The organism is Actinomadura sediminis (assembly GCF_042675525.1).
GTDB lineage: Bacteria > Actinomycetota > Actinomycetes > Streptosporangiales > Streptosporangiaceae > Spirillospora > Spirillospora sediminis.
Genome location: NZ_JBHTJA010000010.1, coordinates 55698 through 111083, shown reverse-complemented (window position 1 = coordinate 111083; position 55386 = coordinate 55698). Strand labels below are relative to the sequence as shown.

54 protein-coding genes and 3 pseudogenes (2 of these 57 running past the window's edge) are annotated in these 55386 nt (G+C 71.1%); 28 read left to right on the top strand and 29 right to left on the bottom strand.

Annotated elements, in window-relative coordinates:
* Window positions 1-941 carry the 3' portion of a WD40 repeat domain-containing protein gene (locus tag ACFQ11_RS08430; protein WP_378297419.1) on the top strand. Its footprint begins 121 nt before the window's first position, so 941 of the gene's 1062 nt are visible here — the last part of the coding sequence; the start codon falls outside the window, past its left edge; it ends in the stop codon at window positions 939-941.
* Window positions 942-996: 55 nt separating this feature from the next.
* Here ACFQ11_RS08430 and ACFQ11_RS08425 read toward each other — a convergent pair whose 3' ends face one another.
* Entirely contained in the window at window positions 997-1893 is an 897-nt protein-coding gene (locus ACFQ11_RS08425; RefSeq protein ID WP_378297417.1) for a Tn3 family transposase, read from the bottom strand.
* A gap of 447 nt (window positions 1894-2340) precedes the next feature.
* Window positions 2341-2625, bottom strand: a pseudogene (locus ACFQ11_RS08420) (DUF4158 domain-containing protein); the annotation flags it as partial.
* Between the two features lie 134 nt (window positions 2626-2759).
* On the opposite strand from ACFQ11_RS08420, the pseudogene ACFQ11_RS08415 reads away from it, so the two are divergent.
* The 5 genes and pseudogenes from ACFQ11_RS08415 to ACFQ11_RS08395 form a co-directional block, all read left to right on the top strand.
* Window positions 2760-3098: pseudogene (locus tag ACFQ11_RS08415) on the top strand (sigma factor); the annotation flags it as partial.
* Between the two features lie 127 nt (window positions 3099-3225).
* Complete coding sequence (locus ACFQ11_RS08410; protein WP_378297439.1) at window positions 3226-3642, top strand: sigma-70 family RNA polymerase sigma factor family protein; 417 nt, start codon at window positions 3226-3228, stop codon at window positions 3640-3642.
* Between the two features lie 85 nt (window positions 3643-3727).
* Complete coding sequence (locus tag ACFQ11_RS08405; RefSeq protein WP_378297415.1) at window positions 3728-4201, top strand: carboxymuconolactone decarboxylase family protein; 474 nt, start codon at window positions 3728-3730, stop codon at window positions 4199-4201.
* A 109-nt stretch (window positions 4202-4310) separates the two neighbouring features.
* A complete protein-coding gene (locus ACFQ11_RS08400) occupies window positions 4311-4697 on the top strand; it encodes a DoxX family protein (protein WP_378297413.1) in 387 nt (128 codons plus the stop codon).
* Window positions 4698-4909: 212 nt separating this feature from the next.
* The gene (locus ACFQ11_RS08395) at window positions 4910-5416 is read left to right on the top strand and encodes a DUF6624 domain-containing protein (protein WP_378297411.1); all 507 of its coding nucleotides are present in this window, start codon (window positions 4910-4912) and stop codon (window positions 5414-5416) included.
* A gap of 489 nt (window positions 5417-5905) precedes the next feature.
* Here the strand turns inward: ACFQ11_RS08395 and ACFQ11_RS08390 are convergent, their stop codons facing one another.
* Complete coding sequence (locus tag ACFQ11_RS08390) at window positions 5906-6592, bottom strand: TetR/AcrR family transcriptional regulator (protein ID WP_378297438.1); 687 nt, start codon at window positions 6590-6592, stop codon at window positions 5906-5908.
* Window positions 6593-6680: 88 nt separating this feature from the next.
* Here ACFQ11_RS08390 and ACFQ11_RS08385 point away from each other — a divergent pair, with 88 nt between their 5' ends.
* On the top strand, window positions 6681-7382 hold the full coding sequence (locus tag ACFQ11_RS08385; protein WP_378297409.1) for a hypothetical protein: 702 nt from the start codon (window positions 6681-6683) through the stop codon (window positions 7380-7382).
* 102 nt (window positions 7383-7484) lie between these two features.
* Window positions 7485-8672: an FAD-dependent monooxygenase gene (locus tag ACFQ11_RS08380; protein ID WP_378297407.1), complete on the top strand. Its 1188-nt coding sequence runs from the start codon at window positions 7485-7487 to the stop codon at window positions 8670-8672.
* 626 nt (window positions 8673-9298) lie between these two features.
* Here the strand turns inward: ACFQ11_RS08380 and ACFQ11_RS08375 are convergent.
* The 3 genes from ACFQ11_RS08375 to ACFQ11_RS08365 form a co-directional block, all read right to left on the bottom strand.
* On the bottom strand, window positions 9299-10039 hold the full coding sequence (locus ACFQ11_RS08375) for a hypothetical protein (RefSeq protein WP_378297405.1): 741 nt from the start codon (window positions 10037-10039) through the stop codon (window positions 9299-9301).
* 62 nt (window positions 10040-10101) lie between these two features.
* Window positions 10102-10533, bottom strand: a complete 432-nt coding sequence (locus ACFQ11_RS08370; RefSeq protein ID WP_378297403.1) for an SgcJ/EcaC family oxidoreductase — start codon at window positions 10531-10533, stop codon at window positions 10102-10104.
* A gap of 54 nt (window positions 10534-10587) precedes the next feature.
* Window positions 10588-11463 carry an NAD-dependent epimerase/dehydratase family protein gene (locus ACFQ11_RS08365; RefSeq protein ID WP_378297401.1) on the bottom strand — a complete coding sequence of 292 codons (876 nt, stop codon included), beginning with the start codon at window positions 11461-11463 and terminating at the stop codon, window positions 10588-10590.
* A gap of 122 nt (window positions 11464-11585) precedes the next feature.
* On the opposite strand from ACFQ11_RS08365, the gene ACFQ11_RS08360 reads away from it, so the two are divergent.
* Window positions 11586-12113: a MarR family winged helix-turn-helix transcriptional regulator gene (locus ACFQ11_RS08360; protein WP_378297399.1), complete on the top strand. Its 528-nt coding sequence runs from the start codon at window positions 11586-11588 to the stop codon at window positions 12111-12113.
* 325 nt (window positions 12114-12438) lie between these two features.
* Here ACFQ11_RS08360 and ACFQ11_RS08355 read toward each other — a convergent pair whose 3' ends face one another.
* Window positions 12439-13176 carry a TetR/AcrR family transcriptional regulator gene (locus tag ACFQ11_RS08355; RefSeq protein WP_378297397.1) on the bottom strand — a complete coding sequence of 246 codons (738 nt, stop codon included), beginning with the start codon at window positions 13174-13176 and terminating at the stop codon, window positions 12439-12441.
* A 180-nt stretch (window positions 13177-13356) separates the two neighbouring features.
* Between ACFQ11_RS08355 and ACFQ11_RS08350 the strand changes: the two genes are divergently transcribed.
* The 3 genes from ACFQ11_RS08350 to ACFQ11_RS08340 all read left to right on the top strand — a co-directional run bounded on the left by ACFQ11_RS08350 (window position 13357) and on the right by ACFQ11_RS08340 (window position 16369).
* The gene (locus tag ACFQ11_RS08350; RefSeq protein WP_378297395.1) at window positions 13357-14109 is read left to right on the top strand and encodes a siderophore-interacting protein; all 753 of its coding nucleotides are present in this window, start codon (window positions 13357-13359) and stop codon (window positions 14107-14109) included.
* 73 nt (window positions 14110-14182) lie between these two features.
* Window positions 14183-15298, top strand: coding sequence for an FAD-dependent monooxygenase (locus ACFQ11_RS08345; protein ID WP_378297393.1), 1116 nt, complete (start codon window positions 14183-14185; stop codon window positions 15296-15298).
* 123 nt (window positions 15299-15421) lie between these two features.
* Window positions 15422-16369 carry a proline racemase family protein gene (locus ACFQ11_RS08340; protein ID WP_378297391.1) on the top strand — a complete coding sequence of 316 codons (948 nt, stop codon included), beginning with the start codon at window positions 15422-15424 and terminating at the stop codon, window positions 16367-16369.
* Window positions 16370-16659: 290 nt separating this feature from the next.
* On the opposite strand, the gene ACFQ11_RS08335 is transcribed toward ACFQ11_RS08340, so the two are convergent.
* A complete protein-coding gene (locus ACFQ11_RS08335) occupies window positions 16660-17244 on the bottom strand; it encodes a hypothetical protein (RefSeq protein ID WP_378297389.1) in 585 nt (194 codons plus the stop codon).
* A 108-nt stretch (window positions 17245-17352) separates the two neighbouring features.
* On the bottom strand, window positions 17353-17619 hold the full coding sequence (locus tag ACFQ11_RS08330; RefSeq protein ID WP_378297387.1) for a hypothetical protein: 267 nt from the start codon (window positions 17617-17619) through the stop codon (window positions 17353-17355).
* 419 nt (window positions 17620-18038) lie between these two features.
* On the opposite strand from ACFQ11_RS08330, the gene ACFQ11_RS08325 reads away from it, so the two are divergent.
* The gene (locus tag ACFQ11_RS08325) at window positions 18039-19028 is read left to right on the top strand and encodes a hypothetical protein (RefSeq protein ID WP_378297385.1); all 990 of its coding nucleotides are present in this window, start codon (window positions 18039-18041) and stop codon (window positions 19026-19028) included.
* Between the two features lie 267 nt (window positions 19029-19295).
* Here the strand turns inward: ACFQ11_RS08325 and ACFQ11_RS08320 are convergent, their stop codons facing one another.
* From ACFQ11_RS08320 to ACFQ11_RS08300, 5 genes are all read right to left on the bottom strand, one after another.
* Complete coding sequence (locus ACFQ11_RS08320; RefSeq protein ID WP_378297383.1) at window positions 19296-20165, bottom strand: RNA polymerase sigma-70 factor; 870 nt, start codon at window positions 20163-20165, stop codon at window positions 19296-19298.
* Between the two features lie 71 nt (window positions 20166-20236).
* Complete coding sequence (locus tag ACFQ11_RS08315) at window positions 20237-21181, bottom strand: NAD-dependent epimerase/dehydratase family protein (RefSeq protein ID WP_378297381.1); 945 nt, start codon at window positions 21179-21181, stop codon at window positions 20237-20239.
* A 156-nt stretch (window positions 21182-21337) separates the two neighbouring features.
* Complete coding sequence (locus ACFQ11_RS08310; protein WP_378297379.1) at window positions 21338-22576, bottom strand: RNA polymerase sigma factor; 1239 nt, start codon at window positions 22574-22576, stop codon at window positions 21338-21340.
* Window positions 22573-22944, bottom strand: coding sequence for a YciI family protein (locus ACFQ11_RS08305; RefSeq protein WP_378297377.1), 372 nt, complete (start codon window positions 22942-22944; stop codon window positions 22573-22575). Before ACFQ11_RS08305 ends, ACFQ11_RS08310 begins: the two co-directional genes overlap by 4 nt.
* 44 nt (window positions 22945-22988) lie before the next feature.
* Window positions 22989-23636, bottom strand: a complete 648-nt coding sequence (locus ACFQ11_RS08300; RefSeq protein ID WP_378297375.1) for a DUF998 domain-containing protein — start codon at window positions 23634-23636, stop codon at window positions 22989-22991.
* Between the two features lie 155 nt (window positions 23637-23791).
* Here ACFQ11_RS08300 and ACFQ11_RS08295 point away from each other — a divergent pair, with 155 nt between their 5' ends.
* Together ACFQ11_RS08295 and ACFQ11_RS08290 are read left to right on the top strand one after the other, a co-directional pair.
* Window positions 23792-24217, top strand: coding sequence for a hypothetical protein (locus ACFQ11_RS08295; protein ID WP_378297374.1), 426 nt, complete (start codon window positions 23792-23794; stop codon window positions 24215-24217).
* A 214-nt stretch (window positions 24218-24431) separates the two neighbouring features.
* Window positions 24432-25092: pseudogene (locus ACFQ11_RS08290) on the top strand (IS481 family transposase); the annotation flags it as partial.
* Between the two features lie 126 nt (window positions 25093-25218).
* Here ACFQ11_RS08290 and ACFQ11_RS08285 read toward each other — a convergent pair.
* Entirely contained in the window at window positions 25219-25833 is a 615-nt protein-coding gene (locus ACFQ11_RS08285) for a hypothetical protein (RefSeq protein WP_378297373.1), read from the bottom strand.
* Window positions 25834-26259: 426 nt separating this feature from the next.
* On the opposite strand from ACFQ11_RS08285, the gene ACFQ11_RS08280 reads away from it, so the two are divergent.
* Entirely contained in the window at window positions 26260-26835 is a 576-nt protein-coding gene (locus ACFQ11_RS08280) for a hypothetical protein (protein WP_378297371.1), read from the top strand.
* A gap of 26 nt (window positions 26836-26861) precedes the next feature.
* The gene (locus tag ACFQ11_RS08275; protein WP_378297370.1) at window positions 26862-27371 is read left to right on the top strand and encodes a hypothetical protein; all 510 of its coding nucleotides are present in this window, start codon (window positions 26862-26864) and stop codon (window positions 27369-27371) included.
* Window positions 27372-27916: 545 nt separating this feature from the next.
* On the opposite strand, the gene ACFQ11_RS08270 is transcribed toward ACFQ11_RS08275, so the two are convergent.
* Both ACFQ11_RS08270 and ACFQ11_RS08265 read right to left on the bottom strand, forming a co-directional pair.
* Complete coding sequence (locus ACFQ11_RS08270) at window positions 27917-28216, bottom strand: hypothetical protein (protein WP_378297369.1); 300 nt, start codon at window positions 28214-28216, stop codon at window positions 27917-27919.
* 534 nt (window positions 28217-28750) lie between these two features.
* Entirely contained in the window at window positions 28751-28954 is a 204-nt protein-coding gene (locus ACFQ11_RS08265) for a cold-shock protein (RefSeq protein ID WP_378297368.1), read from the bottom strand.
* Between the two features lie 1584 nt (window positions 28955-30538).
* Here ACFQ11_RS08265 and ACFQ11_RS08260 point away from each other — a divergent pair.
* Window positions 30539-32875 (top strand): hypothetical protein, encoded by a 2337-nt coding sequence (locus tag ACFQ11_RS08260; protein WP_378297367.1) that lies wholly within the window; start codon window positions 30539-30541, stop codon window positions 32873-32875.
* A 121-nt stretch (window positions 32876-32996) separates the two neighbouring features.
* Window positions 32997-34238, top strand: coding sequence for an ABC transporter substrate-binding protein (locus ACFQ11_RS08255; RefSeq protein WP_378297365.1), 1242 nt, complete (start codon window positions 32997-32999; stop codon window positions 34236-34238).
* A gap of 206 nt (window positions 34239-34444) precedes the next feature.
* On the opposite strand, the gene ACFQ11_RS08250 is transcribed toward ACFQ11_RS08255, so the two are convergent.
* The gene (locus ACFQ11_RS08250; protein WP_378297364.1) at window positions 34445-35455 is read right to left on the bottom strand and encodes a DUF2599 domain-containing protein; all 1011 of its coding nucleotides are present in this window, start codon (window positions 35453-35455) and stop codon (window positions 34445-34447) included.
* Window positions 35456-35703: 248 nt separating this feature from the next.
* On the opposite strand from ACFQ11_RS08250, the gene ACFQ11_RS08245 reads away from it, so the two are divergent.
* Window positions 35704-35898, top strand: coding sequence for a hypothetical protein (locus ACFQ11_RS08245; protein WP_378297363.1), 195 nt, complete (start codon window positions 35704-35706; stop codon window positions 35896-35898).
* 82 nt (window positions 35899-35980) lie between these two features.
* On the opposite strand, the gene ACFQ11_RS08240 is transcribed toward ACFQ11_RS08245, so the two are convergent.
* Window positions 35981-37018: a helix-turn-helix domain-containing protein gene (locus ACFQ11_RS08240; protein ID WP_378297362.1), complete on the bottom strand. Its 1038-nt coding sequence runs from the start codon at window positions 37016-37018 to the stop codon at window positions 35981-35983.
* A 2012-nt stretch (window positions 37019-39030) separates the two neighbouring features.
* Between ACFQ11_RS08240 and ACFQ11_RS08235 the strand changes: the two genes are divergently transcribed.
* Entirely contained in the window at window positions 39031-39174 is a 144-nt protein-coding gene (locus tag ACFQ11_RS08235; RefSeq protein ID WP_378297361.1) for a hypothetical protein, read from the top strand.
* 1145 nt (window positions 39175-40319) lie between these two features.
* Here ACFQ11_RS08235 and ACFQ11_RS08230 read toward each other — a convergent pair.
* Window positions 40320-40511, bottom strand: a complete 192-nt coding sequence (locus tag ACFQ11_RS08230; protein ID WP_378297360.1) for a hypothetical protein — start codon at window positions 40509-40511, stop codon at window positions 40320-40322.
* 711 nt (window positions 40512-41222) lie between these two features.
* Here ACFQ11_RS08230 and ACFQ11_RS08225 point away from each other — a divergent pair.
* Both ACFQ11_RS08225 and ACFQ11_RS08220 read left to right on the top strand, forming a co-directional pair.
* On the top strand, window positions 41223-41885 hold the full coding sequence (locus tag ACFQ11_RS08225) for a hypothetical protein (RefSeq protein WP_378297359.1): 663 nt from the start codon (window positions 41223-41225) through the stop codon (window positions 41883-41885).
* On the top strand, window positions 41885-42097 hold the full coding sequence (locus tag ACFQ11_RS08220) for a hypothetical protein (RefSeq protein WP_378297358.1): 213 nt from the start codon (window positions 41885-41887) through the stop codon (window positions 42095-42097). The genes ACFQ11_RS08225 and ACFQ11_RS08220 overlap by 1 nt, the downstream gene beginning before the upstream one ends.
* 103 nt (window positions 42098-42200) lie before the next feature.
* On the opposite strand, the gene ACFQ11_RS08215 is transcribed toward ACFQ11_RS08220, so the two are convergent.
* From ACFQ11_RS08215 to ACFQ11_RS08205, 3 genes are all read right to left on the bottom strand, one after another.
* Complete coding sequence (locus tag ACFQ11_RS08215; protein WP_378297357.1) at window positions 42201-42917, bottom strand: DUF3800 domain-containing protein; 717 nt, start codon at window positions 42915-42917, stop codon at window positions 42201-42203.
* A gap of 348 nt (window positions 42918-43265) precedes the next feature.
* Window positions 43266-43526, bottom strand: a complete 261-nt coding sequence (locus tag ACFQ11_RS08210) for a hypothetical protein (RefSeq protein WP_378297356.1) — start codon at window positions 43524-43526, stop codon at window positions 43266-43268.
* Between the two features lie 284 nt (window positions 43527-43810).
* Window positions 43811-44959: an epoxide hydrolase family protein gene (locus ACFQ11_RS08205; protein WP_378297355.1), complete on the bottom strand. Its 1149-nt coding sequence runs from the start codon at window positions 44957-44959 to the stop codon at window positions 43811-43813.
* Between the two features lie 62 nt (window positions 44960-45021).
* Between ACFQ11_RS08205 and ACFQ11_RS08200 the strand changes: the two genes are divergently transcribed.
* The 5 genes from ACFQ11_RS08200 (at window position 45022) to ACFQ11_RS08180 (ending at window position 49427) form a co-directional block, all read left to right on the top strand.
* Entirely contained in the window at window positions 45022-46026 is a 1005-nt protein-coding gene (locus ACFQ11_RS08200) for a helix-turn-helix transcriptional regulator (protein ID WP_378297354.1), read from the top strand.
* A 279-nt stretch (window positions 46027-46305) separates the two neighbouring features.
* A complete protein-coding gene (locus ACFQ11_RS08195) occupies window positions 46306-46440 on the top strand; it encodes an AAA family ATPase (protein WP_378297437.1) in 135 nt (44 codons plus the stop codon).
* 375 nt (window positions 46441-46815) lie between these two features.
* Complete coding sequence (locus ACFQ11_RS08190; RefSeq protein ID WP_378297353.1) at window positions 46816-47499, top strand: hypothetical protein; 684 nt, start codon at window positions 46816-46818, stop codon at window positions 47497-47499.
* Between the two features lie 276 nt (window positions 47500-47775).
* Window positions 47776-48444, top strand: coding sequence for a ParA family protein (locus tag ACFQ11_RS08185; protein WP_378297352.1), 669 nt, complete (start codon window positions 47776-47778; stop codon window positions 48442-48444).
* Window positions 48444-49427, top strand: a complete 984-nt coding sequence (locus ACFQ11_RS08180; RefSeq protein ID WP_378297350.1) for a ParB/RepB/Spo0J family partition protein — start codon at window positions 48444-48446, stop codon at window positions 49425-49427. The genes ACFQ11_RS08185 and ACFQ11_RS08180 overlap by 1 nt, the downstream gene beginning before the upstream one ends.
* Before the next feature lie 83 nt (window positions 49428-49510).
* Here ACFQ11_RS08180 and ACFQ11_RS08175 read toward each other — a convergent pair whose 3' ends face one another.
* From ACFQ11_RS08175 to ACFQ11_RS08150, 6 genes are all read right to left on the bottom strand, one after another.
* Complete coding sequence (locus tag ACFQ11_RS08175) at window positions 49511-50074, bottom strand: dTDP-4-dehydrorhamnose 3,5-epimerase family protein (protein ID WP_378297349.1); 564 nt, start codon at window positions 50072-50074, stop codon at window positions 49511-49513.
* A 22-nt stretch (window positions 50075-50096) separates the two neighbouring features.
* The gene (locus tag ACFQ11_RS08170; protein ID WP_378297348.1) at window positions 50097-51005 is read right to left on the bottom strand and encodes a sugar nucleotidyltransferase; all 909 of its coding nucleotides are present in this window, start codon (window positions 51003-51005) and stop codon (window positions 50097-50099) included.
* 120 nt (window positions 51006-51125) lie between these two features.
* Entirely contained in the window at window positions 51126-52121 is a 996-nt protein-coding gene (locus ACFQ11_RS08165) for an enediyne biosynthesis protein (protein ID WP_378297347.1), read from the bottom strand.
* A gap of 6 nt (window positions 52122-52127) precedes the next feature.
* The gene (locus ACFQ11_RS08160; RefSeq protein WP_378297346.1) at window positions 52128-54089 is read right to left on the bottom strand and encodes a CRTAC1 family protein; all 1962 of its coding nucleotides are present in this window, start codon (window positions 54087-54089) and stop codon (window positions 52128-52130) included.
* Entirely contained in the window at window positions 54086-55081 is a 996-nt protein-coding gene (locus ACFQ11_RS08155) for a DUF1702 family protein (RefSeq protein WP_378297345.1), read from the bottom strand. Before ACFQ11_RS08155 ends, ACFQ11_RS08160 begins: the two co-directional genes overlap by 4 nt.
* Window positions 55082-55336: 255 nt before the next feature.
* A protein-coding gene (locus tag ACFQ11_RS08150; RefSeq protein WP_378297343.1) for a DUF1702 family protein crosses the window boundary here: on the bottom strand, window positions 55337-55386 show its end. It continues 946 nt past the right edge of the window; the window shows 50 of its 996 coding nt (coding positions 947-996); its start codon lies beyond the right edge, outside the window; it ends in the stop codon at window positions 55337-55339.

Genomic DNA, 55386 nt, shown 5'->3' with positions numbered 1-55386 from the left:
AGCCTTCCGAGGACCGTTGGACGCAGTACCGGCTGGACATGCCGTACCGTTCCGACGACTTCCGCGCGATGGTCGGGCACCTCCCGACCGACAATGATAAGGACGCCGGGCTGTTCACTAGAGTCTGCGCCGCCGTCGTGGACGGTCGGATCGTGGTCGGTGGGGCCGAGTACCGGGAGTCCTTCGCGCAGTGGGATCTGGCCAGCGGAGCTGTCCGCGTGCATGCGCGTCTCGACCACGGCGGTACGGGGAAAGTAGCGACGGTGCGGCTGAACGGGCGACCGTTCTTCATCAGCTGTAGCGACCGTACATACATGTGGGATGCGGCCTACACAGACACCAACGGTGCTACGGACGTCGAACCAGCCGTGCTCTATGGAGACCGGGACACCGTCACCGGGCTCGCAGCCGGCACGCTGAACGGCCGCCCGGTCGTGATCTTCGGCTCCTACGACGACAGTGTGGTGGTGTGGGGCGTCGACACCCAGAGCGTTATCAGAGAATTCCCATGTCCCTTGCCCGTGGCGGACGTCGGTCTGGCAACGGTGGACGGCCGCCTCCGGGTGGTGGTGGCTGGCGGGGAGCGGGTGATCCTGGGGGACCCCGACACCGGGGCATGGGAGTGGGAAGGGCCGATCGATGAGGATTCGATCGAGTTTGACACAGAGTTCGGCGAGGAGGACGAAGGGGGGAAGGAGAACTCTGTTTCCTGCATGGATGTCGGCGTCGTGGGCGGCCGTCCGGTCGCCGTGACCGGTTCGGAGGACGGTCGGGTGTGCGTGTGGTCGCTGGCCGAGCGCCGCCTCGTCCATGGGCCGTCCGACGAACACCACGGCAGGAAGGTTGTCGGCGTCCGCGTCGCTGATTGGGACGGTCGCACGGTGGCCATCACGGCAGGGGAGGACGGCCAGGTACTCGTGTGGGACCTCGAAGGAAGCTGACGGCGTGCCCGGTGAGCCCCGTCATGACAGGTCGTGCTGGTCATGGTCTCAGCCGCTACCCACCAAGATGATTTCCGCGCCCTGGCGAGTTCACTCCGTGCCGGTCTCGTCGTCGTCCAACTCCGACGCGTCCGGTTCGCGCAGGGGCCCGCAGCCCCTTGCGCGGGACGGATGCGGTGAAGCTGTAACACCCCGGGATGTCGAGGTTGCGGTGCTTGAGCGGGGAGAGCCGCGCGATGTCCTCGTCCCGGAGCTCATGACCCTCGGGGCGGAGGTGCTGGACGGCGGCGTCGATGTACCGCGTCGTCCACAGCACCACGGCGTTCAGCGCGAGGCCGAGCGCGCCGAGCTGTCCTCCATCCCGTCGCGGTAGGCCTGGCTTGACGCTCACCTTCCGCCGGGGCGGCGCCGGGAGCCCGCGAACCCCGGCCAGCACCCGAGCACCACCCGTCGCCGCATCCGGCGCCTTCGACTCGCCCAGCAGCGCCAGGAACGGCTTGACCGTGTTGTAGCGGCCCGCCAGCGCGGCCCGCATCGCGACCTCAGCCGAGCCCTCGTCCTGCGGCACCGGCGATACGACCATGGCCGCCGCGCTCATCACCGCCTCCCGAGGCGCGACCTCCTCCACCGCCGCCCACAGTGCGGCCACGTCCACATCCGCGTCGAGCTCCTCGACCGGCTCCAGCTCCTCAAACAGCACCATGGCCGCACGGGCCGGGGTCCGTGACGCCTTCTCCAACTGCGGCGGCGTGGACAGCCGGTCCTTGTCGGTGGCGCGCCTGGCCGTGCTGATCAGCCTCGTGGCCATAAGCACCTGGAACAGGTCCATGGCCTCGTCGATCGCCTTCGCCTCCAGGTGCCGCATCAACGCGGTGAGCAGCGCCGTACGCTTCGGCTCCGCGGTCCGCTCCAGTAACGGTGCCTTAGACCCGAACGCATACCGCGCCAGCACCGCCAGCCATTCGGCGGGAACTGCGACAGCCGGAGCCGACCGAGCTGGAACGCGCCGATCTCATCCACCCGCTCCAGCGCGCGGGCGAACGCGGTACCTGTCGTGCTCTTCGGCGGCCGCCGCAACCGCTCCAGCTCCGAGTACCGCCTGCCCGGCGGAACCTCCAGCAGCGCCACCAGATCGCCCGGCAACTGCGGATCCGCACGGCGGCGGCCTTGGCGACCGTGGCGTGCGACCGCTGCTCCGCAATCTTCCGGGCCTCCGACACCTGCCGGGCCGGCACCGACACCCCGGGCAGCAGCACCCGCTGACGGCGCAGTCAGCCCACCGCCTGGTTGAACAGCGACACCGCCACCTCGGCGTGCGTCCACGCCCGCCCGTACAGCGTCTGTCGCCGCTCGGTGTACCGCTTGACCACCGACGGGTCCTCGATACGGCCAGGTGCTCGACCACCAGCCCCGGCACCGCAAGCGGGTCCTCTAGGAACAGGCCGATGTACCGAACCGTGCACATCTGGAGCGCGAACCCAAGTTGGCGGTGTTTCGTGCGCCGCAGCGCGATCAGATCACGGTCGACGTCGTCCGGGAAGAAGAACCGCTCCAGTTCGGGCCTCGTCGGCGCCTCGGCGAACTTCCCGCACGCCGCAGGCTGCTCATCAGTTGAAACTCCACCGGCACGGGTGGAGCGTAGCCAGCACCCGGTGCGGTCCGGCGGCAGTTCACCGAACCTCACCGGCGGAGTGGATCAGTGCGCTAACCAACCATGATCGTTCTCACCGACAACACCGATGTTCCCCAAGGCCGGTTACCTCCGCGCCTGCGGACCCGTCATGACCATGACGGAATGCGCGCAAGGAGGGTAACGACATGACCGGATCAGGCCCGCACGAAGCACTGGCGGGAGCCTTCGAACAGCAGCGCGAGCGCCTGGTGGCGGTCGCCCACCGGATGCTCGGGTCGCGGGTGGACGCCGAGGACGCGGTGCAGGAGGCGTGGATCCGGCTGGCGCGGCAGGACGCGGCCGCGATCGACAACCTGGCCGCCTGGCTGACCACCGTGGTCGGCCGCGTCTGCCTCGATGCGCTGCGCTCGCGCAAGACCCGGCCTGCGCTGTCGTACGAGGACCGGCTGCCCGAGCTGGTGGTGACCGTGGACGGCGGGGCGGCCCCCGAGGACGACGCGATGCTCGCCGAATCGGTCGGGCTGGCACTGCTGGTGGTGCTCGACACCCTCACGCCCACCGAGCGGCTTGCGTTCGTCCTGCACGACATGTTCGCGGTGCCCTTCGCCGAGCATCGGTCAGATCATCGGCCGGTCCACCGACGCGACCAAGATGCTCGCCAGCCGGGCCCGCCGGAAGGTGCAGGGCACACCGCCGCCGGAGCAGGAGCCGCGGCGGCAGCGCGCGGTGGTCGACGCATTTCTCGCCGCGGCGCGCTCCGGGGACTTCGAAGGGCTCGTGCGGCTGCTCGATCCGCAGGTGACCTGGCGCACGTACCATCCGCAGGGCGTGCTGACCACGGTCGGGGCGGCCGAGGTGGCCGGTCCGATCCTGCGCGGCGGCCGGTCGATGACCTCGGCGCTCCCGGTCCTGGTCGACGGCGAGCCCGGGTTCGTGGCCTGGGGCGCCAACGGCAAGGTGCTCGGCGTGGTCGCGTGCACCGTGGTCGACGGCCGGATCGTCGAGATCCTGACCGTGAGCGACCGCAGGCGCCTCGACACCATGGGCCTGCCCGAACGACCCCGGTAGCGCACGTCGGTTCGCATGGGCTGTTACCTCTTCGCGGGGGGCTCCGTCGTAGGGGTGCAAGCATCCCCAGACGAAGGAGACCGCGATGGAAACCCGGATGAACTGGATGGTCAACGAGGTCGGGTCGAAGTGGGCCAGGTACATCATCTCGTCGAACAAGGCCATCACCGACTCGGCACTGCCGAAGGCGGTGCAGGAGCTGGTGAAGATCCGCGCCAGCCAGATCAACGGCTGCGGCGGCTGCCTCGACATGCACACCAAGGACGCCGCGGCCGCCGGCGAGAGCACGGTGCGCGTCAACCTGGTCGGGGCATGGCGGGAGACCACCGTCTACACCGATGCGGAGCGGGCGGCGCTGGAACTCACCGACCAGGGCACCCGTCTCGCCGACGGCGGCGGCGTCACCGACGAGGCGTGGGCGAACGCGGCCGAGCATTTCGACGAGGATCAGCTGATGGCCCTGGTGGCCCTGATCTGCACGATCAACGCCTTCAACCGGCTGAACGTGATCACGCGGACGCCCGGCGGCGAGTACCGGCCCGGTCAGCAGTTCGGCTGACGCGGACATTCCCTCCCAAGCTCTCGGACGCTGAGGATCAGGCGGCCCCGGGACGACCCCGGGCCCGCCCCCGGCCGCCACCCCAGACGATGTGCCAAGGACAAGACTCATGAACACCGCACTGTGGATCATCACCGGCCTGCTGACCGCCGTCTACCTGTTCTCCGGGTTCGGGAAGCTGTTCGTCCCGCGCGAGAAAATGGCGGCGATGGCCAAAGCCGCGCGCTGGGTCCTCGACTTCCAGCCCGGCACCCTCAAGGCCATCGGAGCACTGGAGGTCCTCGGCGCCGCGGGCCTGATCCTGCCCGCCGTGCTCGACGTCGCGCCCATGCTCGTACCGCTGGCGGCCACCGGCCTGGCACTGATCATGACCGGTGCCGTGATCATGCGGATCCGCCGAGGCGAGACCAAAGCCGCGCTGGGAGACGCGGGGTACCTCGCCTTGGCCGCCTTCGTGGCGATCGGCCGCTTCGCACTGGAACCCCTCACCGGCTGACCGGCCCGCGACCCGGCCCAGCAAGGGCGGCGGCACACCGGCTCCGGCAAGACGGCCCGCAAGCGTAGGAACAAAGCCGACTTCGGGGAGTAGATCCATTATCCCCATGTGGGGCGGCGTCTGTCACCGTTCTCCGGAATGATCTTTACGCCCAAGTTGCACTTCTAAGCTTGCGGGCAGATGTAGAACAAGGTCTGACCTGGGAGTTGAGAGTGGCGCCCGACATTGCCGCGCTGACGGCGGAACTCAGGGACATGGCTGCGGCCGATCACCAGTCCGCGGTATACGCGAACAGCGATGACCCGGCCGAGCAATTGGCCTGGCGGCGGCTGACCGCACGGCACGGTGACCGGCTCGACGAGGTCATGGACGAGTACGGCTGGCCGACGGCGGACCTGGTCGGCGAGGAGGCCGCACGTGCGGCATGGCTGATCGCTCAGCACGCCGACCGGCAGCTCGACGTGCAGCGTCGTGCCCTCCAGTTGATGCGGCAAGCGGTGTCGGCAGGCTCGGCCGGCCCCCGCGAACTGGCCTTCCTGCACGACCGCACGCTGGTCAATGAGGGACGCAAGCAGGTCTACGGCACTCAGATCGCCGGTGTGAAGGATGGAGTACCGGTTCCGTGGCCCTGTGAAGAGCCCGAGCGCATGGACGAACGCCGTGCGGAAGTCGGCATCGAACCCTTCGACGAGTACGTCGCCAAGTTCTCCATGGCCTGACGCCCCTCTCCAGCCGGTCTGACTGACAGCCGCACCCGGCGGTGTGGGGACCACGCTGTAGCGCGGTCCCCACACCGCCGCGTCTTGGCCGGTCATCCCCTCACCATCTCGATGTGGCGCACGCAGAGGCTCAAGAATCCGACCCGCAGAGTGCCGTCATCCGGCCAGCCGGCGGACTCCGCAATCCACGTCGCTTCCCGGGCGGCTTTCAGCAGATCATCGGCCCGCGACCAAATGGTGAACCTGTGTGCACGGTCGACTAGGACGCCTCGGAACACGGCGGGAGAGACCTCCAGGCGCAGCCGCTGGTCACGACCGCGGCGAACACCGCCTCGTCATCGACGTTCACGGTCGCTCCGCCCTGGGGCCGCACCTGCGGCGGCGGCAGCAACGGCCGCGTCATCTCCCACAACCTTTTCGGCACGCCCCGGTCCCACCGACCCTCGCCCACAGCAAGATCAACCATTAGCCCACCACGTAGGACAGGGTCTAAGTGGCGTCTGCGTCGGCGTTCGGGTTGCGGGGCGGGGCGGTCAGGTGGGCGACGATACGGGCGAGTTGCTCGGCGTAATGCTCGACGAACTCGGCGGAGGCGGGGTCGGTGTCGCAGATGCTGTGCGTCATGTGGGGCAGGAGCACGGGAGCGCTGGCCGCCGCCAGCAACGCCAGGAACAGGCATGCCGGGTCGATGTCGTCGGCGATCTCTCCGGCGTCCTGGCGGCGGCGCAGATCGGCGAGGTCCTGCTCGGCTTGGTGCCGCCGTGCTTCCCGGTCTGGATCGTCCGCGGCGTCGGTGTAGGTGAGCCCTTCCCAGCCCAGTAGACGGGTGGCGAGCCGGTGTGTGCCGGCGGCTCTGGCGTAGTGGCGCATGACCTCGGCCAGGGGGACGTCCGGGGCGTCATAGGCGCGCTTCTGGTCGCGCCAGCGCTGGCCGATGGCGCGCAGCAGGCCGTCCTTGCCGCCGAAGTAGTAGGAGATGAGTTGCTTGTTGACTCCCGCGCGTTCGGCGATGGCCGCCACCCGTATTTGGGTCGGCCCCTTGTCCGCGAGTTCGTGGACGGCCGCGTCGAGGATGCGCTCACGCGTGCGTTCGGGGTCGCGCCGGCGCTCGGCGGACGCGGGAGAACGACGAGGCCGACGGTTGGGCGGGGAGGCGCGCGTCATGCCGGTCAGCATAGCCACGCCAACTTTGTCATCCATTGGATGAAATAATCATCCGACGGTTGATACCGTGGAGACGGAACCACACCGGGGGAGGTCGATGATGACCACTTCACTCATCCCGTCGCTGCGGAAGCGAGGGACACCGACGACACTGCTGACCGTTGCCGCCCTGGCATCCCTGCTGGGCATCGGCAACATGACCGCGGCCGCCGACGGCGGCCGGTCGGAGCTTCCGGTCATCCTGGGCGCGGGAGCAGGATGGGGCCTGCTGTGGACGGTCGTCGCCGCGGCGGTCGCGCCGCGCCTGCGGCGGTCGGCGGCCACCCGGCGCGCTTGGTACGACGTGCCGGTGCTCCTCGCCCTGACGGCGATGACGATGCAGGCGGGCGCCGGACTCGTCCAGCACCTGATGTTCGGTTCCGCCGAGCCCTACCTGGCCCTCCAGCAATCCGAGGCGGCCGAGGGATCCCTGATCTTCTTCCTCGTCCTCAATCCGCTGACCGAATGGGTCTTCATGCCGTTGGCGCTCTACCTGAACTGGCGATCGGCCGGCCGGCGTCGTTTCCTGCTGGCCGCCGCGGCCGCCTACTACGCCGAGCGTGCGGTGACCTACCTGTACTTCGCGCCCACCGTCGTGGGCTGGAAGGACGAACCCGTCACCACCCGTCTGCTGGACGAGGTCTCGTTCTGGCTGGCGGCGGACTGGCTGCGGCTCGCCGTCATCGCCGGGATCATCACGGCGCTCGCGCTGGCCGTGGTCAGGAGGCGCCCCGGCCGGGCCGGTGCCACGGCCACGGCGTAGCCGGAGACCATCGCCCGCCGCAACGGTGAACAAGGGCGCCCGCCACGCGGCCGTCCCGCACGACGAGCCACCCGGAGAAACCGGATACGAGGAGGTCTGCACATGAGTCGCCATGCCGTCATCGCCGGTGGTGGGATCGGCGGGCTGGCCGCCGCGGTCGCCCTGTCACGGACCGGTTGGTCGGTCCAGGTGCTGGAACAGGCGTCCGAGCTGCGAGAAGTGGGGGCGGGGATCTCCCTGTGGCCGAACGCCGTCCGGGCCCTGGAAGCGATCGGGCTGGGACGGGCCGTCCGGGACCTCGCCACCCTCCAGGGCCACTTCGGAGTACGCGATCCACGCGGGCGCTGGCTCATGCGCGCCCACTCGGCGACGTTCGCCGAACGGCACGACATGTCCGCGATCATGCTGCACCGTGCCCAGCTCCAGGCGATGCTGGCGCGCGCCCTTCCCGCCGGAATGGTGCTGACCGGCGCCCGGGTGCGCGCCGTGGAGCAGTCGCACGCCGGTGTCACGGCCGTCCTGGAGAACGGCGCGGGCGTCCGGGGAGACCTGCTCATCGGTGCGGACGGCGTCCGCAGCCGCGTACGTTCCGCCGCGTTCGGCACGGCGACGCGGCCGCGCTACGCCGGATACACCTCCTGGCGCGGTCTGGCGAACTACGACCTCGATGCGGCGGCGGCCGCCAGCGAGACCTGGGGAGCCGGTGACCGATTCGCCGCAATGCGCATGGCCGACGGCCGCACCTACTGGTACGCCACCGCCCCCGAACCCGAAGGCGGTCGTGCCGTCGACCAGAACGCCGAACGCGACCTCCTGCGTCGCCGCTTCGGCCACTGGCACCGTCCGATCCCGGGAATTCTGGAGGCAACGACCCAACTGATCCGCACCGACACTTACGAACTGCACCCCCCGCTATCGGGCTATGTCCAGGGCCGGGTCGCCCTGCTGGGAGATGCCGCCCACGCCATGGAACCGGCTCTGGGGCAAGGGGCCTGCCAGGCGCTGGAGGACGCCGTCGCACTGGGTGCCGCCCTCGCCACCGCACCGACGCTCGACCAAGGACTGTCCGCCTACAACGACGTGCGCCTTCCCCGCACGCAGCACATAACCAGGATGTCGCGCCGTTTCGGGCGTCCCGGCCGCCTCCGCCGGCAACCGGCCGTCGGGCTGCGCAATGCCCTGATGCGGCTGTTGCCACCCGCCGTCACCGTCCGCGCGCTCGACCCGATCGCACGCTGGGAACCCCCGTCGCTGCCTTACAGGGACTCGCCGCCCGAACGGAACACCTGACCGTCCCCAACGCCATCCCCGGGGGGCTTCATCCTGTCCGCCGGGCCGCCCGCGTCGCACGTCGCGCAACTCGCCGATTCCTGGAAGCCGACATCGTCGACGTCGCGGGGCCGGATGCCCACGTTTTACCTCGGGGCCCGCAGACCGGTCCGGGCTTGAGCTGGGTGCACGTCACCTCCGTTGTGGAGTGGCACTCCGATGCCGCTCGATGGAGAGCTGCGTGCCACCGGGAGCGGTAGAGATCAGGAGCTGCCCCACATGCTCTCCGATACCGCCGAACGCCCGTCACCATCGCCGTCCGCGTCCGGATCGGGGAAACCGGATCCTACGGTTCCATCTCACGCCGAATTTGGCAGAAACAACTCCCTCTGCCGCCGCGGCGCATCGGTGACCTGCGATCCCTCCGACTCCGCGTGCGTCACCATGCCCTCCTTGCACATCGGCCACTCGCTGCCCGAATGGACGGTTTCCAGCGCCGTGGTTCACCAGCGCCGCATGCCGCTCGAACCGCTTCACCCGCTTGGCCCGGCGCCAACCTCGCTGTCTCGGCAACTCGATCAGTCGCCGGGCCGGTGCCCGGCCGTCCGGGGCCGCCGATCGGTGGGCACGCCGCACGTGACGAGGGTTCATCGCAGGCGGCGGTAGATGATGGGCTGGGCCGCGATGCCGTTGGCCTTGAAGTTGGCCAGGACGAACCTCCGGAAGGTGGGGCGGAAGATCAGGCCGGGCAGGAATGCGCGCAGGGTGGGCCAGCTTGCGTGGTTGACGACGCCGTACTCGGCCGGTTCGCCGTCCAACGGCTGCATGAGGGCGGAGTTGGCCAGGCCGGTCTTGGCCTGGAACCATCCGGCGGTGTACTGCCAGACGTCCAGCAAGGTCTCGCCGTCGTCGGCGTAGAAGTAGTTGAACAGGAACGCGTCGTCGGGCCGGTGGTCGACGTCGCCGAGGCGGCGGGTGTCGCGCGCGGCGATGTGGTGCGTGCGGCGGGCCGCCGTGCCGAGGGCTTCGGCGAGCTCCTTGTAGTCGGGCTCGCCGCGCAGCGCCAGCGCGGCCGCGGGGTCGGTGGTGCGGGTGAGCACGACGACGTCGTAACGGGCCGGAGCGACGCCGCGGCGGCGCAGGAGCGCGCCGCCCTCGCCGGGAGGGCGCAGGATCGCGCGGAACACGGTGGCTTCTTCGACCTCGTCCCGGGCGGTCAGCCGCGCGGCCAGAGCGGTCAGGCGTTCGAGCAGAGCGCGGTGGGCGCGGCCGTGCGACGCGAACGGGCCGCGCCATGTGCCGACCTCGGCGGCCAGGAGCAGGTATCCGTTGTCATGGGGAGGGACGAGGCGTGCGGTGACGGCCAGTTGCTCGTTGACGATCTTCATGGGTCGTCCTCTCGGGGTGTCGGCGGCGCCATGGGCTGCACGGACGCGGCGCCGGGGCCGTATCAGTCGCCTTTGACCTGGGTGTTCTGGGCCGCGGCGATCTTCCACTCGCCGTCCTGCTTGGCCAGCACGTACAGCGGCCGGCCCTCGGGCACGCCGGGCAGCGCGCGGCCGTCCCGGTCGATCGGGCGCTGGTGGACGTTGACGGCGGCCACGTCGGGACGGACGAACAGGATGCGGACGACCTCGTAGGAGGCGGTCGAGTCCTTCATCGCCCCGGGCAGCACCTTGTGGGTGAACTCGCTGATCGTCTCCCAGCCCGACAGGCGCATGCCGTGGGCGGTGGTCCAGACGGGGTCGCGCCTGCTGAACAGCTCCATGAACGCCTCGGGCAGTTCGTTCTGCTGCGCGTGCTCGACCGCGGCCACCAGCGCGACGATCGCGTCGATGTCGGCCTGCCCGTCGGGGGAGGCGCCGAAGATCTCCATGCTCATTTTCCGCTCCTTGGTGTGCTCGGTGTCGTCAGGTGTTCGGAATGGGGGCCGTGCTCAGCGGTAGGAGCCGTCGCGCAGGTCGGCGACGGCGTCGGGGTGCCGGGGCCGCCAGTCCAGCTCTTGGCGTGCCCGCCGGCCGCCGACGGACTGGTCGAGCGCCAGGGCGTCGGCGAACAGCGCACCGAGTTCCTTTCGCGCCTGGTCCAGCGGCCAGACGCGCGGCCGGCCGGCGACCCCGGCGGCTCCGCCGGCGGCGGCGGCCAGTTCCCGCACCGGGACCGCCTCCTGGCTCACGCCGTGCCACAGCGTTCCGGCGGGCGCCTGCTCGACGACCCTGGCGAAAAGGTCGGCCAGGTCGTCGATGTGCACCATCGGCCAGCGCACCGCCGCGTCCGCGACGATCAGGGGCGCCGCGTGCTTGCGTGCCAGGTCGACCAGCAGTGCGGGGATACCGCCGCCGCGGCCGTGGACGATGCCGGGACGGACCACGGTGGCGCGGACGCCGTCCCGCGCGGTGGCGAGCACCTGACGTTCGATGCCGGGCCGGTATCCCACGATCGGGATCGGGTCGGCGGGCGTGTCCTCGTCGGCGGTCGACGCCCCGGTGGCGCCCAGAACCCAGACGCCGCTGGTGTAGACGAACGCGCGCCCGGTGCCGCGCAGCGGACCGGTCAACGCCGCGACGGCCGCGGCGTCGGCGGCGGCGTCACCGGTGGGCGTGGCCAGGTTGATCACCGCGTCGATGTCGGGAGTGACCGCCGCGGTGAGCGAGTCCGGGTCGGTCAGGTCGCCGATACGCCGCTCGTAGCGGTCGTCGGGCCGGTCGCCGCCGGGGCGGGCGAGTTCCACCACCTGGTGCCCTGCGGCCGACAGCCTTTCGGCGACGGCCGAACCCAGGTAACCGCGGGCTCCGACGATCAGGGTTCGCATGTCAGTCCTCCCTCGAAAATTTCGATGTCGAAACTTTAGACCGCAACCCACCCGATCGTCAAACTCTTCGACGTCGAACAGTTAGACTGTGCGTGAAACCGCTTCACCAGGGGAGGACGACCGTGACCGACTCGGCCCAGCAGGACGGCGTCGATGTGATCATCCGGGAGTGGCGGGCGGTGCGCCCCGATCTCGACTGCTCCCCCATGGCGGTCATCGGCCGCCTGTCCCGGGTGTCGCGGCTGCTCGAACGCGCGCTCAAGGACGAGTTCGCCCGGCACGGCCTCGAACCCTGGGAGTTCGACGTACTGGCGACACTGCTGCGCTCCGGCCCGCCCCACGTCCTCACCGCCGGAGAGCTGAGCAGTGCGGCCATGGTGAGCTCGGCGGCACTGACCAACCGGGTCGATCGGCTGCTGGAAAAGGGCCTGGTCGACCGCCAGGTGGACCCGGCGCACCGGCGCCGGGTCCTGATCTCCCTGTCCGAACAGGGCCTGCGCCTGGCCAACGAGGTCGTGGAACAGCACCTCGCCAATGAGCGTCGGCTCCTCGACGGCCTGGCCGCCGACGAACGCGATCAGCTCACCACGCTCCTCCGCCGTCTGCTCATCTCCCTTGGAGACGGCGGACGGCAGCCGGCCGAGGACTAACGGCTCGGGGCCGGTTCCGCCAGGCCGACCAGGCGGAACCGGCCCCCCGCTCCCGAAGGCGGTCTGCGGGCGGCGTTCATGCGGCGGCCTCGATGGCCCCGAACTCCTACGGCTGCGACGAGGAGCGAAGTAGTTGTTGAGACCGTCGCTTAGCCGGGTTTTTCCTGGCCGTGGATGGCGGGGCGGCCGATGCCGTGCTCGGTGACGAGGTCGGCGAGGGAGACCTCGCCTTCGGCGTAACGGCGGCGCGGCGGGAGGTCTGCCGCGTCGCGGACGCCTCCCACCCCCGTGCGGGGAATCGATCCGTGGCACGGCCCCGGTCGGTTCACGGGTGCGGTCGGGGCGGGCGGTAGTCCAGGCCGAGGGTGCCGACCAGGTCGCGGAGGGTCTCCTCGTAGATCGGGCCGGGGTCGGAGTAGACGAAGTCGAGCTGGTTGAGCACCTCCATGCACAGCAGCCCGTACAGCCTGATCCAGCACGACAGGGCGACGTAGAGGGCTTCGATGGGCAGGGCGCGCCCCAGGGCGGCGGCGTAGGCGCTCAGCTGCTCGCGTACGGAGGGGTCCAGGTCCGCGGGCGCGGGGACGGGGAAACGCCGGCGGGCCCACAGTTCCTCGATCTGCTGCAGGAAGACCAGTTCGAAGTCGCGTCCGGCCTGGTTGCGGGGCGTGTCGGGGCGGTGGCGGGCGGAGGCGGCGGCCGGGATGGGGCTGGCGAAGATCCAACCGAACTCGGCGGGGTGGGCGACGGCCCAGTCGCGCATGGCGCGGCAGGTGGCCAGCAGCCGGTCGGCGGTGCCGCCGGGGGCGTGGGCGTCGCGGGCGGCCTCCATCGCCGCGGTCAGCTCGCGCAGGAAGTCGGCGGTCACGGCCGCGACCAGGTCGTCGTGCGAGGCGAAGTAGTGGTAGAGCGCCGGTCCGCTCATGCCGATCTGGCGGGCGACGGCGTTGATCGTCACCGCCGCGGGCCCCTGGGTGATCAGCAGCCGTCGGGCGGCCTCGCGGATCTCGGCGAGTGTGGCCTGGCGGAGCTTCTCGCGCCGGCTGGTGGGTTGGGCGGCCATGCGGTCCTTTCTCGACGACGTTGACATCCTAGTGCCCCTATGCTTCCTTAGGGGCTCTAAAAGTTTCTAGAGCCTGTAAGGAGCTGCCCGTGAAATGGTCGCTGCTGGCCGCCTTGGTGACCGCGGTGTGGTGGGGCATGTCCCGCCGCGCCCGGCGGCGCGGCGCGCGGGGGGACTGAGATGCCCAAACGCACCCGCAACCCGCTCGTCGGCGCGTTCGCCAAGTACCGCCTGGACACCACCGTCGCCGACACCGGGATGGTCACGCCGACGATGCGGCGCATCCGCCTGGTCGCCGACCAGCCGATCGGCTTCCCCTACGTTCCCGGGCAGCACGTGCGGGTCGAGATCAACGACCCGCTGTCGGTGGCGGGGCTGCTGCGCCCCGGCGAGACACTGCGCACCTACACCATCTGGGAGTTCGATCCCGGCGAGCGCGCGATCGAGTTGCGCGCGCACCTGTACGACGGGGACGGCATCGGGCTGAGGTGGGCGCGCGCGGCCGCCGTGGGGGACCGGGTGCCGGTCTGGTGGCCGGAGGGCGACTTCTTCACCCGTCCGGCGCCGTTCCACCTGTTCGTCGGCGAGGAGACCGCGAGCGCGGCGTTCGGGCCGATGCTGCGGGCGCTGGAGCCGGCGGCGCGCGTGTACGGGGTGCTGGAGAGCGCGTACCCCGAGCACGACCTGCCGATGCCCGGCCCGCACCGGCTGCGCCGCGTGCACCGCCACGGCGCCCCGGCGGCCGGTTCGGCGGTGCTGCCGACGGCGGTGGCCGATCTGGACCTGCCCGCCGGCCAGGGCGCGGCCTACCTGGCGGGGGAGGCGCGCACCTGCCAGAAGATCCGCGACCACCTGGTCCGCGACCGCGGCTGGGACCGCCGCTCGATCAAGGTCAAGCCGTTCTGGGCCCCGGGCAAGCGCGGCCTGCACTGACCCGCGCAGACCACCGGGCGGCGGCCGGCACGGCGTTCCCGGCGAACGACACTTCCCGACCGAGAGGAAACAGATGCGAGCACTCATCGTCGGCGGCGGGATCGGCGGACTCGCCGCCGCGATCGCCCTGCACCGGTACGGCTGGCGGGTGCAGGTGCTGGAGCGGGCCGCCGAGTTCACCGAAGTCGGCGCCGGCCTGTCGATCCAGCCCAACGCGCTGCGCGCACTGGACGCGCTGGGGCTGGGCGACGAGGTCCGCGAGCGGGCCGTGACCGACGCCCCGGTCGGCACCCGGCGCGCCGACGGCACCTGGCTGATCCGCAACGACGTCGACCGGCTCACCCGCCGCTACGGCTTCTGGGCGACGCTGCACCGCGCCGACCTGCTCGACCTGCTGCACCGGGCGCTGCCGCCCCAGACGCTGCGGCCCGGCGTCCGGGTCCGTGAGGTGCGCCCGGACGGCACCGTGGTGCACAGCGGCGGGACCGGCACCGCCGACGTGGTGGTGGGCGCCGACGGCCTGCACAGCGCCACCCGGCGCTCCCTGTGGCCGGACGCGCCGGCGCCTCGCTACGCCGGTTACACCACCTTCCGGATGATCGCCGCCGCCCGTCCCGTCGAGGGCGCCGTGGAGAGCTGGGGGCGGGGCGACCGGTTCGGCTACGCCCCGCTGGCGGACGGACGGGTGTACTGCTACGCCATGGTCACCGGCCCGCCGGACGGCACCGGCGGGCTCACCGACCTGCGGCGCCGGTTCGCCGGGTGGCACAACCCCGTCCCCGCCCTGCTGGAGACGGTGGAGCCCGGCGCGGTGCTCCGGCACGACACCTACGAGCTGCCCGATCTGGACACCTACGCGACCGGCCGGGTCGCGCTGCTGGGCGACGCCGCCCACGCGATGACGCCGAACCTCGGCCAGGGCGCGGGCCAGGCGCTCGAAGACGCCGTGGTGCTGGCCCGAACCCTGGAGGCGGCCCGCACCGGCGACACCACGGTCGTCGAGGCCCTGCGCGCCTACGACCGCATCCGCCGGCCCCGCACCCAGATGATCGCCCGCCGCTCCCGGCAGCTCGGCGCGATGGCCGACCCGACCCGGCTCCCGCCGGCCGCCCGCGACGCGGCCCTGCGGATGGCGCCCGCCTCGGTTTTCGTCCGCTCCATGGACCCGGTCTTGAGCTGGACCGGATGACCCCCGCCGACCGTCGCCGGGCTGCGCGGGAGCCGCCGTCCAGCCGGGCTTGGCGTGCCGTCCGGGAGGAGAACCCGTCCGAGCCCGGAGCCGCCTGGACAAGGGTCGCTAGCCTGGGGCCGCGTGGATGCGATCAATGTGGCGACGGTCGACTATCACACGGCGGGACACGCGTTCCGGATCGCGGCCGAAGGGGTGCCGGACCTGCCCGGCGAGACCGTGCGGGCACGCCGCCGGGCGGTCCCGGCGGAGGCGGACCTCGTGCGGCGACTGCTGTGCCATGAACCGCGGGGGCACGCCGGAATGTACGGGTGCTTCCTCGTGCCGCCGGACGACGACGGAGCGCATCTCGGTGCGCTGTTCTGGCATCGGGACGGGTACTCGACCGCGTGCGGGCACGGCACCATCGCGCTCGGCGCCTGGGCGGTGGAGTCGGGCCGCGTACGGGCCGCCCCCGACGGGCTCACCGATGTGGTGATCGACGTTCCGTCCGGCCGGGTCACCGCCACGGTCCGGTGCGCGGCCGGGCGAGTGGAGTCGGTACGGTTCCGCAACGTCCCGGCGTACGTGCTGGCCCGCGCGGTGCCCGTACGCACCACCTACGGGGCGGCCAAGGCCGACGTGGCATACGGCGGCGCCGTCTACGCCTCGGTCCGGGCGGGCGACCTGGGCCTGACCGTCGCCTCCGCGGCGCTGCACGAGCTGGTCACGGCCGGCAGGGAGATCCAGCGAGAGCTCGCCGATACGGCCGACGTGTACGGGGTCACCTTGTACGACGAGCTGGGCGTGGACCACCAGCGCAGCGTGACGATCTTCGGAGACGGCCAGGTCGACCGTTCGCCGAGCGGGTCGGGCACCACCGCCCGGCTGGCCCTGCTCGACTCCGACGCCCCGGTGACGGACGCGTTCGTCCACGAATCGATCACCGGGGCCCGGCTCGTCGGCCGGGTCGTCGACCGAGGGCCGGAGGGCGTGACGGGCGAGATCGAAGGAATGGCGTACCGGACCGGCGAGCATCGATTCGTGCTCGATCCCCGCGACCCCATCGGCCCCGGATTCGCCATTGCCTGACCCGGCGCGGCCCGCACGACCGCGACCGCCCACATAGGGACCGTGTACGGACGCACATGACCTGTCGCGCGGTAGGCGCCCGCCCTCCCTCGGTAGAGGGTCGGCGTGGCCGGTAGACGCTGACGAGTCAGGCGGGAGATGCCACGTGGGCGGGCGGCGGGCGCGCTGGCGGCCGGCCGCTCCGCGGCAGCGGCGGGGCCGTCCGCCGCGCTCGTCCGGCCGCGCTCGTCCGGCCGCGGCCGCACGCGGGCCCGGCGCACCGGGGACGGCGGCGCCGGGCCGTGAGGCGATCACAGGAGGTTGCGGGGGCGGGGACGGCGGCGCAGGTAGTAGGCGATGGCCAGGACGACGACGACCGGCCCCCACACGCTGATTGGAGCGGTGCAGATCATCGCGAGCGCGTACCACCACCCGTTGTCGTAGGGGACGCTTTCAACGATGCCGAACACGGTGAGCCATTGACCGCCGCCGAACGGTACGGAACCGAACAGCGCGGTGAGGGTCAGCCCACCGAGCAGAGCGGGAATGACCGCTGCCAGCGGCCGGATGCGCTTGCCTCCGATGAAGGGGATCCGGGCGGGGGCGACCTCACCCCAGCCGCGCACCAGCCCGATGCACAGGAACGCGATCAGTTCCGACATCACGCTCAGCCCGAAGACGTACGGGATGCTCACCCACAAGCTCGGCAGGCCGCCCTCCTGCTGCTGCCCCATGTCGAAATGAAACGCGAACGGCAATCGCCACAGGCACGAGGGCAGCAGCAGCAACGGCATCGCATAGGCCAGCCGCATTGCCCAGCGCGGCACGGGCTGCTCGGTGTCGCCGATGGTCGGAGTGCTGGGGTGGACCATGCGGAGAAGCCTGTCGATCGCCATGGCCACGAGTCTCGGGCCCCAGGCCACCCCGGCTGATCACCCGTACAGGGCAATCGACTCCCGCGCACGGGTGATCACGGCCGTCGTCCGGGGATTCCACAGCCTCTGTCAAAACGACTGGGTGAACCAGTAGATGAGCCCGCCACCGAGCCCGCCGCCGATCGCCAGGCCGATGGCGTAGGCGGTGCCGCGGACGACCGAGACCATCGCCTCCTGGCCCAGCCACCGGCCCTTACGCGTGTACCAGCGACCCCGCGCCTGGCCCCGCGGGCGCCGCTCCTGCGACTCCACCGGCGCGCCGGCGAGCTGGGCCGTACCGCACTGCCGCTTCCGCCCGCGGGCGCCCCAGGCCCGGCGGGAACGGGAGATAGACATCTCTCCTCCAAGATCAATTTCTCGCGCCCCGCGTCCAACTCATTTCCGATTTGTGGCGAACAGCGAGGCGCATCTCTTCGAACGAATCACCAAGATCCTGGTAGGTTGATCGTTCTCTCCGGAAGCGGGGAACCGATATTTGGCTGCACTTTTTTCGCGGCCCCGCCTTCCCCGTCCCAGGGAAGCCGCTTCCACCCCCTGCGGGATGACCCGCAGGTCACAATGGTTCCCCGCCTCCCCCGGCCGGGGAGCCCCCACCAATAGGAAGAGAAGAAGGGTGCCACCCCCCGGTGTCCCAGCACAAAAAAGACATTCGGCGCATCAAGAGTGACATTCCGCAAGTCGTAAAGTTTGTCGAGTACCTGGACAAGTTGATTAAGTCCCGGACCTCGGACAACAAACTCTTCGCGGAAGCGGGCGTGGGGCACTCCAAGCTGCCCCACTATCTGGACGGCCGGGCCGTGCCGGACCGGCGCGTCCTGCAGCACTACGTCCTCAGGCCTTTGGGGAAGTTCCGTCCGGTGGAACCGGTGGAGCTGGCGACCCTGATGGAGCTGCACCGGGAAGCCTGCGAGGTCCAGCCGCCCAAGGAACCGACCCGGGACGACAAGATCACGTTCCTGGAGCAGGACCTGCAGCAGGCGCGGGAGGAACGCGACGCCCTCCGCAAGAGACTCGACGCCGCGCTCGCGCGAGGCGCGACCGCCGCCGAACAGGCAGCGCAGATGGCGCGCGTCATGGCGGGGCTGCGTGAACAGATCGACAGGCTGACCGAAAAGCAGGGCCGGCTGACGGCCGCGCTCGACTCCCTCAAAGAGGTCTCCCACTCCCAGGGACGGGCGATCGCCGAGTACGAGCGGAAGATCGCCGACCTGGAACAGGCGGTGAGCTGGCAGCTCAACACGCTCACTCGGCTGCGCCAGACCATCGACTTCCACGAGGCCGAGACACAGCGCCTCCGAGAGCACGCGCGATTCCTCCAGCAGGAGATCGACGCCCTGCACCGCGAGCGCGACGAGGACCGCCGACTGTGCATGAAGATCATCGCCCACCAGCACCACAAGCCCGTCGCGCAGGCCCTGCTCAAGGAAAACGACGAGCTGACCCACCGCCTCGCGCGCAGCGAGCAGACCATCGCCCAGCTCACCGAGACCAACGCGCATCTCACCGCGGAACTGGACCGGGTGAGCCTCGAACGCGACTTCCTGCGCTCAGCACACGCACCGGTCCCCCCAGGACCCCCGCCCACGTCGACGAACCCGGCGGCGCCGCTGCCCGCCCTCTACGCCGACGACCCGTACGCCATCGGCTACGACGACCCGCTCCCATACTTCGAGGACCCGCGCCCCGACCCGGTCCCGCTGTACGTGCGGCAGCACGAGGAACGCCGAGGCTCCCCGACCGAATGACCGCCGCGCACCCACCCGGCACCGCCTGGTTCCCCGAGCCGGGGAACCAGGCGCGCCGAACGCTTCGACGCGCCTCCCAGAACCACTCCACGAACCTCTACGTGCCGCTCACCAAGGCGAACACCCTCACTTCATGGGGTTCCCCGGTCTGGGGAAGTCGGTGGCAGCCTCTACCGCTAATCCCTGTGCCGATCCTCCTCACCGGACGATCTGGGCGTTGCCGTCAGGGTGACGCCTTCGGTGTCGGATTCGATCGTCCGGGGGCGGTCATGCTCCGCTCGCCGGGTCGACGCCCGACAGCTTGTCGGGGTTGAGGACGCCGAAGATCTCGTGGATGCGTCCGTCGCGGACGCCGAAGGCGATGAGCTGCCGCTGGCCGCCGATCACGGTCCAGATCGCGGGCTCGCCGTTGGCCTCGGTCAGGCGGGCCTCCTCCAGCGGATACCGGGACATCAGCCCCGCGACGAACGCCAGCACCTGGTCGCGGCCGACGACCGGGCGCAGCGCGGCGCGCACCTTGCCGCCGCCGTCGTTGTAGGCGACCGCGTCCTCGGCCAGCAGTTCGGCCAACGCCGTCAGGTCGCCGTTCTGCGCGGCGCTCAGGAAACGCTCGAGGAGCTCGGTGTGGTCGCCGGTGACCGGGGTGAACCGGCCGCGGCCCTCGGCCAGACGCCTTACCGCACGGCGGTGCCACTGCCGGCAGGTCGCGGACGGGCTGCCGAGGATCCCGGCGATCTGGTCGTAGGGCAGGTCGAAGGCCTCGCGCAGCACGAACACCGCGCGTTCGGGCGGCGACAGCCGCTCCATCATGTGCAGCGTCGCGTAAGAGAGCGTGTCGTGCAGTTCGGCGGTGTCCAGCGGGCCGAACGCCCGGACGTCCACCGGCTCGGGCAGCCACGGGCCGGTGTAGGACTCGCGGGACGCCCGCGCGGAGCGCAGCTGGTCGAGCGCGAGGCGGGTCACGATCGTCACCAGGAACGAGCGGGGCTCGCGGACCTGGTCCCGGTCGGTGCCGGTCCAGCGCAGGTAGGCCTCCTGCACCACGTCCTCGGCGTCCCACATGCTGCCCAGCAGCCGGTACGCCAGGCCGAGGAGGATTCGGCGGTACTCCTCGAAGGTCTCCACGGCATCGCTCACGTCGCGCTCCCCACTCCCCGCGTCCGGCGGCGGGCCCGCCACCGGGCCCGCCGATCGCGCCGCCACGACGATCACGCCGCCGCGGCGATTCCGCCACCCAGCTCGGCGGCGAAGCCCTCGGTCACCGACGCGTACCGCGGACGCCAGTCCAGCCGCAGCCGGGCCCGGGAGTTGTCGGCGCCCCGCAGCCGGGTCGTGAACGCCACGCCCCAGCCCCCGACGGCCATCCGCGCCAGCGCGGCCGGCGCCCTCTTCGGCGCCGGAGCGCCGAGGATCCCCGCGAGCCGGGGCAGCCATTCGCTCATCGGCGCGGGGTGGTCGTCGACGACGTTCAGCACGCCGGTGACGTCCGGCTTGTCGAGCGCCGCCGCCACGGCGGCCGCCACGTCGTCGGCGTGGGTGAAGGAGAACACCGCGTGCCCGCCGCCGACCAGCGGCACCTTCCCGGCCCGCACGCCGCGCACGAACGACCCGTCGGCGGCGTAGGCGGAGCCCGGCCCGTACAGGTGGCCGAGCCTCAGCACCAGCCCGTCCGCCCGCAGGGTCAGGCGTTCGAGCTCGACCAGGGCGTCCAGCACGGGGGCGAACTGCCGGGGCGTGCCCGTCCGCCACAGCGGGGCGTCCTCATCGGCCGGGCCCTCGCCCGGCTGGTAGGCGTAGGCCAGCCCCTGGCCGATGATCCGCGCCCCGTCCGCCGCGTCGATCAGGTTGGCGGTGCCCTCGGTGCGCAGCCGGTTCGTCGCCGCGAAGTCCCGCGCCAGCCTCTTCGGGTCGATCTCGGCGGGGATCGCGGTGAGCATGTTCACCACCGCGTCCGGCGCGGCCTGCCGCACCGCCGCGCGCAGCCCGTCCCGGTCCAGCGCGTCGGCGACCGCGACCCGCGCGCCCGCCGCCGTCAGCGCGGCGGTGTCGCCTCCCGGCCGGACCAGGCCCGTCACCTCGTGCCCCACGGCGGTCAGCAGCGGCACCAGCCGCCCGCCGATCACTCCGGTGGCTCCCGCGACGAGAACTCGCATGATCACTCCTTGTTCCGTCCCGGCGGCCGCGCCGGGATCACGTCGGTTACGGCAACCAGACGGGCCGGCCCTCCTCGATGTGACAGCGGGGACAGTGATCCACGACACAGTTCATCCCGCGCCGCAGCGCCTGGCCGGCGTCGGCGCCCACGCCGCTCAGTCGAGATCGCCGGCTCTGCCGAGCAGGTAGCGCCGCTCGACCTGGTTCGCGGTCAGGTCGGCCGCCCGGCGGTAGAGGTCGGCCGCCCGCGCGCCGTCGCCGGTCATCTGGAGCAGGTGGGCGCGGACCGCGTGCTCCCGTTGCCTGGTGAGCGGGTGCCGGTCCAGGTGGTGGCGCCGGTTGAGGTCGTCCAGGAGCGCCAGGCCGCGGGCCGGTCCGTGGGCGCGGGCCACCGCCACCACGCGGCCGAGCTGGACCGGTGCGGTGGGGGTGAGCCGTTCGAGCCACAGGTACAGCACGGCGATCTGGGCCCAGTCGGTCTCGTCGGGTGAGGACGCCGCGGCGTGCACGGCGGCGATCGCGGCCTGGAGCCGGTAGGGGCCCGTCCGGTCGCGGTCCCAGACGCCGTCGATGAGCGCGGTGCCCTCGTCGATCAGGTCGCGGTCCCACCGGGTGCGGTCCTGCTCGTCCAGGGGCACCAGGTCACCGCCGTCGGTGCGGGCGGTGCGCCTGGACTCGGTGAGCAGCATCAGCGCCAGCAGGCCGGCCGCCTCGGGGTCGTCGACGAGCGTGGCGTGGAGCATGCGGGTCAGCCGGATGGCCTCGCGGGTCAGGTCGACGCGGGCGAGCCGGTCGCCGGCGGTGGCGGTGTAACCCTCATTGAAGATCAGGTAGAGCACCCGCATCACGGCGGCCACACGGCCGTCGCGGTCGGCGTCGGTGGGCGGTGCGAAGCGGGCTCCGGCGCGGGCCAGCCGCTGTTTGGCGCGGCTGATCCGGGCGCCCATGGTGGGCTCGGTCGTCCCGTGGGCGCGGGCGATCTCGGCGGTGGTCAGGCCGCCGACGGCGCGCAGCGTGAGCGCCACCTGGGAGGTGGGGTCCAGCGCGGGATGGCAGCACAGCAGCAGCAGGGTCAGGCTGTCGTCGGTCTCGCGCACGGGGTCCGCCCGGCGGTCGGGTGCCCGCATGGCCAGTTCGGCCGCGCCGACCTCCTGCTCGCGGCGGTGGCGGGCCTGGTCGGAGCGGAGCAGGTCGACCATGCGCCGGTACCCGACGCGGACGAGCCAGCCGCGCGGGTTCTCCGGGACGCCCTCGGCCGGCCAGGTCCGGCTGGCGGTCAGCAGCGCCTCCTGCACCGCGTCCTCGGCGATGTCGAACCGGCCGAAGCGGCGGACCAGCGCGCCGAGCACCTGCGGCGCCTCGGCGCGCAGCAGGTCCTCGAGCTCGCGGTTCACGCCGCGAAGTCCTCGCCCATGATCGGGCGGATCTCGATCGGTTCGCCGAGCGCCTCGACGATGCGCGCGGCGATCTCGACGGCGCGCTCCCTGCCGGCCACGTCGATCACGGCGAAGCTGGCCAGGACCTCCTTGAGCTCGGCGAAGGGGCCGTCGGTGGCGACCACCCTGTCACCGTCGCGGTGGACGGTGGTGCTGACCGCCGGGTGTCCCAGGCCCTCGCTGGTGACGAACTCGCCGGAGTCGATCAGCTCCCGCTCCAGCTTCTGGTACGTCGCGAAAGCGGCCAGCGCCTCCTCGGAGGGGACGTCGGCGGTGGCGGCGTCCCACGCGGCGGCCGGAGTGTAGGCGAGCAGCAGGTATTTCATGGTGAATCCTCTTATCGATCGTCGCAGGCTACGTTAAGGCGGCCTCAGGCGGCGCGCCGCAGCGCCACCGCGAGGACGGTCGTCCAGGTGAAGGCGACCAGGCCGTTCACGGCGATCTGGACGCTCATGTGGTCGGGCGACATCGGCACCAGCAGCACCAGCGCGGCGGCGCCGCTCAGCACGGCGGGCCGCGCCGCCCGGCGGCGGGCGCACCGGACGGTCATCACGACGGCCGCGATGGCCAGCGCGGTGAAGGCCACGGCGGCGGCGGCCGAGTGCGCGACGCCGTGCCAGGACATCTGCGCGACCGGCCCCTCGGGGGTGCCGGCCGGGAAGCCGTTCTCGGGGTCCATGGGGAAGACCCCGGCCGCCACCAGCCCGGCGCCGAAGACGCCCACCAGGATCGGCAGCGCCCGCCGCCCGGCCCCTTCGGTGAGCGTGCGCCCGGCGCCGACGGCCAGCGCGAGCGCGCCCGTCCCCGCGAGGACGAACGTGAGGATCTGGATCCACCCCAGGTCGCCGATGGACAACTGGCTGATGGGGTGCCGGGTGATGTCGAACCCCTCCCGGGTGAGCGTCTGCGTGATCGCCGAGGCGAAGAAGAGCGGCCCGGCCAGCGCTCCGGCCAGCCGCAGGCGCCCGGACGTCCGAGCGGTCCTGCGGACGGGAGCGGCGGTGGCGGCGGCGGTCATGACGTCCTCCCTTGTCGGTGTGTTCTCGCTCGCTACCTCGGACCCGGATCGGGGTTTTTGACGCGGAATGGATGTGATTCAGGTCACAGCGGTCCGGTGTCAAAGCCCGGCAGGGGGCTCCGAGGTACCGGTGAGCAACCACAGAGGAGGACGACATGATCGAGACCCAGCAGCCGAGCCCCGAGCTGAAGGCCCTGGACCGCCTGGTCGGCACCTGGAGGGTCACCGGCGGCGCGGAGGGGACCGTGCGCTACGAGTGGATGCCCGGCCGGTTCTTCCTGGTCCAGCACGTCGAGCTCACCCAGTTCGGCGAGCCGGTCACCGGCATGGAGGTCATCGGCAACCTGCGCCCGTTCGGTGAGCCGGCCGGGACGGACGTGGTGTCGCGGTACTACGACTCGGTGGGCAACACCTTCGACTACGTCTACGAACTGGAGGGCGACAGGCTGACCATCTGGGCCGGGGCCAAGGGCAGCCCCGCCTACTTCCAGGGCACCTTCGACGCCGACGACACCACGCTCACCGGTGAGTGGGTCTACCCCGGCGGCGGCGGGTACGCCTCCACCTCGACCCGCCTCTGACCGAGGAACCGGCCTCCCGCCCGTCCCGGAGAACACGCGGTGGCGGCGAACCGTTCCGAACGGCTCGCCGCCACCCGCCCGCCCGGCCGGCAGCGGCCACGCGGGCCTTCGGAGAAGGCGGTCAGCGGCTGGGGTCGCGGTTGAACAGCCTCATCGACCAGAGGAACCCGACCAGCGTGATGCCCACGGACCAGGCGACGGTCTGGTAGGCGGCACCGTCACCCGCATCCTGCGCCGCCACCACATCCCCGTCCTGGCCGCCTGCGACCCCCTCACCGGGCAGCAGATCCGCGCGACCCGCATGAGCCCGCGCCGCTACGAACACCCCGAACCCGGCGCGATGATCCACCTGGACGTCAAGAAACTCGGCCGCATCCCCGACGGCGGCGGCTGGCGCGTCCACGGCCGCAGCGAGCACGTGCGGAGCCGCGGCATCGGCTACGACTTCGTCCACACGCCATCGACGACCACTCCCGGCTCGCCTACGCCGAGGTCCTGCCCGACGAGAAGGGCACCACCAGCGCCGCCTTCCTCACCCGCGCCGCCGCCTGCTTCGCTGCCCACGGCATCACCCGCATCGAGCGGGTGCTGACCGACAACGCCAAGAACTACCGGACCAGCCGCGCCTTCCGCCGCGCGTGCGCCGAGCTCGGCGCACGGCGGAAGTCACCCGGCCCCGGTGCCCGTGGACCAACGGAAAGGCCGAACGCCTCAACCGCACCCTGGCCACCGAGTGGGCCTACCGGCAGCCCTACACCAGCAACGACCAGCGCACACAGGCCCTTGACGCCTGGCTCGAGCACGACAACACCAGGCGCCCCCACTCGGCCCTGGGCGGCAAGCCACCCATCACCCGACTGTCACCAAGATCATGACCGAGTACACCTATAGGCGCATGCGGCGCCGCCGCCAGGTCCTGCTTGGCGTCCATGCTCTCGCCGGGTTGGCAGGGTCCGCCCGTCCCGCCGTCTGCGGGTTCGCCGGCGCGACCGGGTGCGGTGTTACCGGACGTCCTGCGACGCCTGCTGATCGCGTGCGGGGATGAGAGTGAAGGCGTGGTACATCGTCGGCACCCCTTCCCAGGTGCGGATGAGGTGGATCTCGGCGTCCCGGTTGAGGACGTAATCGGAGGTGCCCATCGCGTAGTCGGTACCGTGCTGGACCAGCGCGCGCACCGGCGGCTGCCCCGCGACGTCGGCGACACCGGGGATGCGGGTGGGCACCCACAGTTGAGTGCTGGTGCGGGCGGAGGTCCGTGTGCGCTGAAGCACCACCTTGGCCTCGGGTTTCATCGTGCCGTCGGGGTTCACCCAGTCGTTGTGGACGCCGACGTATTTCTCGTGGGGCAGTGATCGGATGCGGTAGGCGCCGGGGACGTCGGAGTCCGACTCGAACCGCCACCGCACCGACGCCGGCTTGCCGCCCTTCTTCCAGATGGGGTCGGCGTAGAAGGACTGCACCTCGTCGATGTCGTTGTCTTCGTCGTCGACGACTCCATCGGGCATGAGGTAGGCGTTGACCAGCGTTTGCACGATCATCACGTCGCCCGCCGGGACCGGAGTGAAGCCGGGCTCGGCCGCGCCTGCGGGGCCGCCCTCGCCAATGTGCTCGTTCACGTGTTTCTCCTGGGGGATTGGAAGTCTGCAAAGGAGTCCGTTCCCTGCACAGTGCGATCAAGTGGTCACTTTAAGTAGATAGTTGAGGGAGCAGGTGCAGAGTTCGCTTCCCGGCAGGTAACGCGGTTGCGCCTTCCGTGACGTTCGCCGGCAACAGCGGGCATCGGACATGGGCGGCTATCCGCCCGCCGCATCACCCGCCACCTGCTGCACCCGCTCACGAACAGAGCAACAGGCCCTCACCGCCCTCGACAACCTTCGTCCAGGCCCTCGGCCTATCAGGAAATGATCCACAAGGGATCGGGCGGCTTAACCGAACAATCTCGAAGAAGCTTTCCTGGGTCGGGACTCATAGGTTGAGGGAAACCTCTGCTTCGTCCGCTGCTTCGGCGGCGGCCGCCGCACCGGCCTGAAAGGGAATGTGCCATGGCAGGCAGTAGCGTCCAGGCTGGCCGGCTCGCCCCGCTCAACGCCCGAGGCCACAAGGCCGCGGTCATGATCTTCATGGTGATCGTGGTGGCGCACTGGGGCGAGCACGTGGTGCAGGCGGTCCAGATATGGGTTCTGGGCTGGCCGGTCCCCGAAGCCCGAGGCATTCTGGGAATGCCGTTCCCCTGGTTGATCGAATCAGAGTGGCTCCACTACGGGTACGCACTGGTGATGCTGATCGGCCTGTTCGTCCTGCGCCCGGGATTCACCGGCCGGTCCCGAAACTGGTGGACGCTCGCTCTGGCGATCCAGGCGTGGCACCACGTCGAGCACCTGATCCTGCTGATCCAGGCCATCAGCGACTCCAACCTGGGCGGACGGGCCGCCCCGACCAGCATCATCCAATTGCTCGTCCCCCGGGTCGAGCTCCACCTCTTCTACAACGCGATCGTCACCGCACCCATGATCGTGGCGATGCTGGTCCACCGGCGTCCGCGCCCGGACGAGCGCGCCGAAATGGCCTGCACCTGCGCGGCCGCACCGGAGTTGAGAGAGCGGCCGGTCGGCGCATGACGCCGCGCCCGTCCGCCTTCGATGTCATGCTCTGCATCGTCGGCGCCCTACTCCTGGCCATGCTGCTTCCCGGACTCCCCCAGGTGATCCGGGCGGCGCGGCCGGACGTCGGCGTCCACGGGACGTTCGTCGCGCAGAGCCGGAACTGCATCACCCATCCCGGACACACCGCCTGCACGTGGCGGGGCCGCTTCCGGTCCGACGACGGGACGATCGACCGGCACGACGTCTACCTCTACGGGGACGGCCCCGGGCTGCGCACGGGCACCCGGGCGAAGGCCAGGGACATCGGCCGCGCGGGGCACGTCTACCTCATGGCCGGCAGCCGCGAATGGGTGCTCTCGGCACTCCTCGCCATCGGGGCGCTCGCCCTCATCCGTCGCGGCGCCCGTCCACTGTGGGCCGCCTTCCTCTCCCCCGCCGGTCGCCGCCGACGACGGGCCGGCACCAGGCCCGACGAGAGGATCCGTACGCCCGCTCGCGCGCCGGACGGCACCGACTCACCTTGGGACGCCCGCCCAGGCGCAGACGCATGAGCCAGCGGATGCAGTGGACGTGAACAGCGAAATGCCGCTGCTGTCCGGACCGGGACTGCTCGTCCCGCCCCGCTGCGCTGACCGCTCGGGGCCTGCCTCCTGAACGCCTTCGGCCGTTGGGCAGACGGCCCACAGCAGGAGAGCGGCGAGCCGTCGTTCTTCTGGGCCCGTGTACTGCGCGACGAGCTCGATTTCGAACTGTGGTGGCTGAATGAGCGCTCGGTGGGCGCGGCCCGCCGAGGTTGAAGACCTGCGAACGCAAGGCCAGTGCGATTCAGTTGTCCCCGATGGACGCGGTGCCGGAGCCGTTCAATTTGCGCCGGCTGAGGCCGCGTTCCGTGCCCGGTGGGGCGTGTGACGTCGATGGGCATGTTCGCCGAGACCGCTCTGCGGACGAGTTGACGGTCTGTCCCTCAACCCGACCGGGGGTTCGTCACTGCGGGTCCGCGCCGCCGTTGACGTCCCGGCATCCCTGGCCGTACCCGGCCTAAGGGCATCATCGGCAAGGCGGAGCTTTTGTTGTGGGCCGCCCCGGTGCAGGCATGTCAGCCGCCCAGCTTCGCGACCAGCGAGCGCAGATGAGGCGTTGCGGCGTTCTCATGGCCGCGCTTTTGCCACGCTGCAATGTGTTCGCTGACCAGTTCGATGAGGCTCGCGCGCTCGTCGTCGCTGAGCTCGACCGTGGTCGTGGTGTCGGTCCGGCGATCGTAAGCGGTGAAGAGGATGTCTCCGACTGCCTGTTCGGCCACGGGAGGCTTGCGGTTGCGCTGGGCATGCCAATCGGCACTGTTGTTGACGACGCCCCAACCGTGCAGGGCTTCGTAGTTGGTGAGTTCGAGCCTCATGGGGCCGGTGCCTCTCGGTGCAAGGGTATGGCCACACCTTACGCACGCACCGTACGCAGGTGCGGCCACGTCGGCCGGCCGGCGACATGCCCACCACCGGCCGCGAACGGCTACCGATCCAGGCCCTGCGGGCCAGGCCGACGAACTCACAAAGCGATCGGCGCTTCTCGTCGCCTTGCCTCCTTCCACGGGCCGACGTCCCACGCCGATGGTTTGCCGCGGTGGCGCCCATGCCACCACCGCGGCGACGGAATGGTTGTGGCACCGATGTCCCTCGGCGGCCGCCGAAAACGCGCGTCGGCGGGCCGGGCCCACCGAGCGGCGGCCCGCGTACGCGCCGGATCTCGGCTGTGACGCGGCGGGCCGGACCCGCCCGAGGCCATCACCATCGGCGAGCAGCCGAGAAGCCATTTCGATCGCTCCGGGACAACGCCCGGTCGATCGGCGCGCTCGGGGTTTCCGCGTAGATGCGCCGACGGGCAGGGCCGCTTTCGCGGTCCTGCCCGTCGGCGGTCTGTTCTCGGTGCGCGTCGGCTAGAGCGCGCGGACCATGTCGGCCTGCATGCCCTTGGGGCCGCGGCTGGAGGTGTACTCCACCTGCTGGGCCTCTTCGAGGGTGCGGAAGCCGTCGCTGTCGATCACCGACTGATGGACGAAGATGTCGGCGGAGCCGTCATCGGGGGCGATGAACCCGAATCCCTTGTCGGGGTTGAACCACTTCACGGTTCCCTGAGTCATTTGGTGTCCTTCCTTTGGGCGACGGACCACGCGGCCGCGTGATCCGGGCTGCCGGCCGTACGCCCGTCTGGAGTGGCCCCCAAATGACGAAACGCCCGCTGCCGGAACTCCGTTGCCGGAACCCTGCGGGCGTTTCCACGTTCGCAAAACTCGACTACAACCATTGCTTCGCACCATACACGACGACCCGCGCCGCGCCCGCGCCCGCCGCGCCAAGGCCCGCAAGTCCGGGCACCGGTTCGCCGAGTCCCGGAGGCGATGACCGGGGTGCCCGCGCTCGTGCGCGACACCGGTCCCCCGGGCGGCGACTCGCGGCAGGACGACTTCGAGGCGGCCGACCGCAACGAGGACCGGGACGAGCGGGACGACACCACGAATCCGGTTTCTTCCGGACGGACGTCGGAGCCCGGCGGGTTCGGCCGGTCATCGCGACTGCTCGTCGCTCGTCCGGCAGGCGTACAAGAGGCCGGGTTCTCCCTGTCGCGCACGGTCTGGCGAGCAGGTTCACCAAGGACGCCCGGTCACGCACGGCCAGACGGACCCGGCGACGTGCTGTCCACTGCGGGCGCCCGTCCACGCGCCCCGCACCGGGACGTCACCGAGGTCGGGAGGGTCGCGGACCGGCACGGGAAGCCTGCCTCCGGCCGCCGGATCGGGGACTGAACCGGTGCGGACGGCGGGGACGAGCGCGGCGGGCGACCGCGCGTGCTCAGCGCGTGGCGGGCGACGCTGGGGCCTGACCCCCCGGTCGCGTAATCCACAGCCTGTGAACGATGCGGCGCGCCTTGCCCCATGGGGCGCCGGAAACGTGTACGGTCCCGTTAGGCCGCTGCGGACGCCCCCCAGGCGCCCCGCAAAAAGCCCCAGAAACCAGCGACGGCGGCTCGCCGGGCATCGGATGGGCCTCCGATGGCCAGCGACACGCCGCCGCTGCTGGCGAGATCGAACTGACTGGCAGGAAAGCTCGATCTCGGCTCGCCCCATCGGTCCCAACCAACCGAGGAGGCTGTCATGAGGGTACCTCCTACACGGAGCCCACGGACGGCAGACACGCCCGTTGAAGCCACGCGCCCGGAAACGGGCGGGCAGGCTCCGGGGTCGCACGCACCGTCCCCGCACGCTCTCCGTCCAGGCCGCCGTCCGGCGCGCCTGCCCGGCGGCACGCCCTCCGCCCCTGCGGAGGTGCCCCTGGAATAAACGAAAGCGCCCCAGAGGGGCGCTTCGCTTGATAAAACCAAACGGTCTTGGGCCTCTTCGCTCCGGATGACGGCCAATCCTCTGGACGAATCGACCCGAGACCGCAGTGCCGACACCTGACAGTGCCCGACGTGTGGACCTGATAAGAGCCCAGCGTCCTGTCAAGTGCCCGACGTATGGAGCCCGACAATAGCACGTAGTCGTCAGGTCGGCCTAGCACGCACCGGTACCGGAAGCGAACAGGCCGCCCTGCAGCCCCCTGTTTCCGCAGGTCTACCCGGTGATGAGCGGGTGACACGCGGATCGCTTTCCCGTGTCCCGGGCGCGGATGCCGCCGCGCGGGCGTGGGCGCGCATCACCGTGCCGTTCATCGCGCAGCGTCCGTTGATGCGCCGTTCCCCGGACGGCGGCCGGTCGTTCCCGCGATGCTCGCGTTCCGGTTACCGGTACGAGGTCGAGATCCAGGCGGGTTTGCCGAACCGGCCCACGACCGTCCCGACGGCCGATGCGGAGACCGCCAAGAGCCGCCTGCTGGTCCTGGACCTGGACGCCTCGCGCGTCCCGCCGGAGGGGGCGGCGGACCGTCCGGCGTACATCGCCGGCGCCGCGGCGCGGATCGCGGAGCTGATCGGTGAGTGCGGCGGGCGCTGCCTGGTCGATGTGAGCCCGTCGGGGGGGCGGCACGTGTACGTGCTGTGGGCGCAGCCGATCCGTTTCTTCGAGCTGACCGCTCTGGCGCGGGCGTTCGCGGTGCGGTTCCCCGTGGTGGACCCCTCGCCGATGGAGAGCCTGCACGGGCAGATCCGCGGGCCGGGCTCGCCGCACAAGAGCCTCGGCGGCCGGCTGACCGGCTTCATGGAGCTGACGTGCGGCGTGGAGGAGGCCGAGGCGATCTGCGCGCGGCCGTGCGGATCGCCGGTGTGGGACGCGCTGCTGGTCGAGCTGGCCGCCGAGCTCGACGTCGTCGCGTCCCGGGCGTCGGGCCCGGGCGGTGTGGCGGAGGCCCGGCACCCGGACGCGCCGGACGCCGCCCCGGGCGTCGAGCTCGACCTCGAGGGGCGGCCGTACCGGCTGCGGCTGGGGGGGCGCGGGGAGCTGCGCGACGACCTGGAGCGCACCGCGCGCACCGGGCGCTGGGACGCCGCCCGCTACCGGACCAGCTCGGAGGCGCGCCAGGCGATCCTCGCGAGCGCCGCGGCACGCGGGTGGCGGCTCCAGCACGTCCGTGAGCGCCTGTCCCGCGACTGGTCGGCCATCGCCGGCTGGTGGCGGGACGACGCACTCCTCGACACCGAGTGGGCGAAGGCCGTCGCCTTCACCACCGAACCCGGCCAGCGACCCTCTGCCCCTCCGAAAGTGGGGACAGCCGTCCAGAGGCGCAACACCAGTGAGCTCAACCTCACGCGGGGGGAGAGGGCAGCCTGGGGGGGTCCGGCGGCGCCGCGACCGCGAGCGAGCCTCGAGACAGAACGAGCCACCGATCTTTACGATGTAAGGCAGAAGGGCAATCCCTGGAACATCGACGTGCGGCCCGAACCGTGGACCCTGACGGCCTACCAGGAGATCCGCACCTGGCAGAACGCCATGCGCATCGTGGAGCGGCTCCTGGAGCTGGAGTGGGGGAACCGGGCCCTGACCTACCGGGCGATCCTGCGCGCGATCGGTGCGGCCGCGCAGATGACGGGACGCACCGAGATCGAGTTCGGCACGCGCCAGCTGGCGTACATGGCCGCGGTCGACCACACCACGGTCAGCCGTGCCCTGCACGACCTGAGCCGGGGCCCCTACGCCCTGATCGACCACGTCCGCGACGCCCAGGGCGTCCGAGCCGACCTCTACCAGCTCGTCATTCCCGACCCCATCCTCTCCCAGGCAGCCGGCCGGGCGTGGCGTCCCGGCCGCATCGAGGCGATCCACCCGGCCTTCCGCCCGCTGACGCGCGGCGCCGCGTTCGCCTACGAGGCGCTGACGTCCGCGGAGATCGCGGCCCCCGACCTCGCGGCGGCGGCGCTCCTCCCCCGCAGCACCGCCTACCAGGCCCTCGCCGAACTCGCCGCCCACGGACTCGCCGAACGCGGCCCCAACGGCGGCTGGCGGCGCGGCACCGCCGACCTCGACCAGATCGCGAAGCGGAACAAGGGCCGGGCGGACGCGGAGGCGCAACTGGCCGGCCACCGCGCCGACCGCGCCGAGTGGCACGCCTTCCTCGGCATCACCGCCCAGGGCCAGGCACGACCTCTCTCCTCCGCTCGATGGCCCGTCCCGCCGCCGGTCCCCCGCCCCCTCACCGAGCGAGACCTCGCCCCGCCCCCCGACGTCGAGACCGTCTTGGCCGAACTCGCCTCGAGCCGGGCAACGCCCACGTGGTCCCAGCTCCCTGCCGACGTCCGCGCCACGATCCGGATCGATCAGATCGTCCTGGCCGCCGACCAGCAGACCCCCGCTGAACAGGCCGAGAACGAGAGAGAACTCATCGCCCTGCGCCTGGCGGACGAAGCCGCCCGCGGCCGGTTAGGCACCCGGGAGGCCAGCGAGCCGACAGAGAGCACGGCCACGGCCGTCCGGGAGGAGCGCCGACTCGGCGGACGGCCGGACGCCGCTCGACGCGGCCGTCCCCGGCCGCCCGGCGAGGGCCCGGCAGCCGAGGGGGAACCCAGAGACGCCGCGACCGAAGACAGCGCGGCGCCCCTGGAGGCGGACGTCCCCCGAAGTCGCGGCGGCTGACCCGCTCAGCGCATATCCGCGCCTTCATTGTTCGGTGCAGGGCTCGGTGGCCGCACCTCCCGGTGGCTACTCATGGTGGTTCATTGATTACGCTGTGCTTTGAGGGTGTGTAGGTGAGAGCGTGCGGTCGTCTCTGGCGACGGTGGCGCACAAGGAGGCGGGGATGCGGCCGGATTCGTCGTTGTGCGTCGGGGCGGTGGTACCGCGGACCGGGAGGCTGGCGCGGCTGGGCGATCCGCTGTCGTTCGTGATCGACATGCTGGCGCCCCGCCTGACCGAGGTCCGCAACACCCGCCGCCACCCGCTGCGGTTCGCGACCCGGGACAGCCGCTCCGACCCCGTCCACGCCGCCCAGGCCGTGAGGGAACTGGTCGAACACGACCGGGCCGACGTGGTGATCACGATGGCCGGCACCAAGGTGCTGCCCGCGGTGGCCGGCGCCTGCGAGGCACTCGGCGTGCCGTGCGTCTCGACCACCTTCCCCTGGCAGGCGTATGTGTACTCGCGTGCCGACGACATCGATCACCGGTTCGACTGGACGTACCATTTCGCCTGGGGACTGGACGACATCGCCGCCGTGTTCGCCGACATCTGGGAACGGCTCGACGACACGCCGGCGGTCGGCTGCCTATGGAACGACGACCTGCAGGGGCGGCTGCTGCGTCACGACCGCCACGGATTCGCCCCGGCCGCGGCCCGCCGCGGGCACACCCTGACCGACCCCGGTGGCTACCGGGAGCCCGCCGCCGACTTCACCCCCCACATCCGGCACCTGCGCCGTCACGGCGCGACCGTCGTCACCAGCGCCGCGACCGCCGCCGACCTGGCACTCTTCCACCGCCAGGCCCGCGAAGCGGGGTACCTGCCACGCCTCATCACGTGCTCGCGCTGGCTGACCTACCCCCATATCGACCCGCATGACGGTCCCGCCCGGGGAAGGCACGAGCTCGCCGACGCCCGCGTGGCCACGCTGGTGTACTGGACGCCCTCGCACCCCCACCGGTCGTCCCTCGACGGCTCCACCGCCGACGAGCTGGCCGCCGCCTACCAGCAGGGCACGGGAAAACCGTGGCTGCAGCCGCTCGGGCTGGCCCACGCCCTCGTCGAGGTCGCCCACCACGCCCTCACCCACGCCGACGACCCCGCCGACCGCCGCGCCGTCGCCCGGGCGATCGGCCGGACGCGCCTGGACACCATCGCCGGACCCCTGGACTGGACGTCGGGTCCCACACCCAACATCGCCCTCATCCCCCTGGTCGGCGGCCAATGGCACCCCACCCGCGACGGGCACCGACTCGCCGTCGTCACCAACAGCGCCGCACCGGACGTCCCCGTCACCGCGGACGTGGCACCGACAAGCTGACACCGGCGCCCCCGGACACGCACGGAGCGATCACGGGCGACGAGCGTCCAGCCGCGACCGCCGGTCGGCGCACCGTGCAGCCGGGCGGAATCGGCACGCCGCCGCGCGTCCCCAAGCCCACAAGGTGAAAGGCGTACGGAAGGCCCGGCGGGGCCGCCTGCTCCTGTCGTAGACGGCCCGGCGGGATCAGCTCGGCGCGTCCTGGGTCAGATGTTGTTGAGGCAGCGGTTCTGCAGAACCTTCTGGGGGTCGATGACGTCGTTCCACGGCACGTCGGGCTTCCACATCTCCAGGTCCCAGGTCTCCCCGCCGAGGTGCCCCTTGATCGGGATGTCGTAGGCGTACAGCGCATGGCACCAGAGCTGCTTGGCGATCGTGTTCACCTGGGTCTGCGTCATGTCGACCGGGTAGGGCGTCCCGGTCCAGACCTGCTGCCAGAGCTCGTCGAAGTCGCTGTCCGCGTCCTCGAAGCCGGCGTCGGTCGGCGACACGTGGACCGACCGCTTGCCGGTGGCGAAGTTCTTGTAGACCTCGGTCCGGTCGATCCACGTCGTGTTCGGGTAGCCGGTGTAGCCCACGCATTCGGACGCGCAGGTCTCGTAGGAATCCGACCGTCCCGGGCTCCAGACGATCCGCTGGCCCTTCTCGAAGAGCTGGCCGACGCCCGAACCGTTCGGGGACCCGCCGACGTTCGGCATCGACATCTCGTCGGAGACCGGGTAGCCGAACCCGCCGCCCTCCCAGCCGTACTGCCCCCAGAGTTCGCCGATCCGGCCCAGCACTGCGTGAGCGCCGTTGGTCTTGGTCGGGTGCCAGTAGAAGGTCCCGCCCTCGAACTGCTGCCGTCGGCCCTGGCCGTCGGGGTTGACCAGCTCGTCATCGGCGGGGAAACCCAGCTTCCCCGCCTCCCAGCCGGACGCGGCCCACTTGTCGCGGATCGCGCCCCAGACGGGATGCGCGCCCGTCTGGGGACTCCAGTAGATCGAGCCGCCCTGGAAGTGGGTGAAGTACCCGCGGCCGTTCGGTGTGGCGCGCTCCTCGGTCGTGGGGCAGCCCAGCGGCGAGTTGACGCCGCCCATGCTCTGGTACTTCGCCAGGATCTCGCCTTTGACCACGTGCCCGCAGATCGTCTCGTCGGCGGCGGCCGGAGCCGCCTGAACGATGAGACCCGTGAGCGCCCCGGCCAGGAGCAAGGCGACCTTGGGCTTTCTCAGCATGCGCGCTCTCCCTGAAGTCAAATAGACACTGCCGTTTTTTTGTTTGGACGGTATCAGGTTCGCCCTCGGATTGGTCCCGCCGAGACGAGGTAGAAGGGGTGCGGCACTGGCGACCTCGCGTCATCAGTGACGTCTATTCGCGGCTGGTGTGCCGCTGACTGGTACGGCGGCGTCGGGGAAGGCAGGGAGCAGGCCGGGCAGCGGTTGTAGTCCGCGGTCTCCCGGCGGCCGTGTTCGCAGTCCTCGCGGTGCTCCTGGTGCTCGCGCATCTCCCGCTCGATGGCGGCGTCGATCGCGTTCCCGTGGGCGAGTTCGGCGCAGTAGCAGCCGCCGCAGGTCGTGCAGGTCTCGCACCCGCCGCACAGCGCGCGCAGGTGATGGCCGCATGCGGCGGCGGCCGCCAGTTCTGGCCCATCCAGACGACCGAACGGAACTGGCGGTGATCGATGACCTGTGCGACAGCGCGGGGCGGCCCCGCGAAGCGAGCTCATCGCCGCCGCTGTCGAGGCCGTCCCGTTGCCGCGATCACGTCGACGACCCTGAGAGCAGGGGCCCTTCGTTCTCGGTTCGCGGACTGTGTGGCAGTGAGCGCACTTGGCCATTGCCGAGATGAGCGCGGCGATACTCGCCGGGCGTCATGCCGAAGGCAGTGCGGAAGACGCGGGTGAAGTGGGCGCGGTCGGTGAATCCCCAGCAGGCGGCGATGGCAGACACAGGGCGCCCGGCCAGGCGGGGATCGGACAGATCGCGGCGACAGCGCTGCAAACGTTGTTGCCGGATCCACGTGGCCACGGTCGCTTCCTCAGATTCGAAGAGTTTGTGCAGGTAGCGGACCGAGATGCGATGGGCAGCGGCAATGCTGTTCGGGCTAAGGGCGGGGTCAGGGAGATGCTGGTCGATGAAGTGATAGACCTGCGGCAGGAGCGCCTGTAGCCGGGTAGGAGGCGAAATAGCAGCGTCCAGATGGTGGGCGAGGGCGGCGGTGATCAGGTCGATGGTGGTTCGAGTCAGAGCCAGCCGGTCGGTGCTGGTGTAGGTGTCGGCTTGGCGCAGGACCTGCCGCAAATGGCTCAGCAGCACTGCGCCCAATCCGGCGCCCGCATCCAACGGGGTCGCCACCAGGTCGTCGACGGCGCTGGTGGGCAGCCGGAGGGCGGTGCGGGGGAAGTCGACCACCAGCATCCGGAGGCTCCCGGTCGGGCTCTCTTGCCACCCCTTCCAGGGCTGAGAGGTGTTCAAAATGATGAACTGTCTCGCCTCGAAGACCGATTGACGGTCTGCGACGGCGATGCCGCCTCCTCCACGGAGCATGAACATGAGCTGGTAGTGCTCGGGATCGTGGGACCGAATCAACTTGGCGGTGCGGGCTGCCCGCAGAGGCGCGAACGTCATATCCGAGATCACCGCCTCCTCCAAACCCACGGTGCGCAGCGAGGCACGGAAGTCGGCCTCGTGCGCACTATGGACGTAGCTGGGCGTATGGGCTTTCTGCGCCAAGTCATACCAATGTGAAAAGCCATCGGCTGGCGCCAGGCCATCAGTGGTGAATCGAAGCGTCGTCATGTTCAGTCCCGGGTGTGGGAGCGTGGACTCATCGGCCATCGTCCATGCACCGCAGCGTCTGCACTAGATCGCTGACCGGAACTCGCCGTCCTCGGCTCTTGGGCTCGGCAGGGCCACTGAGGCCGCTCGGCGCGGGTACTCCAGAAGCTTCGCCACTGTTGAGTGCGGCCACCAGCAGGGGGATGACTGGCTCACTTAGAGCTGCCATGGGTTCAGCCCACCCCCGTACGGCAACTCCCCTGCCGATCCTCCGCGAGTCTGCGGCTGGCCCGCTCTAGCTCCCGTTCCGGCGTCGGCGGCCCCGAGCTTTTCTTGCCCAGTTGGGCTCCCGGACCCTGAGTGCACAGATGTCCCCCCAGAGTGCACTCTCAGTCATCACACCCTGTAATGATCGGGCGAATAATCCTCACCTAAGAGCCAACGCCGTTCCACAAGAGCGGCCACATAGGAGGAGAGAATGAAGCGAATGCAATTGCGGCGAGCCCTTGCCTGGGCGGCTGTCCTTTCAGCCTCCGCCGGGGGCGCTGTGGGCCTCGCGGCTCTGCCGGCTTCCGCAAGCACGGCCGCGCCGTCCGCTGCCGGGCCGTACACGTGCTACTCAGACATAACCGGGTTCGGCGCGTACTCCGCCTGCACCCCGGGCACGTATGGCGTGGAGCACCGCGTGCACCTCGTGTGCGCAGATGGACGAAGAGACACCGGGAGTTGGGTGGGCGCAACGAGCCGCTCCTACGCCTACTGCGACTGGAACAGCGGCTCTGACTACGCGTGGGTCGAGCAGCGAGTACAAGGCAGATAGCATCCCTGCCCGTTGATGCCCGGCCGGGGTCGGCTCGGCCTGCCGAACCCGACCGGTTCCCGTGCACCGGGACTGAGCCCGAGAACCGGCCACCGGCGACGGTTGACCGCAAAGCCAAGCCGCGTGATGTCCGCCGCGTTGGTCATCGGCTGCTCCAGCCGCGGGGGCCGAGCGTGGGGCCGTCCTGCATAGCGCTGCGCTTCGCAGGCCCGCCACGCCTCGCGGGTGCTGCTGGTGGAGCGTCGTCGGGGCCGGTGGGCCGGTCGGCCACGGGCGGTTTCAGGTCGCGGTGGGCCAGGGTGACCGGCACGCCGCCGGCGGCGAGCGTCTCGGCGGGGGGCTGAGCGCCCACGGTGGCGGTCACCGTGGCCGTCCGCCAGCCCACCCGACGGCCACGGTGACCGGCCCGGCCGAGAGACCCGCCAGGTAGGCCAGCACGGCGACGGCGGTGGCCTCACCAGCACCGGAATGCCCGGGCGGCCAGCACCACCGCGCGCACCGGCTCATTGTCGGCGGTCAGGTGCCGCAGCTTGGGAGAGACGTGCGGGTCCCGGAAATGTGTGCGCAGGTCGACGATGATGTGCGCTTCGGGTGCGGGGGTGCAGATAGCCGAACGTGGTGATGTGCACTTTCTACCGCTCGGGGCCAGGGGTGTGCATGGTCATCACCGCGCGTCCTCGGTGAACAGGACCTGCAGGGCATCGCCGAGCCCCCGGTAGGCGTCGGTGTACTCGCGGGGGCGGGGTCGTAGCGGAAGGAGGCGTACACGTCCGCGCCGCAGCCGCCGCGTTCAACGGGATTTCGCCGCGCGCCGACGTCGCGAGGTCGAGGCGACGGAACGTCGCGCGGGCGCGGCGATAGACGGCGGCGTGCCGGTCGGCCAGCTCCGCCACGGCGAGCGCGGCGCGGGCGAGCCGCCGGGCCGCGTCCGCGACGCCGTCTCGCACCCGGCCGCGTCTCTCAGCGCGGTCTTGGTGTCGATCGCGTCGGTCTCGCACATGGCCAGCACCGTCTCTCCCACTTCCACGCGTCGTCGACGAGCGGGCAACTCGCTCGCTTCCTCGAACTTCTACGCTCCACAGGCGCCACTGCCGAAACCACGCTGGAGGAACTCCACCTGCTCGCGACGAGTCGATCCTGGACGGGTGGGCCTTACCGTCCCGAGAACCTGCCGGCGCCTTCACCTCGGACCGGGCTGACCCTGCCCGCGCCCGTGGTCCGGGGCGCGCTCGACATGCTCGCCACCGTCGCCGACAACGACGGTGACGTCCGCGGCCCGCCGTTCTCGGTGGAGGATGTCCGGGCCGCACTGCAGAAGGCCGTGATGGAGGAGGGCGGCTTCCCGGAAGTCGGCTAGCCGCGGCGTGAGGAGCAGTGGACGGAATCCGGGGCTGCCGATAACGGAACGGGAAGTCACGCTGGGGACATCCGGTCGGGCGCCCAATGGGTATCGCTGGCCAGGGCGTTCCTCATTCGAATGGACCGGTGACACCCCTTGGCCAGGCCGCGTGTACGCCTTCCCTGAGCACGCTGTCGGCCTGGCATACGCGGCACTGAACAATCCCGAACCGACGAACACGCAACCGACCCCGGCCAAGCTCGGCCTCAAGGACGCGCCACGGCTTCCGGCGCCCCCGGGGGGAGGCCTTCAGCGGAGGGCGCCTTCGCACCGACTCCCGACCAGAGGAGCGCGACGGCGGCTCAGGCCAGCGTCTGGACCTACGAGTACAACTCGATCGACGGCCAGTACGTGCCCAACAGCGGCTACCCCTGCCAGGAAGTCGGATACATCTTCCCCACATGGCCCATCGACGCCATCTACGCGATTGCGACCGGCGCTTCTGGCTCCGGGAGAACGCGAACAACGGCGGGTGGGCGTTCTGTATACCGGGGAACATCTACGGGAGCGCGACATACAGGTACCCCGGCCTCCTGGCTGTCGCCACGGTTTGGCCTTGTCTCTGACTTCGAAGGGGCCTGCAGGAAGCGCTGACCAGCGAATGAAGCGTCGAGTCCCTCGGGAAGGCCATCAGTGACGTCTGCAGGCGAGATACTGTCAACAGTTCTCGGCCAGGTTCGCGACTTCGCCCGCGCGTGGGCAAGTCATCATGGTGAGCCTTCACCGAGGGACATCCGGGTGGTGTCCACCAGGCACCGCGCCGCAGCAAAAGCCATCTGGGGCGACGCGGTCGATGCCCTGGAGCACCAGATATACCTGATCACCATCAAGGGGAGTTTCACCATTCCTGGGGGGCCGTCAGGAGAATGGGGCAACGTTCTTTGCTAGAGAGCAGCAACTGAGTCGGCGCCCACCGAACGTTTCCCTGACTCTCCGTCCGGTGGAGGCGATACCAGATTTCCGGCTGGACGATTTGGGCTGCGCCTACACCATCGATTAGCGCACCGCTGGCACCATGCCGGGCATGACATGCCGCCGGCGTTGACGGCTAGGGGCGGTGTGCTCCTGCAATTCGAGGTCGCCGGCGGGCCCCCGTCCGGTGGTCAATCGCGGGCGGCGCGGATCCGTTCGGCGACCTCGGCGCGCAGCTCGGGGTCGTCCGCGGCGGTGTGCAGCAGGACCCGCCACATCACCGAGTGCGGCAGCGTGGGGACGCCGGTGGCGTCGGCGAGTTCGTCCACCAGGCGGCGCATGGCGCGGTAGTCCGCGGGCTCCAGGTCGACGGTGATCCGCACGCGCCTGGCACGCTCGGCGGCGGCTCCCGCGTCAGGCGGGGTAGTGGACGGCGGGCGCGCGGGCCCCAGGTTCGGTAGCGGCAGCGGGATGCGCATGCCGTTCACTGAACCACCGCACGAGCCCGGTCTGGTGTACCGCCGCGCTGGTCAGCGAGGTTATCGCGAGCTAGAACAGAGATCACGGCGTATAGATGTCCCTCGATCTCGTGTGGGATTGCATCCGGCTTGGCTCCGCCTGAGCGGCTGTGAGCCAACTACACCACCCTTCACTGCTCTGGACCTGGCCCGGCGAGCGGGGCACCTGGTGCCGATGTGCCTGGGCATCCTGTGTGGCCTGGCCATGGCCGCCCTGGTGCTGGGTGGTGCTTGGGCCCGGCGCGCTGCGGGTCCTCGAGCACGCCGACAAGGTGAGGTCCGACCTGCGCAGCGCGACTTGCGGAACTGCGCGTGTCTCGCCGGAGACCTGGCTTCCGGTGGGGGCGGTCCCGCAACCTACGGACAGGGTTTGCCAGTCGCGACGTTATCCCCTGCACGGCCCGCCCGGACCGGCGCAGACCCACGGGGTGCCGCTGGTGTCGCTGCGGGAGCCTGTACGCGTACGCGGTCGGACCTTCCGGGTGCGCTGCCGCCACTGAGCGACCGTGCGAACCCGCCTCCGTTGCCCGCTCCGACCTCGAACGGGCCGACCGGGCTTCTGGCAGCATGAGCCGAATGACGGTGCCCCCCGACCCCCCGCGAGTTCCGTACTGGTGCGACCCGCACCCCGCCGACACCGACCTGCTCCCCCGCGACGGCCGCAGGCACCTCGGCGTCCTCGAGGCCGTGGTGCGGCGCCAGTGGAACCCCGCCGACGGGCCGCCGCCCGCCGAAGTCATCACGGCCATCGACCGGCTCGCGTCCCTGCCGGGGCCGATCGCCACCCAGATCGCCGAAGTGCTCGGCGGCGGGCTGTGGGTGGGCGTCGGAAACGTTCCCGGGCTCGATCACTTCGGGCACCTCGCCGGACGCCCGGTGCGGCCCGGCTCGTCCGCGCGATGGGACGACGTGCCCGGCGTCACCGACTGGGAGTCGCGCACCATGGCGGTCGGCACCGGCCCGCACGTCTCGGCGTCCCTCGTCGACCACGAGATCGGGCACGTCATCGAACGCCGCCGCCGCGCGGCCGAATCGCCCGAGTGGGAAACGATCATGTTCCGGTGCCGTCCGCTGCTGCAGATCGACCGCTGGCTGGACCCCCTGGAGTGGTGGGCCGAAGGCTGGGCCCTGGTGATCACCGGGCAGCTCCCCCGCCTGATCCGGATCCTCGGCGGCCATGAACCCGTCGCCGAAATCGTCGCCAGGTACTATGTGAGGCACTTCGGGTTGGAGGTGTGATGGCCGAGGCCATGTTGAAGGACGGCAAGCTGCTGCTGCCGCACGACGCCGGCTGCGGCGCCTCCGAGATCACCCCGGACGACCCCCGCTACGACGAACTGCGCGCCGACGCCGTCGTGGAGGACGACCTCGACGGCACCCCCGAGGAGAACGCGGCCGTCGCCGCGCGGTGGCGCCGCAAGTGGGCCCTGGAGGACCGTCGCAGCGCATGACCTCGCGCAGAGCGACGAGTGTGCTACCTTGTGAAGTGCGGACCCGCCCCACACAAGTGGATCAGCGGGTCTAGCTTCTTTTCCGGGCCCGGACGCCGCAGGATCAGCAGCGCACCGGGCCGCCGTTGACATCGGCGCACCTGAGATACCTGTCGTACCACTCCCAGGCGTAGCTCTTGCCGGGGTGCCGCAGCAGCGCCTGATAGGACGTCCACGCGACGAGGTCGGCCATCTGAACGAGCTGCGACCGGTGCGAGTGCTGGAACAGCGGGTCCTCGATGATGCTGCGGTGCGCGAGCTTCATGCCCCGGTGCGCGCTGTAGTAGCCGTGCGCGGTGCCGTCGCCGTCCATGAAGATCATGCCCAGCTCGTCGGCCGAGCCCAGCCGCGTGTCGAGGTGATCGACCAGCCGTGCGTAGAGGTCGTCGCGTTCCCGCGCGTACGCGGGCCCGGTCGCGCCGGTCACCCGGTAGACGGTCCCCACCCGCACCCCCGACATGGCCCCGATCGTCTCCAGAGCGAGCTCCACGACCCGTCGCCGGTCACGCTTGGAGGCGTTGACGGCCGGATCGGTGGACGGCTCCCCGCGGCCGCCCGCGAGCTTGGTCGCGTGCAGTTCGACGGCCGGCGGGATCCGGTAGTCGGCGTACATCCGTTTGCGCAGGTCCAGCCAGCAGCGCAGCCCCGACTTCCAGCGGTGCACGGCGAGTTCGACCCAGGAGTAGACGACGTACCCCGTGGCGTGCGCACCGGAGTCGTCGACGTAGAACATGCGCACGACGGACGGCGCGGCCGCGGACACGTTCGTCGATGTGGTCATCAGGCGCTCAGCTCATCGTCGCGGTGGCCTGGGAGAACGGGACCAGAACAGCAACCGGCCCCGCAGGAGGGTACTGCGTGGCACGGCAAAGTTCACGGAAGCGTGCGGCCCGGCTCGCATGTCACCCGAACCGCCGCACCGCCCACATGGCCACGACCGCGTCGAGCAGGCTCTTTGTCGCCTCCTCACCACGTCTGCCCGGCCTGGAGCGCCGCGTTTCCACGGCCAGAGCCGACCGTGCCGCACGTCCGTCCTGCCATTCCTATGGCGCCTCTGCCTCCGGCCTGAGCCAGTTCCGCACCCAGCTCGGGGACCGCCAGTGAGGAACGGGCCGGATTCGGGTGGTGGTCAGGGTTTCGAGCGGTGGCGATGCCACAGCAGCGCCGCGGCGGCGATGGACGCAGCTCCGAGGTTGGCGGCGGCGATGATGCCGAAGGCCGGTGTGAGGCCCGACCCCCACATGGCGTCGGCGCCGAAGATCAGCAGTCCGATCGCCCCGTTCACGCCGAAGACCAAGGCGAAGCCTGGGACTATGCCCAGTCGGCGTGAGGCCAACGGATGCGAGAGCAGACGGTCGTCCAGTCGTTTCAGCGTACGGAACGGACGCATGAGCCGGCCTTCATGTCGGGGGTGACGCCGCTATACCCCATAGGTCCCGCAGCACACCGAACGTGCGTGTGCGGCGGCCGTGGCGGTCGCCGCGCTGAATGGGTGTGGTCTGGCAGACGGGAGACGCATGCGGCCGGTCAAGCATGCCCCCGATGGCCGTGCCAGGTCGCCGCCGTCGTGGCCGGGGGTGCGTCGGACGTGTCCAGCGCCCGGACGCGACGACGCGTTCGGGCCGCGGCGGCGCAGGCGGGCGGGCCGGAGTCATGTCCGGCCCGCCCGCGGTGTCAGTTCTCGCGGAGACCGGCGAAGAACGCGCGGATGTCGGCGGTGACGTCGTTCGGGACCTCCATCGACGCGAAGTGGCCGCCCTTCGGGAACTCGCTCCAGTGCACGATGTTGGTGTTGTCGCGTGCGGCGAGGGACCGGATCGTCTGGAAGTCGTCGGCGAAGACCGCGACGCCCGTCGGGGCGGTGTTGAGGGCGGGTTCGGCTTCGGCGCGGGCCTGCTCGTAGTAGTACCGGCTCGCCGTGGCCTGGGTGTTGGTGAACCAGTAGAGGGACACCTGGAGCAGGATCTGGTCGATCGTCACGAGGCTGGTGCCGTTGCCGAAGGAGTTGAGCAGCTCGCTGTAGGCGAGCTGCCCTACGGGCGAGTCCGCCATCGCCGCAGCGATCGTCTGGGGCCGGGAGGCGTTCATCGTGTTGTAGCCGCCGACCGACTGGAACCACTGCATGTGCTCCAGCGCCGCGTACTCCTTCGGGCCGAACCCCTCGAACTCGGCCGGGTCGCCGGAGGGGAAGGAGAACAACTGCAGGACGTGCATCCCGAGGAAACCGGGCGGGTTCATCAGACCCAGCTCGCGGCAGAGCAGCGCGCCCATGTCGCTGCCGTGCGCGCCGTAGGAGTCGTAGCCGAGGCGGCGCATCAGGGTGTCGAAGACGCGGGCGACCTTCGCATGCGTCCAGCCGTCGCCGTTCAGCGGGGTGCTGAAGCCGAAGCCGGGGATCGACGGGACGACCACCGAGAACGCGTCCTCGGCCCGGCCGCCGTGGGCGACGGGGTCGGTGAGCGGGCCGATCATGTCGAGGAAGTCGGCGAACGAACCGGGATAGGTGTGCAGCAGGAGCAGCGGCGTCGCGTCCGCCTCCGGCGACGGCACGTGGACGAAGTGGACGGTCTGGCCGTCGATCTCCGTCAGGTGGTGCGGGAACGCGTTCAGCCGGGCCTCGGCCGACCGCCAGTCGAACGAGGTGCGCCAGTACTCGACGGTCTCGCGCAGGTAGCCGTTCGGCGTGCCGAGCGTCCAGTCGTCGGCCGCCGCGGGCCGGGGCAGGCGGGTGCGGGCGAGCCGCGCGTCGAGGTCGTCGAGCTCGGCCTGCTCGATCGCGACGGTGAAGGGACGGATCTCGGGGCGGTGCTGCGTCTTCGTCATGCCCCTCACGGTAGGAGGCATATAGGTTCACTTGCTTCCTAATTGTTCGCGATACTGAAGGAATGTTGGAAACGTCCGCGCGCCTGCTGGCGCTGCTCTCGTTGTTCCAGTCCCGGCCCGACTGGACCGGCAGGGAACTCGCCGAACGCCTCGGCGTGACCGGCCGCACCGTCCGCAGCGACATCGGACGGCTTCGCGAGCTCGGCTACCCGGTCGACGCCACGCGGGGCGCGGCGGGCTCCTACCGGCTCGGCGCGGGGACGAAACTGCCGCCGCTGCTGCTCGACGACGAAGAGGCCGTCGCCGTCGCGATCGGGCTGCGCGCGGGCACCGGCGTCGGCGGGATCGCCGACAGCAGCGCCCGCGCCCTGGCGAAGCTGGAGCAGGTGCTCCCCCACCGGCTGCGCCGCCAGGTCGCCGCCCTGCACGAGGCCACGTCCCGGGCGCCGGAGAACCTCGACACCGACGCCGCCGACCCCGAGGCCGACGCCGCGCTCCTCACCGCGATCGCCTCGGCCATCCGCGACCACGTGCAACTCCGCTTCGACTACGCCTCCGCCGCCGACCCCGCCGGAGGCGAGCCCCCCTCGGCGACGGCCGCGGCCGCGGGCCGCAGGCTGGTGGAGCCCTACCACCTCGTGAGCTGGCGCCGGCGCTGGTACCTCGTGGCCCGGGACCCGGCCTCGGGCGACTGGTCGGCCTTCCGCGCCGACCTCATGACGCTCCGCACGCCCGGCGGCCCGGCCTTCACCCCCACCCCGCTGCCGGGCGGCGACTACACCTCGTTCGTCCTGCGGGACGTGGCGGCGACGGGCTGGAAGGTCCACGCCCGCGTCACCGTCCACGCCCCGGCCGAGCAGGTCCTGGCCCGGATCAACGCGACGGTCGGCGTCGTCGAGTCCGTGGCCGCGGACCGCTGCGTCCTGATCACCGGCGCCGACAGCCTGGAGACCATCGCCGCCTACCTCGGCATGCTCGGCCTCGACTTCGAGGTCGTCTCCCCGCCCGAACTGCGCGCCCACGTCGCGGCCCTCGGCCACCGCTACCTCCGCGCGGCCGGTCCCTGAACCCCGCGCCCCGAGTTGGCGGAGGACCCGATCGGCCGGCCTATCGGGTCGTCCACACCGCCCGCGAAGCGAGAGGCCGAACCCTCGGGGCCGCGCGCACCCCGGAATCCCGAACCCGGCTACGCGGCCAGGGAGGCCCCGGTCCTGGCGGAGGTCTACCGGAGGATGGTCGAGCTCGCGGCGTCCGGGCACGACGTCGTCCTGGACCACGGCCTGTGGCGCCGGGCCGACCGCGGCGCCGTCAAGGCGATGATCCGGGCCGCCGGGGCCCGGTGACGGCTGGTCCATTTCGACGTCGACCGCACGGAACTGGCGCGACGCCTGGCCGAACGGAACCGCCGCGCCGACGCCCTCACCGTCACCGAGTCCGCTCTGGACGACTTCATCGCCCGCTTCGAGCCCCCCGCGCGGTGAAGGCGAGGAACCCCCGCCGCCGGACGAGCGCGGTGCCTACCTCGCGGGCCGGCCTCTCCACTGAACGGCCTGGGGCGACACCACCGCCGCGAGTCACCGGTTCCAGTGCTGCCGAAGGAGTAGCGCGGTGCGGACGTCCAGGGAGACGGCGTGCGCGTCGGTCGCCGGCTGCTGGCTCGTTGCGTGAGCGGCTTGAGAGAAGTCGCTGCATCGTGCGCGACCAGCGGCGATGGGGCTCGGCCGGTCGCCCGGGTCGGTGTTCCTTGGATGTGCCGGGCTTGGGCGGGCGCTCCGGTCGGTTGCCTCCCTTCTGTGGCTTCAACATCATGTTGAAGCCACAGAAGGGAGGCGGCGCCGATGGCCGCGCGTAATCCGATGGCTCCACCGCCGACGTCGGTCCAGGTCCAGCAGAAGGTGGACGAGGTGCACGCCCGGCGCCTGGCGGCGGGCGACGATGACCTGCACCTCTGGTCGGACACCACGGCGGACGTGATCGTCTATGCGGTCCGGAACCGGCGTGTGCCCCGCGAGGTCGGCGTCGCGGACGCCCGCGCCGCCCTGCTGTTGATCAGGGATCAGCGCGCTCAGCTCGATGCGCTCGAGCTCGAGGCACTGGAGATCTGCCGGGAGGATCCCGCCCACCGGGTGCCGTGGAGCGCCCTCGCCGAGGACATGGGGCTGTCCACCCCGCAGGCGGCCGACCAACGGCGGGACCGGCTCCGGCGGGCGGTGGCCGCCCGGAGCCACCGGGCCGCCGCCGGGCCCGAGGACGCCGAACGAGCGTGGACGCTCCAGAACGGCGCCCGGATCAGGTCGGCGGCGGCGGCGCTGGTGCGGGCCGCGGCCGACGTCATGGCCGTGGGCGACGCGGAGGCCGCCGATGTGATGGAGGACCTGGATTCCTGTCTGGACGACTACCGTGCCAGCCATCTTCAGCACGCTGCCCTGCTGCACTACTTCGGCGCGCTCGCCGACGCTCTTGGCGAGCGGTCCGCCACGATCCCGGCCGTGCGCACGGCCGCCGAGCTCCGTCGCGAGTACCTCGCCGCGACCGCCTGACCGGGCGGTGTGTTCGGGACGCCTCGCGGCTCCGAGTGTTTACCGCGGTAAACACTCGGAGCCGCGGCGACCGTCTCCGAAGGCGTGCCGGATGCTCGCGGGGACGAGTCGGATATTTCGCGTATGAGGCGAGCGGACTTCTGGAGCGGATCGCCTTTGAGAGTGCGGAGTCGAGTGTTTACCGCGGTAAACACTCGCGGCTCACGGACCGTCTGCGCAGGTTCTGCCATGATGTTGGGCGTCCGAAGTACCGTTACGGGAAGCACACGGAGCACCATGCAATCGAGTGTTCTCGTCGTGTCCACAGACCCGCAGGGCTCTGCGGTCTGGTGGGCCGACCGAGTGGACGACGACGCACTACCGTTCGACTTCGCCCAGTCGCACGACGACATCGCGGGCATCGCGAACCTCACCAAGCTCGGGGCGAAGATCCACGTCATCGCCAACCAGAAGGGCGGGGTGGGCAAGACCACCACGGCGATGAACCTGGCCGCGGTCACGCACAGCGCCCTGGGAACCCACACGGGCGACTACGTCCACGTCTTCATCGACACCCCCGGCAGCCTGGAGAACGAGCACATCCTGTCGGCGTGCCTGGACGTCGCCGACGACGTCGTCGTGCCGATGCCGCCGGAGCCCCTCGCGTTCGACGCGACCGCGCGCACCATCCAGAAGGTCATCGCGCCGCGGGGTCTCCCCTACCGCGTGCTCGTCAACGCCTGGGACCCGCGCGACGGACAGGCCGACCTCACCGACACCATCTCCTACATCGACGCCCAGGGGTGGCCGCGCGCGAACGCGGTGATCCGCCGGTACAAGGTGCACACCCGCGCGTCGGTCGAGGGGCAGGTCGTGACCCAGTACCCCAAGAACCGGGTCGCGATGGAGGCTCGGGAGGACTTCTTCCGTCTCGCGCTGGAACTCGGCTACGGCGGGAGGAGCTGATGGGGCGCCGCACCAGCCTCGCTTCGCTGGCCAACGCGAAGGTCGAAGAGGTCCCGGGGCTCAGCGTCGCCACCCTCGTCCGGCTCCGGACGGCGCAGATCGCCGCGACCCCGCTGAACCCGCGGAACAGCTTCGGCAGCGTGGAGGAGCTCGCCGACCTCGGTGAGAGCATCCGGGTCAAGCAGCTGCAGCCCGTGGTGGTGGTGAGCAGGAACGCGTACCTGAAGCTGTGGCCCGAGCACGCGGAGCGGATCGGCGACGCGAGCCACGTCCTGGTCAACGGCGAACGCCGTTACCGGGCCGCCCTGCAGGCGGACGTGGAGCGCCTGGACGCAGTGCACAGGGAGGAGCTCGCCGATTCGCGGGCGGCCTTCCTGGACGCGCTCCTCAGGGAGAACCTGGACCGCAAGAACTTCGACCCCATCGAGGAGGCGAACGCGGTCGAGGCGATGGTCGCCGAGCTGGGGAGCGCGACGGCCGCCGCCGAGCAGTTCCGCCGCCACAAGACCTGGGTGTCGCAGCGGCGGGCGCTGCTCAAGCTGCGTCCGGAACTCCAGGCGAAGGTCCGGAGCGGGGACCTGCCGGTCCGCATAGCGCGGTCCATCGCGGCACTCCCCCACGACGAGCAGGAGGACGCCTGGCTGACGGCGCGCCGGCAGGAGGACGAACGCAGGAGGGAGGCGGCCGCGGCCCGGCGAAGCGACAGGGAAGTCGCGTCCGCCGCCCCCGCGCCCGGCTCCGGCGACACTCCCCCGCCGGTTCCGACGCCGAGGCCCGCGGAGGAGGAGGACGTCGATGCGCCTCCCCCGCCGCGGCCGGCCGGTCGCCCGGCGGGCACGAGGCCGCGCGCCTCGGGCGCCGGTGAGGACGGACGCGCGCAGCGGATGCCCTGGGACTCGCTCGAGTCGCTGGCGGAGCTGATCCGCCGGAACGTGCCGTCGGCCGAGATCCCGACGCTGGTGTCGCTGCTCCAGGAGTCCTGAACGTCCGCATGACCGGAGGCCGGGTGTTTACCGCGGTAAACACCCGGCCTCCGTGCGTGGCGCTTCTCCGGCGGGCGCACGGGTCAGCGGGCGAAGCCGGACAGCAGGCCTCGAGCGACCACTTCTCGCAGGCGGGGCGCCGTGCGGTCCTGGTCGGAGAGGACGGGATCCCGCCCGCGCCAGTCCAGGCCGAGTTCCGGATCCAGGGGATCGATGCGGATCGTCGCGCCGGGGTCGTAGGGGCTGGAGGACAGGTACACCACCGTGGCCTCCTCGGTCAGGCACGCGAACCCGTGGGCGAGTCCCTCGGCCATGTAGACCGCGTGCCTGCTGTGCTCGTCGAGCAGCGTCGAGACGTGGCGGCCGAAGGTGGGGGACCCCGGCCGGACATCGACGACGATGTCGGTGACCGCGCCGCTCACGCAGGTGACATAGCGGGCCTGCCCGGGCGGCGAGACCGCGTGGAGCCCGCGTATCGTGCCGCGCCTCGAGACCGAGCAGTTGACCTGGGCGACCGGCATCCGGTGGCCGATCGCCTCGGTGACGTCCGCTTGCGTGAAGATCTCCAGGAACCGCCCTCGGGCGTCGGTCAGCACCCGGGGCTCGAACAGGTGGACCCCCTCTATTTCCGTGGGGTGGATCTGCATGGGCCTCCCTCACGCCGTCCGCTCACCGAGACGCCCCCGCGGACGTTTCCGGCGACCCTTCGCCCACGCCGCGGGCCACGGCCATGACGTACTCCCCGTAGCCGGAGTTCGCCTGGGCCGCGCCGAGCCGGTGACATGTCCGCGCGTCGATGAGTCCCAGCCGCAGGGCCACCTCTTCGACGCAGGCCACGCGCGAGCCCAGGTCCTTCTCCAGGGAGAGGATCCGCCGGCCGGTGTCGCGCAGGCTGTCGGGCGTGCCCGCGTCCCTCCACAGGAACTCCTCACCGAGGTTCACGAGGCGAGCCCGATGCCGCCGCACGTACACCCGGTTGACGTCGGTGATCTCCAGTTCCCCCCGGCCGGAGGGCTCGAGGCGCCGGGCGATGTCCACCACGTCGTTGTCGTAGAAGTACAGCCCCGTGATCGCCTGGGACGACCGAGGCCGGGCCGGCTTCTCCTCGATGTGGACGAGTCGCCCGTCCGCGTCGGCGACGCCGATGCCGTACCGCCTCGGGTCGTCGGCCTGGGCGCCGAACAGGACGCAGCCGGAGACGTCGGCGGCGTTGCTCCGCAGGATGTCGGGCAGTCCCGGACCGGCGAAGACGTTGTCGCCGAGCGCCAGCGCGACGGTGTCGCCGCCGATGTGCTCGGCGCCGATGAGCAGCGCCTGGGCGATGCCCTCGGGCCGCGGCTGCTCGGCGTAGCCGATCCGCAGCCCCAGTTGCGCGCCGTCGCCGAGCAGGCGGCGGTACTGCGGCAGGTCGGCCGGGGTCGAGATGACCAGTATGTCCGTCACGCCCGCGGACATCAGCGTCGTGAGCGGGTAGTAGATCATCGGCTTGTCGGCCACCGGGAGCAGGTGCTTCGAGACGGCCAGCGTCATCGGGGCGAGCCTGCTGCCGGTTCCCCCCGCCAGGACGATGCCCTTCATGGGCGATCGCCCCGGGCGGGGGACGCCGCGCCGTCGTTCCCCGCCGCCGGGGACCCGGCGGCGGGGAAGGGCGTGTCGGTCACGGCCCGTCGGTCCCTCTGCTCGAGGGCGGGGGCGCGCTCATGCGGGCACGGCCTCCTTCCCGGTGTCCGGGCGGCCGTTGCCGGAGTGCCCGGCGGCGTCGGCGCCGACCACCGCGACGCCGTCCGGGGCGGCGCGACGCTCGCGCGCCATGGCCGACAGATGCAGCGACCAGAGGAAGAGGCCGCGGACGAGGCAGACGAGCGCGGTCGCGAAGAAGAGGCCGTAGGCGATGCCCGCCCCCGTGAGGAGCCCGTAGACGACGGCGATGCCGCCGCCGAAGGCGAACTGCGAGGCCGGCGCGGACGGGCTGGTGCCGGGGTCGGTCACCATGTAGTTGGTGTAGAGGACGAACGCGACGCCCGTCATCATGATCAGCGCGGCCGGGATCGAGGTGTCCAGGAGCCAGCCGCGGAACACGGCCTGCACCACGTACATGGAGAGCCAGCCGGCGATCAGCCACATCCGCCCGGTGAGCTTGGCGTTGAGCACGCTCCCCGCGACGAGGATGATCGCCGGGACGATCCAGTCGACCGGGGGGCCGAACCGCTCGGTGAAGTGGTACGGCGGCGCGATGCTCGCCCACGGGAACAGCAGCAGGATGACGGTGATGCCGAAGTTGGACGGGTTCATGTAGTGGCGCAGCCGTCCGCGGACCGGGGCGCGCAGCACCCATTTGGCGCCGACCGCGACCAGGACCCCGAAGACCATGACCCACACCCGGTCGTTGACGTAGGTCAGCATGTTCACCGCGAGGGCCGTGATGTGCGCCGGGTACAGGAACTCCAGGACCCCGCGCCAGCCGTTCCCCATGAACCGGGGCATGCGGCCTTCCACCCGGGCTCCGATGACCTCCAGGAACGTCTCGAAGGCGTACGCGGCGAGCACCGCGATGAACGGCCACGTCCACGGCTGCTCGAAGCCGAGGACGGCGTAGCCGAGGATGTTGAACACCGAGATCGAGATGGCGAAGTTGCGCAGCGCCTTGGCGACCTTCGGGTCGTGGCGCGGAACGGTGCGTTCGGTGGTCGCCATGTCCGGTCATTCCTCCTTCGCCTGGGTTCCGAGCCGCAGCAGGTGCCGTCCCGGCGCGAGCCGCAGATCCTGTTCGCGTGCCTGGCCCGTCCGGTCCCGCCAGCTCAGGTGCACCTGGACCGGCCCGCTCGCGTTCTCGCCCAGGCCGATGTGCACCTCGCTGCTGCGCTTGCCGGAGTGCCCGCTGCCGCCGTCGACCCGGGCGCGGTGCTTGCGGCCGTCGGGCGTGGTGACGGTCACCTGCGCGCCGACGACCGGGCTGCCCGGCGCGGGGAGCGATCCCTCGGCCGGTTCGGTGTCGTGGACCAGCCGGAGCCCGAGGGAGGCGCCGGCGGACCGGCTCGTGTTGCGGTAGAAGACCGGCTCCTCCCACTGCCGTGCGACCGCCATGTCCGGGAGCCCGTCACCGTCGGCGTCCCCGACGGCGATTCCGCGCGTGGGGACCGGGATCGCCAGGCCGAGGCGGCCGGACACGTTCTGGTACCGGCCGTCGGCGTCCTTGGCGAAGAAGGCGAGCCGCTGGCCGCCGGCGATGTCGTCGCCGACCGTGACGTGCGGCCACCAGGCCGGGTCCTCCAGCACCATGTCGTTCGCCGCGGCGAGTTCCTGGAGCTGCGGCCAGCGGTTGACCTCGCCCTTGACGAACCCGGTGGCCTGGACGATCGCCGGGGTGCCGCTGTTGTCGAAGTCCGCCACCTTGGCGTCCCACGCCCACCCCGACCAGGCGGTCCCGAGCTCGGCGCTGCGGTCGGTCCACGGCGCCTCCCCGTCGCGCAGCCGGGCGCGCAGATCGGCCTCGTCCTCGGCGGTGTTGAAGAAGTGGTAGTTGCTCTCCTGGATGCCGAACGACGTGGTGATGTTGCTGACGAACATGTCGTAGAGGCCGTCGTGGTCGAAGTCGGCGAAGTCGATGCCCATGCCCTTGAAGGAGTCGTCGCCGATCCGCTTGGACTTGGGCAGCCCGGGCCCGCGGGTCCCGTGCACGGCCTCGAAGTCGATCTTCCCGGGGGTGGAGATGTTGTAGAGCAGGGCGTCCTTGCCGTGGTCCTGGGCGATGTACAGCTCGGGGAGCCGGTCGCCGTCGAGGTCGTTCGCCCCGGCCGCCAGCACCCACCCCTTGGAGATGCCGCGCGGCAGCACGCCGTCGAGCTTCTGGAAACTGACCGACGGCCGGTCACCGGCCGTCGCGCCGGTCCAGCGGAAGAAGTAGTCCTCCCCGCCGTTGGTGGCGTTGGACAGCGACCGGTTCATCGCCACGCCCCCGCTCTTGCGCGGGTCGAGCACCGGGCCGTGCGGGAAGTAGTTGCCCAGGTAGATGTCGTAGTGCCCGTCGCCGTCGAAGTCGTCGATCGCCACGGCGTTGGAGTTCCACTGCGGTCCGGTGTAGGTCCGCCCGCCCACGCCCGGGACCAGCTCGGTCGGGACGTAGGCCCCCGCGTCGAGCTTCCCGGCGCCGGGCTTGGCCAGATGGACGATCGGTGTGCGGCCCCACAGATAGACCAGGAGGTCCATGCGGCCGTCCTCGTTGAAGTCGCCCGGGGCGCAGCCCATCGGCGCCATGGTGTCGTTCATGGGCAGGGACCCGTTGCTCAGCGCGAACGGCGCGTACCGCCCGGGCCGGGCCCCGGGCGCCGGGGTCACCACGACCTCGTCGATGCGCGGATCGGTGATGCACAGGTCGTTGGGCAGGCCGTCGCCGTCGAGGTCGTTCATGGCGACGCCGGCGCCGACCGATGAGATCCAGGCGTCGATGTGCTCGTAGTCCTTGTTGACCCGCCGGATCGTCTGCTGCGGATACCCGCCGGGCAGGGCGATGCTCATCGGCGCGAACCCGTACCTGCTGGCCACGGCGTCCTTCACGGCCGCGGGCGCCTCCGGCAGCCGGACGGCGAAGAACACGGCCACCACCATGACCAGGGCGACGGCGCCCGGTAGCTGGCGGAGGAACCGCCGGTCGGTCGTGGTCACTGACTAGCACCTCCCAGGGATGCGAACTCGTCGGCGACGTCCTGCCGCCACCGCTCGAATGCGGGGCGGCGGTCGTGCCCGTCCCCGCCGGTGAGGGCCTCCGGCCCGGGGCGCAGGCCGGTGCAGATCCGTGCCGCCTCGTCGGGCGACGTCCCGCAGAGGACTCCGGTCGCGACCGCCGTGTGGGGCGTCGCGAGCCCGGCCCGGCGCCTGGCCTCGGCGGCGAACGCGCTGCCCTGCGCCAGCCACCGGTGATGCTCGCCGGCCCGCTTCCGGAACAGCCGCAGCTCGTCCTCGTCGGCGCCGCCGGCGTAGGTGGCGGCGAGGCCGGCGCCCGAGTACAGATCGGCTCGCCGGTCCGGCGCGAACCCTTCGACGAGGTCCGCGACGACCTGCGGGTCGGTGCCCCCGACGAACCACAGGGCCCGGCCGATGCCCTGGTCGATCGCGTGCTCCGCGTACCGGTGGGGGTCGTCGAACGGCCAGGGGAGAGGTCCGTCCCGATGGTGCCCGTGAACATATTCGCCGGTGTGGAAGTAGGCTTGGTGGAAGCCGTATCCCTCGGGCAGGAACCATTGCAGGAGCGGGTCCAGGGGAAATCTCGGCCACAGGAACCGTGGAAGGCGGGCCGTCGCCCAGCCCACGCCGATGTAGGACATGTAGACGTGCGGGTCACCGGCCCCCGCCAGGTACGCGCGGACTCTCCGTGACTTCGCGAAGGTCAACGCGTCGGCCATCGCGAACCCCATGGCGGCGCCCTCGTAGGCGAAGCCGCGGTAACGGACGGGGATGGAGTCCAGGCGCGTGGGGAGCGCATCCGGGGTTCCCGTTTCGACGGCCTGCGCGTAGCCGGCCAGAAAAGTCCGGCCGATCGTTTCCAGCACCTGCCTGCTGTCGGCGTCCTTCACATGGAAGCCCCGCTTCGCCAGGCTTGTCTCCGACTCGCCGGGCGTGAGCACACGCCGGGCCAGTCTTCGCAGTATTGCGGTCAATGCATACCCCAATCCAAGGACTGCGGGGGCTGCTCAGATATTCCCGACTGCCTTGAAGATGTCGAATAAATTCAGCCAGACCGTGAAGCTGCCCGGCTACTTCGTTTGTGCGGTCGAAAAGAGCACGTCAGAAAAATCGCGCAATGTTTTCTTGAGCGCATGATCGAATGGGGATATGCGGCCTCGTGCCGCCGGAACCGCCGGGACGCCCTACCGGTCCTCGCCGGCCGCGGGCCCGGGGGAGCCGGGAGGCGGCTACCGGTCCCGCGCCGCGCGGGCCCCCGGCCCGAGGGCCTCGCGCACGT

Bases quoted from the DNA above. Each gene is read 5' to 3' on its own strand.
- ACFQ11_RS08190 (WP_378297353.1), top strand. From the start codon at position 46,816: ATGGCTCCACCGCCGACGTCGGTCCAGGTCCAGCAGAAGGTGGACGAG.
- ACFQ11_RS08270 (WP_378297369.1), bottom strand. From the start codon at position 28,216: ATGAGGCTCGAACTCACCAACTACGAAGCCCTGCACGGTTGGGGCGTC.
- ACFQ11_RS08260 (WP_378297367.1), top strand. From the start codon at position 30,539: ATGCGCCGTTCCCCGGACGGCGGCCGGTCGTTCCCGCGATGCTCGCGT.
- ACFQ11_RS08240 (WP_378297362.1), bottom strand. From the start codon at position 37,018: ATGACGACGCTTCGATTCACCACTGATGGCCTGGCGCCAGCCGATGGC.
- ACFQ11_RS08215 (WP_378297357.1), bottom strand. From the start codon at position 42,917: ATGACCACATCGACGAACGTGTCCGCGGCCGCGCCGTCCGTCGTGCGC.
- ACFQ11_RS08275 (WP_378297370.1), top strand. From the start codon at position 26,862: ATGCTCTGCATCGTCGGCGCCCTACTCCTGGCCATGCTGCTTCCCGGA.
- ACFQ11_RS08185 (WP_378297352.1), top strand. From the start codon at position 47,776: ATGCAATCGAGTGTTCTCGTCGTGTCCACAGACCCGCAGGGCTCTGCG.
- ACFQ11_RS08405 (WP_378297415.1), top strand. From the start codon at position 3,728: ATGGAAACCCGGATGAACTGGATGGTCAACGAGGTCGGGTCGAAGTGG.
- ACFQ11_RS08220 (WP_378297358.1), top strand. From the start codon at position 41,885: ATGGCCGAGGCCATGTTGAAGGACGGCAAGCTGCTGCTGCCGCACGAC.
- ACFQ11_RS08200 (WP_378297354.1), top strand. From the start codon at position 45,022: ATGTTGGAAACGTCCGCGCGCCTGCTGGCGCTGCTCTCGTTGTTCCAG.
- ACFQ11_RS08375 (WP_378297405.1), bottom strand. From the start codon at position 10,039: ATGAAGATCGTCAACGAGCAACTGGCCGTCACCGCACGCCTCGTCCCT.
- ACFQ11_RS08410 (WP_378297439.1), top strand. From the start codon at position 3,226: ATGCTCGCCAGCCGGGCCCGCCGGAAGGTGCAGGGCACACCGCCGCCG.
- ACFQ11_RS08210 (WP_378297356.1), bottom strand. From the start codon at position 43,526: ATGCGTCCGTTCCGTACGCTGAAACGACTGGACGACCGTCTGCTCTCG.
- ACFQ11_RS08365 (WP_378297401.1), bottom strand. From the start codon at position 11,463: ATGCGAACCCTGATCGTCGGAGCCCGCGGTTACCTGGGTTCGGCCGTC.
- ACFQ11_RS08350 (WP_378297395.1), top strand. From the start codon at position 13,357: ATGCCCAAACGCACCCGCAACCCGCTCGTCGGCGCGTTCGCCAAGTAC.
- ACFQ11_RS08315 (WP_378297381.1), bottom strand. From the start codon at position 21,181: ATGCGAGTTCTCGTCGCGGGAGCCACCGGAGTGATCGGCGGGCGGCTG.
- ACFQ11_RS08180 (WP_378297350.1), top strand. From the start codon at position 48,444: ATGGGGCGCCGCACCAGCCTCGCTTCGCTGGCCAACGCGAAGGTCGAA.
- ACFQ11_RS08335 (WP_378297389.1), bottom strand. From the start codon at position 17,244: ATGGCGATCGACAGGCTTCTCCGCATGGTCCACCCCAGCACTCCGACC.
- ACFQ11_RS08300 (WP_378297375.1), bottom strand. From the start codon at position 23,636: ATGACCGCCGCCGCCACCGCCGCTCCCGTCCGCAGGACCGCTCGGACG.
- ACFQ11_RS08175 (WP_378297349.1), bottom strand. From the start codon at position 50,074: ATGCAGATCCACCCCACGGAAATAGAGGGGGTCCACCTGTTCGAGCCC.
- ACFQ11_RS08265 (WP_378297368.1), bottom strand. From the start codon at position 28,954: ATGACTCAGGGAACCGTGAAGTGGTTCAACCCCGACAAGGGATTCGGG.
- ACFQ11_RS08225 (WP_378297359.1), top strand. From the start codon at position 41,223: ATGACGGTGCCCCCCGACCCCCCGCGAGTTCCGTACTGGTGCGACCCG.
- ACFQ11_RS08250 (WP_378297364.1), bottom strand. From the start codon at position 35,455: ATGCTGAGAAAGCCCAAGGTCGCCTTGCTCCTGGCCGGGGCGCTCACG.
- ACFQ11_RS08305 (WP_378297377.1), bottom strand. From the start codon at position 22,944: ATGAAATACCTGCTGCTCGCCTACACTCCGGCCGCCGCGTGGGACGCC.
- ACFQ11_RS08165 (WP_378297347.1), bottom strand. From the start codon at position 52,121: ATGGCGACCACCGAACGCACCGTTCCGCGCCACGACCCGAAGGTCGCC.
- ACFQ11_RS08345 (WP_378297393.1), top strand. From the start codon at position 14,183: ATGCGAGCACTCATCGTCGGCGGCGGGATCGGCGGACTCGCCGCCGCG.
- ACFQ11_RS08295 (WP_378297374.1), top strand. From the start codon at position 23,792: ATGATCGAGACCCAGCAGCCGAGCCCCGAGCTGAAGGCCCTGGACCGC.
- ACFQ11_RS08355 (WP_378297397.1), bottom strand. From the start codon at position 13,176: ATGGCCGCCCAACCCACCAGCCGGCGCGAGAAGCTCCGCCAGGCCACA.
- ACFQ11_RS08280 (WP_378297371.1), top strand. From the start codon at position 26,260: ATGGCAGGCAGTAGCGTCCAGGCTGGCCGGCTCGCCCCGCTCAACGCC.
- ACFQ11_RS08170 (WP_378297348.1), bottom strand. From the start codon at position 51,005: ATGAAGGGCATCGTCCTGGCGGGGGGAACCGGCAGCAGGCTCGCCCCG.
- ACFQ11_RS08400 (WP_378297413.1), top strand. From the start codon at position 4,311: ATGAACACCGCACTGTGGATCATCACCGGCCTGCTGACCGCCGTCTAC.
- ACFQ11_RS08390 (WP_378297438.1), bottom strand. From the start codon at position 6,592: ATGCTGACCGGCATGACGCGCGCCTCCCCGCCCAACCGTCGGCCTCGT.
- ACFQ11_RS08370 (WP_378297403.1), bottom strand. From the start codon at position 10,533: ATGAGCATGGAGATCTTCGGCGCCTCCCCCGACGGGCAGGCCGACATC.
- ACFQ11_RS08385 (WP_378297409.1), top strand. From the start codon at position 6,681: ATGACCACTTCACTCATCCCGTCGCTGCGGAAGCGAGGGACACCGACG.
- ACFQ11_RS08205 (WP_378297355.1), bottom strand. From the start codon at position 44,959: ATGACGAAGACGCAGCACCGCCCCGAGATCCGTCCCTTCACCGTCGCG.
- ACFQ11_RS08330 (WP_378297387.1), bottom strand. From the start codon at position 17,619: ATGTCTATCTCCCGTTCCCGCCGGGCCTGGGGCGCCCGCGGGCGGAAG.
- ACFQ11_RS08380 (WP_378297407.1), top strand. From the start codon at position 7,485: ATGAGTCGCCATGCCGTCATCGCCGGTGGTGGGATCGGCGGGCTGGCC.